Consider the following 57,671-nt stretch of genomic DNA (forward strand, 5'->3'; position numbering starts at 1 on the left):
CCGAAGGGAATCCAGACGGACTTTTGGGCTTAGCAAAAGAAAGTAACCCGGCCGCGGCAGCGGACGGAAGCTCTGCTCTTGCTTATGGCTTCCTGAGAATTAAGATCGGACCAAACGCTTAAAGCTTCCGCCAGTGAAGCGGCGGGTTACTTTCTTTTGTCATAAGCAACAAAAGCAAAGCAACCAAATAAGTTTCTTATTTTGAATCACAGGCCCGCACAAGCGATGCCGACGCAGGGCTCTACATACGGGACATCCCTGTCCCGACGAAAAACGGCGCGGATCCTTGCGCACCGCCCTCCGGGTCTTCTATGGCCTTCGCTAGTGCGAGGCGACGCACAGCCACGGCAGAAGCAAAATCGTTACGGCAACGGCAGTTTTGACAGCGCCGTGCCGTTGTCATTGCTGCGATGAGCTCGCGCGGGCGCCGCGCTTGCACGAATCGAGCCAGAAACCCGGGTATTTCTGGCACGTTTGATGCCGGGAATATTTTCACCCGCGGCTAACGGCGCTGGGAGCAGCGTCCGATCGGACGCGTCTCGCGTCCGCCCGCAATGCGGGAACGATTCACGAGGACGACGACATGAAACGCATCGCTGCGTTTGCGATGGTCGCGTTGCTTCCGCTTGTTTCAGCGCAGGCCGAACACCGCGAGTTCCGCGCAGTCCTGGAAGGCAGCCAGGAAGTTCCGCTGGTCTCCACCGGCGCCAGCGGCGGGTTCCGCGCCCGCATCGGCGACGGCGGCGCGATCCACTACCAGCTTTCGTATTCCGGTCTGGAAGGCGACGTCACCCAAGCGCATATCCACGTGGGCCAGCGCAGTGTCAACGGCGGCATCGCCGTGTGGCTGTGCTCGAACCTGGCCAGCCCGCCGACGCCTGCGGGCGTGCAACCGTGTCCGCCGCCGCCGGCGACCATCCAGGGCGTGATCATGGCCGCCGACGTGGTCGGCCCGAGCGGCCAAGGCATCGCCGCCGGCGAGTTCGAGGAATTGCTGCGCGCGCTGCGCGGCGGCAACGCCTATGCGAACGTGCACACCAGCAAATTCCCGGGCGGCGAGGTGCGCAGCCAACTGGGTCATCGCCACAACGGCCACGACGATTGAGCGAGAGGTTCCAGCCTGGGCGCTTGCGCTGAGCTTCTCGGGCCAACCAGGAACGTTTAGCGGTTAGCAACTCCGTGCGGCACGTGCCCCGCGGCGACGTGGTCGCGCGCCGACAGGATGTTGTGCTCGGAGTCGTCGAAGAAGATGTCGGCGCCGAAGGCTTCCAGGAAGGGCCCCTTGGGGCGGCCGCCGAGGAACAGCGCCTCGTCGAGACGGATGCCCCACTCGCGCAGGGTACGGATCACCCGTTCGTGCGCTGGCACCGAGCGCGCGGTGACCAGGGCGGTGCGGATCGGTGCGTCCTGGCCGACCGGGAAGGCCTTCTGCAAGCGATGCAGGGCGTCGAGGAAGCCGCGGAACGGGCCGCCGGAGAGCGGTTCGCCGGCGTGGCTGCGCTCGTGCTCGGCGAACGCGGCCAGGCCGCCCTCGCGCGAGACGCGCTCGCCCTCGTCGTCGAAGATCACCGCGTCGCCGTCGAAGGCGATACGCAACTGGTCCGGGCGCAGATGCGGCGCCAGCCGCGACGGCGGAATCGCCGGCAACAAAGTCGCCGCGGCGACACCGGCAGCGAGCGCGGCGCTGACGTCTTCGGCATTGGCCGAGAGGAACAGGTCGGCGCCGAACGGTCGGATGTAGGGAAACGGCGGCGCGCCGTTGCTGAACGCCGCACGCTTGATCGACAGGCCGTGATGGGCGATCGAATTGAAGATGCGCAGGCCGCTGTCGGCGGAGTTGCGCGAGATCAGGATGACCTCGACCCGCGGCGCCTCCGGCGGCGCGCCTTGGTTGAGCGCCAGCAATTTGCGCACCAGCGGGAAGGCGACGCCGGGACGCAGAAAATCGTCCTCGTGCTCGCGCTGGAAGTCGGCGTAGGCGTCGATGCCCTCACGCTCGAACAGCGTATGGCTCTCTTCCATGTCGAACAGGGTGCGCGAGGAAATCGCGACGATCAACGGGTCGGCATCACGGTCAGGCATGCCGTCATTGTGCCCTGTCGCGCGCCACGCAGATAGGACGGACTGCCCCATGTCGGGCCCCGCCGGTCGGCGTGGCGGTAACCGTGCGCGCTGTTGCTTACCACTGCGTATGGCTAAGCCCGCTTCGATGCCGTTTGAAGTTTGCTTCACAGGCGCTCGCGAGACTGGCCCTCCTTCACACGCAGTCCTCGCCATGAACCTCCGATTCCCGCATTTGCGCCGGTTGGCCCTGGGCCTGCTGCTGGCGTGCTCCGGCACCGGCATCGCCCAGGCCGCCGACAAGGTCCTGATCGTGGTCAGCAGCGAAGGCCGCGACCAGGGCAAGACCCGGCCCGGCTATGAGATGGACGAGTTCGCCCAGGCTTATCTGATCTTCCGCGACAACGGCCTGGCGGTGGACGTCGCCAGCCCGCGCGGCGGCGCCGCCGAGGCCGACAAGTACGACCCGAAGCTCGCCTTCAATGCGCGCCTGCTCGAAGAAGGCCACGGCCTGAACCAGTTGAACACGACCCTGGTCACCGCGACGCTGCGCGCCGGGGACTACGCCGCGGTCTACGTGGTCGGCGGCAAGGGCGCGATGTTCGATCTGCCGGACGACCCGGCACTGAAGAAACTGCTCGCCGAAGTGTACGAGCGCGGCGGCGTGGTCGCCGCGGTCTGCCACGGCCCGGCCGCCTTGGTCGACGTGCGTCTCGACGACGGCTCCTATCTGGTCTCCGGCCGCGCCTTGACCGGTTTCAGCAACGAGGAAGAAGCGATCTTCGGCAAGCGCTGGGTCAGGCAGTTCCGCTTCCAGCTCGAAGACGCCCTGCGCGAACGCGGCGCACGCTGGCAGGAAGCGCCCTTGATGATGCCGGGGCTGGCCGTCGACGGCCGCTTGATCACCGGCCAGAACCCCTACTCCACCCCGGCCGTCGCCGAAGCCATCGTCGCCGCGCTCGGGCGCACGCCGGTCGCGCGCACGCCCTGGCGCGACGAACGCAGCCTGGCCCTGGTCGAGCGTTTGCTCGCCGGCGAGCGCGAGGCCGCGCACAAAGCGCTCGCCGACGAGCCGGACGCCTACCACGTGCAGTTGATCGGGTTGATCGGTTATTACCAGTTGCAGGCGCATCCCGAGCCGGCCCGCACCCGCGCCGCCCTGGCGATCATGCAACTGGCCGCGCCGTACATGCCCGAACCGCAATTGCGCCTGGGTATCGCCGAAGCGCATTGGCGGCTCGGCGACGAGACCCTGGCACGGGCGATGATCGGCGAGGTGCTGGTCAGTCACCCGGACATGGCCGATGCTAAGCGCCTTCTCGAACGGATCGACGGCTGAGCGCTGATGCACGACCGCTTGCGCATCCTCGTGATCGAAGACCACCTGGCCCTGCGCACGGCCATGGCGGCGATGTTCGAATCGCACGGCCATGCCGTCGATTTCGCCGCCGACGGCCGCACCGGCCTGCAGTTGGCCCTGAGCGATCCGCCCGATGTGCTGGTGCTCGACCTCACCCTGCCCGGCCTCGACGGCTTGCGCGTGTGCGCGGAACTGCGCGCACGCTCCGACCGTCACATCCCCATTCTGATGCTGACCGCACGCGACGGCCTCGACGACAAATTGCGCGGTTTCGAGGCCGGCGCCGACGACTATCTGGTGAAACCCTTCGCCGGCGAAGAATTGCTCGCGCGCTGCCTGGCCCTGTCGCGCCGGCATCGCGCGGGCGAGCCGCACGGCCTGCGCATCGGCAGCTTGAGCATCGACCGCCGCAGCGGCGAAGTGCGCCGCCAAGGCCGCCTGCTGGAATTGCAACACACGCCCTTGCGGATCCTGACCATCCTCGCCGAGGCCTGGCCGCGCACCCTGACCCGCAGCGAGCTGATCCAGCGCCTGTGGGGCGACGTGCCGCCGCAATCGGATCCGCTGCGTTCGCACCTGTATCTGTTGCGGCAGGCGCTGGACAAGCCGTTCGCACAGCCGATGCTGCGCACCGTGCACGGCGTCGGCTTCAAGCTCGAAAGCGACGAGGACGCGACGCCGTGAGCGGCCCGGCGAAAGCACCGAAGCGGCGCCTGCGCAATCGCCTGATGCTCGCCTTCGCCGGCTTCGCCCTGTCGGTTGCGGCCTTGTTCGGGCTGTATGCGGTGGCCTTCATGTACGCGACCGAAGACGCCTTCTTCGAGTCGATGCTCGAACAGGAAGCCGCGGCGCAGTTGCGCCGGCACGCGCTCGACGGCGCTTGGGCCGAGCCGCAACAAGCCTTCATGCGCGTCTACCCGGACACGCAACATTTCCCCGCCGATCTGCTCGCCGCGCGCGAGTCCGAGCCCTGGCGTTCGGAATTCGCCGGCCGCGACGGCCGCCATTACCACGTCAAGGCGCTGCAGCCGCCGGCGCCGGCGCAAGGCGCCTGGCTGGTCGCCGAGGTCAGCCGGCAACTGGTGGTGCGGCCGATGCGCGACCGCATCCTGCAATGGCTGGGCTGGTCGGCCTTGGCCGTGGTCGGCCTGGCCTTGGCGCTCGGCGCCTGGCTGGCGCGGCGCAGCACCGCGCCGCTGTCGCGCCTGGCCGCACTGGTCGACAGCATGGCGCCGAACCGCTGGCCGCAACGCATCGCCGCGGGTTTTCCCGACGACGAGGTCGGCGTGCTCGCACGCGGCCTGGATGCGATGACCGAACGCACCCAGGCCTTCATCGACCGCGAGCAGGCCTTCACCCGCGATGCCAGCCACGAACTGCGCACGCCGCTGGCGGTGATCCGCAGCACCGGCGAACGCCTGCTGGCCGAGCCTGCCCTGTCCGCGGCCGGCCGCGAGCATCTGCTGCACCTGCGCCAATCGGCTTGGCAACTCGAACAGACGGTAACGACGCTGCTGACCCTGGCGCGCGAGGCGCCCGTGGTGTTGCCCGATGCGCCGATCGCGCTGTTGCCGGTGCTGGAACAGGTGGTGATCGAACAAGCGGTCTGGCTCGACGGCAAGCCGGTCGAGGTCGAGGTCGACGTGCCCGGCGAGACGCGCATCGATCTGCCGCAGCCGGTGCTGCATATCCTGTTGTCGAATCTGATCGGCAATGCCTTCGCCCACACCGAATCCGGCACGGTTGACATCCGCATCGCCGGCGGGCGCCTGCGCGTCGCCAACCGCGGCCATCCGATCCCGGCCGAGCTGCGCGAACGCCTGCACGAGCCCTTCCGCAAACGCGAAGGCAGCGCCGGCCTCGGCCTCGGCCTGGCGATCGTGCAGCGCCTGTGCGAACGCTACCGGGTCGACCTGCGCCTCGACGAGGAGGCCGGGGCGATGGTGGTGAGCCTCGCCGTGGCGGGCGCTGCGGGTTCGCCCCAGGGCGCGCCGGGGACGGCGGAAAGCTCAGCCGTGCGCTCGGACTAGCCGCGCGACAGCGGCGCCGGCCGGCCGATTCCTGCGGTTTAGGGCCGGAATCGCCGCAGGCCTCGTTGCCGACCGCGGCGACAAGGTATCGTTCCGCACCGCCTCATCGTCCGGACGCCCGACATGTCCCCAACCGAAGTCCCTGCCCGCACCGCCACGCTCATGAACGGCGCCGCCGCGTCCCAGCTCGGCCATGCCTTGAAGTCGCGCCAGTTGGTGATGATGGGGCTGGGCAGCGCGATCGGCGCCGGCCTGTTCCTCGGTTCGGGGGTCGGCATCCGCAGCGCCGGGCCGGCGGTGCTGTTGTCGTATCTGATCGCCGGCGCGTTGGTCATCATCGTGATGCGCGCGCTCGGCGAAATGGCCGCGGCGCGGCCGACCAGCGGCGCGTTCTCGGTGTATGCCGCCGACGCGATGGGGCCGACCGCCGGCGCCACCCTCGGCTGGTTGTGGTGGGCGCAGTTGGTGATCGTGATCGCGGCCGAATCGGTCGGCGCCGCCGGCCTGCTCGCCACGGTCTGGCCGCAATTGCCGGTGGCCTTGATGTCGCTGGTGTTCATGTCGGTGTTCACCGGCGTCAACCTGCTCGGCGTGCGCAACTTCGGCGAATTCGAGTTCTGGTTCGCGATCCTCAAGGTCGCCGCGATCCTCGCCTTCATCGCCATCGGGGTGCTGCTGGTCTGCGGCCTGTTGCCCAACGTGCCCTCGCCGGGGCTGTCGAACTTCTTCGACCACGGCGGCTTCGCACCGAAGGGTTGGGCCGGCGTCGGCGCGGCCTTGCTGGTGGTGGTATTCGCCTTCGGCGGCACCGAGATCGTCGCGGTCGCCGCGGCCGAAACCCAGGACCCTGAGCGCAGCATCACCCACGCCATCCGCACCGTGGCCTGGCGCATCCTGGTGTTCTACATCGGCTCGCTCGCGGTGATCATCGCGGTGGTGCCGTGGACCAGCGAGTCGTTGAATTCGCCGTTCGCCGCGGTGCTGGAAGTCGCGCGCATCCCCGGCGCGGCGACCGCGATCACCCTGGTCGCGGTGGTCGCCCTGCTGTCGGCGCTCAACGCCAATCTCTACGGCGCCTCGCGCATGATCTATTCGCTGGCCGAACGCGGCGAAGCGCCGCGCGCGCTCGCCCACCTGAGCCGCAGCCGCGTGCCGACCGTGGCCGTGCTGGCGAGCGTGGCCTTCGGCTTCGTCGCCACCGCACTGGAGCTGCTGTATCCCGACAAGGTGCTGCCGGCGCTGTTGAACGTGGTCGGCTCGACCTGTTTGCTGGTGTGGGCGCTGTCGCTGGTCTCGCAGCTGATCCTGCGCCGCCGCGCCGACCGCGCCGGCACCGTGCTGCCGTTCAAGATGTGGGCCTTCCCCTACGTGACCTGGGCCGGCCTGGCGATCCTCGGCCTGGTGTTCGTGTTGGCGCTGTCGATCGAAGGCCCGCGTCTGCAGTTGCTGTCGACGATCGCCCTGACCTTGCTCATCGCCGCGGCCAGCGAAGTCGCACGCCGGATGCGCAGCAAAACCTCTAGTGACAATTGACATTAATTACATTATTTAAATAACTGATATTTAAAGTTATTTATCTATAACTTAAAGCGGTTTCGAGCAGGGTCGACGATCGCTCGCCTGCTGGAGCAGCGCAACAGGAAGGAGCGCCGCAAACGATGAGCGCAGGCGAACACGGCATCGATCTGGTCGGCGCCTTGCTGTGGCGCCAGGGCCGCGTGCTGTTGGGCCTGCGCGCCACGCACAAGCGGCCGGCACCGAATTGCTGGGACATGCTCGGCGGCCACGTCGAGGCCGGCGAGACGCCCGAACAAGCCCTGTGGCGGGAGCTGCAGGAAGAAGCCGGCATCGGCCCGCCCGTGCTCGCTAGGCCCGTGCTCGCTACGCCCGACCAGCACGCCGCGGCGGCGGCCAGCGTAGTCGCCGAATTCGCCTGCGACGGCCTGGTACTGCGCATCTACCGCGTCGAGGACTGGGACGGCGAACCCGAGGCGCGAGGCGACGAGCATCAAGGCCTGCAGTGGTTCGAAGCGGCGCAAGCGGCGGCCCTGCCCGAGCTGGCCGATCCGCGCCTGCGCGAAGTTCTGCTGCGGCTGGGCTGAGCCCGCTCAGCCGCTGGTGAACTGCTCGATCAGCATGCGCTCTTCGAGGTTGTGTTCGGGATCGAACAGCAAAGTGACGGTGCGGTCGCGCGACTCGCGGATCATCACTTCGACCACGTCGCGCACCTCATGCGAATCGGCGGTGGCGCTGACCGGACGCTTGTAGGGGTCGAGTACGCGGAAGCGGATCTCGGTGTCGGCCTTGAGCAAGGCGCCGCGCCAGCGCCGCGGCCGGAACGCCGCGATCGGGGTCAGCGCGATCACCGCCGACCCCAGGGGCAGGATCGGGCCGTGGGCGGAGAAGTTATAGGCCGTGCTGCCGGCCGCGGTCGCGACCAGCACGCCGTCGCAGATCAGCTCGTCGAGCCGGGTCTGGCCGTTGAGGTCGATGCGGATGTGCGCGGCCTGGCGGGTCTGGCGCAGCAACGACACCTCGTTATAGGCCAGCGAACCGAAGGTCGCGCCGGACTCGGTCTGGGCGACCATTTCCAGCGGACGCAGCACCGCCGGCTCGGCCGCCTCCAGGCGTGCGAACAGGTCCTCGCCGTTGTGCTGGTTCATCAGGAAACCGACGGTGCCGAGCTTCATCCCGTACACCGGTTTACCGAGGCCGCCGTGGCGATGCAGGGTCTGCAGCATGAAGCCGTCGCCGCCGAGCGCGACCAGGACATCGGCCGCATCCGGCTCGTGCTGGCCATGGCGTGCGACGAGATCGGCGAGCGCCCGCTGGGCCTCGTCGGTGTGACTGGCGAGGAAGGCGATGCGTTGCGTCGCGGTCATCGGCGGCTCCGGAAGGATGCCGTCAGCATAACCCGGAGGGCGTTGCGGATTCTGCACGCCGGTCGCGACGGTCGGCCAAGGAGCCGCTTCGAGGGTAGGAGCGGCGCGAGCCGCTACATCGCAGTGACGTGGCAAGACGCAAGAACGCGGTCGCGGCTCGCGCCGCTCCTACTCCAAAGCGGAGCGCTGCGGCGATATGACAGAGCGCACAAAAAAGCCCCTCTCCCGGGCGGGAGAGGGGCTTAGTGCCAATCGTCATCGGCGCTTAGGTCAACGCTCGATCAACCGCGCGCGGCCAACTGCGACAAACGCTGCACCGCGACCGACGCGGTCGGATAGTCCAGCGACTTCTGCGCGGCCAGCTCGTTGAGCATGGCCAGGGTGAAACGCAGCGAGACGTCGTCGCGGCCGAGCCAATGGGCGATCTTGGCATCGGCGTTGGCGCCCGGCATCGACAGCACCTGGCCGACCAGGATGCGTTGCTGCGCGCCCAGTTCTTCGCGCAGCACGCCGCGTGCGACCGCGTGCCAGCGGCCGTCGACGGTCAAGGCGTCGATCTGTTCCTGCAACCACGGCAGGCGCAGCGCTTCGCCGAGGCGGAAGTGGACCTTGGCCACCTCGACCGGCTTGAGCTTGCGCTCGCGCGCCAGTTCGATGATGTCGCAGCTCGGTTCCAGGTACGGCAGCGCCGCCAGTTGGGCGGCCAGCGCTTCCGGCACGCCCTTGGCCTTCCAGTCGGCGAACGCGGCATCGTGCGCCGGACGCTGGCCGTCGCCGAGGATGCCGTGGCCGGCGCGGATGTTCTTGAAGCCGTCGTGGTAACGCTCGACCGCGGTGGTGATGTCGGGGATCGTACCCGGACGCGACAGCAGCCAACGGGTGAACGAACGCTGCAGGTTCCAGATCACCTGCAAGGCGTCGATCTGGGTCGACTCGGCGACCTTGCCGTCGAGCGCGTCGATCTGCGCCCACAAATCGCGCGCGTCGAGGGTCTCGCGGGTGATGGTGAAGGCCTTGGCGACCTCGCCCGGGGTGCGGCCGCTGTCTTCCTGCATGCGCAGCAGGAAGGTCGCGCCCATCCGGTTGATGGTCGAGTTGGTCACCGCGGTGGCGATGATCTCGCGCTTCAGGCGGTGGTTCTCCATCGCCTTGGCGTACTTGGTCTGCAGCGGCTGCGGGAAGTAACGCACCAGTTCCTTCGACAGGTACGGGTCTTCCGGCACGTCCGAGTCGAGCATCTGCTGGAACGCGACCAGCTTGGAGTACGACAGCAGCACCGACAGTTCCGGACGGGTCAGGCCCTGGCCGCGCGCCTTGCGCTCGGAGATCTCGGCGTCCGACGGCAGGAACTCGATCTGGCGATCGAGCAGGCCCTGCGCTTCGAGGGTGCGGATGAAGTGCTGCTTGGAGCCCAGGCGGGTCTGGCTCATCCGCTCCATCAGGCTGATCGCCTGGTTCTGGCGGTAGTTGTCGTTGAGCACCAACTCGGCGACCTCGTCGGTCATCGAGGCGAGCAGCTTGTTGCGGTCCGGCAGGGTCAGCTTCTTCGCCTGCACCTGGCCGTTGAGCAGGATCTTGATGTTGACCTCGTGGTCCGAGGTGTCCACGCCGGCCGAATTGTCGATGAAGTCGGTGTTGAGCAGCACGCCATGCTGAGCCGCTTCGATACGGCCGAGCTGGGTCAGGCCGAGGTTGCCGCCCTCGCCCACCACCTTGCAGCGCAGGTCGCGGCCGTCGACGCGCAGACCGTTGTTGGCGCGGTCGCCGACGTCGCTGTTGGTCTCGCCGCTGAACTTGACGTAGGTGCCGATGCCGCCGTTCCACAGCAGATCGACGGGCGACTTCAGGATCGCGCTCATCAGCTCGACCGGGCTCATCGCGGCGATGCCGGCGTCGATGCCGAGCGCGGTCTTGATCTCAGGCGACAGCGGGATCGACTTGGCCGAACGCGGGTACACGCCGCCGCCCTTGCCGATCAGCTTCTTGTCGTAGTCGTCCCAGCTCGAGCGCGGCAGCTTGAACATGCGCTCGCGTTCCTTGAACGTCTTCGCCGCGTCCGGGTTCGGGTCGAGGAAGATGTGGCGGTGGTCGAACGCGGCGATCAGGCGGATGTGCTCGGACAGCAGCATGCCGTTGCCGAACACGTCGCCGGACATGTCGCCGATGCCGACCGCGGTGAAATCCTGGGTCTGGCTGTCGCGGCCCATCGCCCGGAAGTGGCGCTTGACCGACTCCCACGCGCCCTTGGCGGTGATGCCCATGCCCTTGTGGTCGTAACCGACCGAACCGCCCGAGGCGAAGGCGTCGTCGAGCCAGAATTTGTGCTCGGCGGCGATGCCGTTGGCGATGTCGGAGAAGGTCGCGGTGCCCTTGTCGGCGGCGACCACCAGATACGGATCGTCCTGATCGTGACGCACCACGTCGCGCGGCGCGACGATCTTGCCGTCGACGATGTTGTCGGTGATGTCGAGCAGGCCGTTGATGAACATCTTGTAGCAGGCGATGCCTTCGGCGAGCACGGCGTCGCGGTCGCCGCCGGCCGGCGGACGCTTGGCGAAGAAGCCGCCCTTCGAACCGACCGGCACGATCACGGTGTTCTTGACCATCTGCGCCTTGACCAGGCCCAGCACTTCGGTGCGGAAGTCTTCGCGACGATCCGACCAGCGCAGGCCGCCGCGGGCGACCGGGCCGAAACGCAGATGCACGCCTTCCACGCGCGGGCCGTAGACGAAGATTTCGCGGTACGGGCGCGGCTTGGGCAGGTCCGGCACCTGCGCCGAATCGAACTTGTAGCTGACGTAGCCGCGATCGGCGCCGTCGGCGGCGCGCTGGTAGTAGCTGGTGCGCAGGGTCGCGTTGATCACGCCGATGAAGCTGCGCAGGATGCGGTCTTCGTCGAGGCTGGAAACGCGGTCGAGCAGCGCCTTGATCGCATCGACCGTGGCCTTGGCCTGCTCGTCGCGCTTGCCGTTGCGCGCGTCGATGACCGGCTTGACCGCGGCCATGACCGCGGCGTCGCCGCCCGACAGGGCCTGCAACTGCTGGACCAGCAGGTCCTGGCCGGCCTTGATCTCGGCCTTGCTCTCCTTGCCGGTGCAGGGATCGAAGCGGGCCTCGAACAATTCCACCAGCAGGCGCGCGAGCAGCGGATAACGCGAGAAGGTTTCCTCGACGTAGCTCTGCGAGAACGGCACGCCGACCTGCAGCAGGTACTTGCAGTAGGCGCGCAGCATCGCGACCTGGCGCCAGGACAGGTTGGCGGTGAGGATCAGGCGGTTGAAGCCGTCGTTCTCGGCGTTGCCGCGCCAGATCTGCGCGAACGCGTCCTCGAAGTTCTCGTCGAGGCTGTCGATGTCGATATCGTTGTTGGCGGTCTCGACCTCGAAGTCCTGGATGTAGACCGGCTGCTCGTCGACGCGCAGGCGGTAGGGGTGCTCGGAGATCACCCGCAGGCCCATGTTCTCCATCATCGGCAGCGCGTCCGACAGTGGAATGTCGTCGAGCTGGCGGTAGAACTTGAAGCGCAGGCCGCCCTCGCCCTGGCGGGTGCGGCACAGGCTCAGGCGCAGATCGTCCGGACCGGTCAGCGCGGCCAGGTGGGCGATGTCCTGCGCGGCGACGCCGGCCGAGACTTCTTCGATATAGCCCGCCGGCAAGGCGCGGCCGTAGCGGTTGGCCAGGGCCAGGCCCTGCTGCTCGCCGTGGCGCTGAACCAGCGCGTCGCGCAGTTCGTCCTGGCGGTTACGCACGATCTCGGTCAGTTCGGCCTCAATCGCGATGTGGTCGATCTGGATCGCTTCGCCCGACTTCGGCCGCACGATCACGTGCATCTGCGCCAGCGGCGATTCGCCGATGTGCACGGTGGTGTCGATGTATTCGCCGTGCAGGCGGCGCTTGAGCATCGCCTCCACGCGCAGGCGCACGTCGGTGTTGAAGCGGTCGCGCGGGATGTAGACCAGGCCCGAGAAGAAGCGGCCGTAGCGGTCGCGGCGCAGGAACATCTTGCTGCGCACGCGCTCCTGCAGGCCGAGGATGCCCGAGGTGGTCTTGAACAGTTCCTCTTCGCTCGACTGGAACAGCTCGTCGCGCGGCAGGGTTTCCAGGACGTGGCGCAGGGCCTTGCCGCTGTGGCTGTCCGGGGCCAGGCCCGACTGCTCCATCACATAGGCATGGCGCTGACGCACCAGCGGAATGTCCCACGGGCGGCGGTTGTAGGCGCTGGAGGTATACAGGCCGAGGAAGCGCTTCTCGGCGACCGGACGGCCCTGGGCGTCGAAGCTCAGCACGCCGATGTAGTCCATGTAGCCCGGACGATGCACGGTCGAGCGCGCATTGGTCTTGGTCAGGATCAGCGCATCGACCGAACCCGACTGCGGGATGTAGTGCGCGGCCAGCGAGGTCAGCGGACGCGGCTTGCCGGCGTCCTTGCCGCGCAGCAGGCCCAGGCCGCTGCCCTTGATGGCGCTGAGCACGTCCTGGCCGTCGTGCTTGATCACCTCGTACTCGCGGTAACCGAGGAAGGTGAAGTGATTCTCGGCGGCCCAGTGCAGGAAGGCCTGCGCCTCGCGCTTGCCGTCTTCGTTGACCGGCATGCGCTCGCCGATCATGCCGTCGGCGACCTCGTTCATCTTGTCGCGCATCTGCGACCAGTCGCGGACGATCGCGCGCACGTCGGCGAGCACGGTTTCCAGCGCCTTCTTGACCGCGGCCATCGACTCATTGGTCAGGCGGTCGATTTCCAGGTGCATCAACGACTCGGGCACGCCCTGCCCGACCGAGACCAGCTTGCCGGCCTTGTCGCGCAGGAAGGTCACCACCGGATGGCCGAGCACGTGCACGCCGATGCCCTGGTCGGCCAGCGCCATGGTCACCGAATCGACCAGGAACGGCATGTCGTCGTTGGCGATCTGCAGCACGGTGTGCGCCGATTCCCAGCCGTGCGTCTTCAGGGTCGGGTTGAACAGGCGCACCAGCGCCGAACCCGGCTTGCGGTCGCGCGCGTAGTCGAGGAAGTCGGTCGCCAGCGCGGCCCAGCCGTCGGCCTGGTGCTGCGGCAGCTCGTCCAGGCTCATGCGCTTGTAGAACGCCTTGGCGAACGCCTCGGCCTCCGCGTGGCGCGCCTTCGGCAGGCGCTTGCGCATCGCGGCGACGATCGGCTCCAGCGAGACGCTGGCGCTCTGCGCCTCGACCTGCGCAACGCTCTTGGCGGCGGGCTTGGCGGCGACCGACTTGGCCGTGGCGCTCTTCGCGGCAGCGGGCTTGGTCGAAGCAGGCTTGCTTGCGGCAGGCTTCGCGGCGACGGTCTTGGCGGCGGGCTTGCCCGCTTTCTTGGCCGAGGCTGGTTTGGCGGGATCCTGCTTGGACGCGGCTTTGGGTTTGTTGCTCATGGGAACTCTGAGGTCCGGATGGTATGAGGCCCACGCTTTCGCGCGGGCCAAGAGAAAGGTTAGTGCTTGCGGTTGGAGGCTTGCAGGGCGGCAATGGACGCGGCGCCGTAATCGAGCGACGCGCCCACGCGGCCGCGCGCCATCGGGCGCGGACCGGGTACGGCGGCATCGTTCGAAGCGCGCGAGCCCATGCCGCCGTCCTCAGGACAGGCGGTGGGCCGTGACGAGCCGAAACGTTTCATCGTCTGTCGCTTCAGCGCAGACCGGTTTCGTTGCGGGCGATGACCAGGCGCTGGATCTCGCTGGTGCCTTCGTAGATCTCGGTGATCTTGGCGTCGCGGAAATAACGCTCCAACGGCATTTCCTTGGAATAGCCCATGCCGCCGTGGATCTGCACGGCCTGGTGGGCGATCCACATCGCCGCTTCCGATGCGGTGAGCTTGGCGATGGCGGCCTCGTTGCTGAAACGGCCGCCGTGCTTGTCGGTCTCGGCCTTTTTCCAGGCCGCGCGCAAGGTCAGCAGCAGGGCCGCGTCGAGCTTGCACTTCATGTCGGCGATCTTGGCCTGGGTCATCTGGAAGGCGCCGATCGGCTGACCGAAGGCCTTGCGCTCGCGCACGTAGGTCAGGGTGGCCTCGTAGGCGGCGCGGGCGATGCCGATGGCCTGGCTGGCGATGCCGATGCGGCCGGCGTCGAGCACGCCCATGGCGATCTTGAAACCGTGGCCTTCTTCGCCGAGCACGTCGTCCGGCGCGGCGACGTAGTCCTCGAACTCGATCTCGCAGGTGGCCGAGGCGCGGATGCCGAGCTTGGGCTCGGTCTTGCCGCGGTGGAAGCCCGGCTTGGAGGTGTCGATCATGAACGCGGTGATGCCGCGCGCGCCCTTGTCCGGGTCGGTCATCGCGAACAGCACGATGTACTTGGCGACCGGGCCGGAGGTGATCCAGCTCTTCTTGCCGTTGATGACGAAGCTGCCGTCGGCCTGCTTGACCGCCTTGCAGCGCATCGCTGTGGCGTCCGAGCCCGACTGCGGCTCGGTCAGGGCGAAGGCGCCGATCTCGCGGCCCTCGGCGATCGCGCGCACGTACAGCTGCTTCTGCGCCTCGGTGCCGAACTTGAGAATGCCGTTGCAGAACAGCGAATTGTTGACCGACACGATGGTCGAATGGGCGGCGTCGCCGGCGGCGATCTCGACCATGGCCAGCACGTAGGAGATCGGGTCCATGCCCGCGCCGCCGTACTCGGCCGGCACTTCGATGCCCATCAGGCCGTTCTCGCCGAGGGTGCGGATGTTCTCGAGCGGGAACTCGCCGGTCTGGTCGTGGTGCTCGGCGCTGGGAGCAATCTTTTCCTGGGCGATACGACGCGCCACGTCCTGGATCATCAACTGCTCTTCGGTAAAGCCAAAATCCACGTCGGCACCTCTGCTGGTTTGAGCACTGCGGCCGGGGCGCGCGGCAGCCCGTAGGCGGCGCCGTCGTCGATCCCCGACCGGCGCGATGGTTCTGCGTCCTGGTCCGCGGCCCTGTCGATGGCCGCGAATGCGAATTGTAGCCGCGCGCGCCGAATAACCCCACCCATGCGCCTGCCCCGCCCATGCGCCTGTGTTTGCGCCGCGAGGCGTCTGCGCGGTCACGGCCGGGCCGGCCCCGACTTGACCTGCAAGCCCTCCGGGAACACACTTATCTCTATATCGCGATACGTTGATGGAACACGGGAATCGAGAATGGAGAATGGAGAATCGTCCTAAGTGACTGTCCCATTGCCCACCTTTGGTTCCCCATTCCCGATTCCCTATTCCCAAGGTTGCCCTATGGATCTCGAAGGCTGGTCGTCCCGCTTGAAGGTGTTCGCCGACGCCACCCGCGTGCGTCTGCTCGCTCTGCTCGAAGGCGAGGAGCTGACCGTGGCCGAGCTGTCGGCGATCACCCGCCTGGCCCAACCGCGCGTATCGACGCATTTGTCCAAGCTCAAGGAAGCCGGGCTGGTGCGCGACCGCCGCGCCGGCGTGTCGGCTTATTACCGTTTCGACGACGGTGCGCTCGACCAGGCCCAGCGCGCGCTGTGGCAGACCCTCAGCACCGGCAGCGACGACCCCTTGCTGCGCCAGGACGCCGAGCGCGTGGCCGCGGTGCTCGCGATGCGCGCCTCCGACCAGAACTGGGCCGACTCGGTCGCCGGCGACATGGAACGCCACTACTCGCCGGGCCGCACCTGGGAAGCCCTGGCGCGCTCGGCCCTGCCCCTGCTGCAACCCGGCGACGTGCTCGACATCGCCTCCGGCGACGGCGTGCTGGCCGAACTGCTGGCGCCGCACTCCAACCGCTACGTCTGCCTCGACGCCAGCACCAAGGTCGTCGCCGCCGCCTCCGAACGGCTGCGCAAGCTGCGTAACGTCGAGGTGCGCGAAGGCGACATGCACGCGCTGCCGTTCGAGGCCGACAGCTTCGACCTGGTGGTGCTGATGCACGCGCTGACCTATGCCGAACACCCGGCCCAGGCCGTGGCCGAAGCCGCGCGCGTGCTGCGCCCCGGCGGCCGCCTGCTGCTGACCAGCCTGGCCAGCCACGAACACCGCGGCGCGGTCGAAGCCTTCGGCCACGTCAACCTGGGTTTCGCCGAGAAGGACCTGCAGAAGTTCGCCGCCAAGGCCGGCTTCGACATCGTCAGCTGCGAAACCGTGACCCGCGAACGGCGCCCGCCGCATTTCGAAGTCATCGCCCTGATGGCGCGTAAACCCGCTGCCGAGCCGGCCCGCAAGCCGGCGAAGAAGTAACGAGGCCCTGCCGATGGAAACCCTGCCCTGGCTCAACCCCGAACGTGCGCGCACGCTGCTGCGCGGCCTGGACGAACGCATCCTGATCATGGACGGCGCGATGGGCACGATGATCCAGCAGCACGAGTTGCAGGAAGCCGACTATCGCGGCGAGCGCTTCGCCGAAGGCTACGACCGGCTGTACGCGGGCGGCCACGACGGCGAGACCGAACACGTCCACGGCGAGGGCTGCGGCTGCTCGCGCGACCAGCGCGGCAACAACGACCTGCTGACCCTGACCCGGCCCGACATCATCGGCGGCATCCACGCCGAATACCTCGCCGCCGGCGCCGACCTGATCGAGACCAACACCTTCAACTCGACCACGATCTCGCTGGCCGACTACGGCCTGGAGCACCTGGCGCGCGAGCTCAACGAGGAAGGCGCGCGCCTGGCCCGCCAGGCCTGCGACGAGGCCGAAGCGCGCGACCCTTCCAAGCCGCGCTACGTCATCGGCGTGCTCGGCCCGACCAGCCGTACCGCCTCGCTGAGCCCGGACGTGAACCAGCCCGGCTACCGCGCCATCACCTTCGACGAGTTGCGCATCGCCTACCGCGAAGCCACCGACGGCCTGATCGACGGCGGCGCCGACGTGATCATGGTCGAGACCATCTTCGACACGCTCAACGCCAAGGCCGCATTGTTCGCGGTCGAGGAAGCCTTCGACGCGCGCGGCGCGCGCCTGCCGATCATGATCTCCGGCACCATCACCGACGCCTCCGGCCGCACCCTCTCGGGCCAGACCGCCGAGGCCTTCTGGTACTCGGTGCGCCACGTCCAGCCGACCGCGATCGGGCTGAACTGCGCGCTCGGCGCCAAGGACCTGCGCGTGCACATCGACGTGCTGGCGCAGATCGCCGACTCCCACGTCAGCACCCACCCGAACGCCGGCCTGCCGAATGCCTTCGGCGGTTACGACGAAACCCCCGAGGACATGGCCGCGGTGCTCGGCGAGTTCGCCCGCGCCGGCCTGCTCAACCTGGTCGGCGGCTGCTGCGGCACGACCCCGGCGCACATCGCCGCGATCGCCGCGGTGGTCGAAGGCGTCGAGCCGCGCCGCCCGCTGCAGTTGGAAAACGCGGCTTGAAGCGAGAAGTGAGTGCATAGAAGTGAGGAGTGAGTAAAGCCACCCCACTCGTTCCTCGTTGCTCACTCCTTACTCGTTCCTAGTTCCTCACTCCTCTCACCAGCCCCCTTCCCAGGCACCAGCCACCGTATGACTGCCGCCCTCCCCCGCCAGACCCGCCTCAGCGGCCTCGAACCGCTGCAGATCACGCCCGAAAGCAATTTCGTCAACGTCGGCGAACGCACCAACGTCACCGGCAGCGCGCAGTTCCGCAAGCTGATCACCGAAGCCCGCTACGACGAGGCCGTGGTGGTCGCGCGCCATCAGGTCGAGAACGGCGCGCAGGTGCTCGACGTCAACATGGACGAAGGCTTGCTCGATTCCGAGCAGGCCATGGTCACCTACCTCAACCTGATCGCGGCCGAGCCGGACATCGCCCGCATCCCGGTGATGGTCGACAGCTCCAAGTGGACGGTCATCGAGGCCGGGCTGAAATGCCTGCAGGGCAAGGGCATCGTCAACTCCATTTCGATGAAGGAAGGCGAAGCCGAATTCCTGCGCCAAGCCCGCCTGGTCCGCCGCTACGGCGCCGCGGTGGTGGTGATGGCCTTCGACGAGGTCGGCCAGGCCGACACCATCGATCGCAAGGTCGAGATCTGCTCGCGCGCCTACAAGCTGCTGACCGAGCGCATCGGCTTCCCGCCCGAGGACATCATCTTCGACCCGAACGTGTTCGCGGTCGCGACCGGCATCGAGGAACACAACAACTACGCCGTCGATTTCATCGAGGCCACGCGCGAGCTCAAGCGCCGTTTCCCCTATAGCCACATCTCCGGCGGCGTCTCCAACGTCTCGTTCTCGTTCCGCGGCAACGAGGCGGTGCGCCAGGCCATCCACACCGTGTTCCTGTACCACGCCATCAAGGCCGGCATGGACATGGGCATCGTCAATGCCGGCGGCCTGCCGCTCTACGACGACCTCGACAACGAGTTGCGCGAAGCGGTCGAGGACGTGGTGCTGAACCGTCGCGACGACAGCACCGAACGCCTGCTGACCCTGGCCGAGCGCTACAAGGGCAAGAAAGGCGAGAAGAAGGTCGAGGACCTGGCCTGGCGCGACAAGCCGGTGCGCGACCGCCTCAGCCACTCGCTGGTGCACGGCATCGACCAGTGGATCGAAGAGGACGCCGAAGCCGCGCGCGCCGAGTCCACGCGTCCGCTCGACGTGATCGAAGGCCCGCTGATGGCCGGCATGAACGTGGTCGGCGACCTGTTCGGCGCCGGCAAGATGTTCCTGCCGCAAGTGGTGAAGTCGGCACGGGTAATGAAGAAGGCCGTGGCCTATCTGCTGCCCTACATCGAAGCCGAGAAGTTGCGCACCGGCGACGCCGGCAAATCCAACGGCAAGATCGTCATGGCCACGGTCAAGGGCGACGTCCACGACATCGGCAAGAACATCGTCGGCGTGGTCCTGGCCTGCAACAACTTCGACGTGGTCGACCTCGGCGTGATGGTGCCGGCGCAGACCATCCTCGATCGCGCCAAGGCCGAGAACGCCGACCTGATCGGCCTGTCCGGCCTGATCACGCCCTCGCTCGAGGAAATGAGCCACGTCGCCCGCGAAATGCAGCGCCAGGGCTTCACCATGCCGCTGTTGATCGGCGGCGCGACCACCTCGCGCGCGCACACCGCGCTCAAGATCGACCCGCATTACAAGTCGCCGACGATCTGGGTCAAGGACGCCTCGCGCGCGGTCGGCGTGGCGCAGTCGTTGATCTCGATCGAACTGCGCGGGCCCTTCGTCGCCGCCAACGCCTCCGACTACGCCGAGATCCGCGAGCGCCACCGCAACCGCGGCGACGGCAAGCGCCTGGTCTCGCTTGAGAAGGCCCGCGGCCAGCGCTTCAACGGCAACTGGAGCGAGTACGAACCGCCGGCGCCGCTGCAACCGGGCCTGCACGTGTTCGACGACTACCCGCTCGACGAGCTGATCGAGTACATCGACTGGACCCCGTTCTTCAACACCTGGGAACTGGCCGGGCGCTATCCGGCGATCCTGACCGACGAAATCGTCGGTACCCAGGCCAGCGAGCTCTACCGCGACGCGCGCGCCATGCTCAAGCAGATGGTCGCCGAGAAGTGGGTGCAGGCCAAAGCGGTGTTCGGCCTGTGGCCGGCGAACTCGGTCGGCGACGACGTCGAGGTGCAGGTTCCCGGCGAAGGCAAGAGCGAGACCGTGCGCCTGCACTTCCTGCGCCAGCAGGTCGACAAGCCGGTCGACCGGCCCGACCTGTGCCTGGCCGATTTCGTCGCGCCGAAGGACTCCGGCCGGCAGGACTGGATCGGCGGCTTCGCGGTGACTTCGGGCATCGGCATCGAGCCGCACGTCGCCCGCTTCGAGGCCGATCACGACGACTACAACGCGATCATGCTCAAGGCCCTCGCCGACCGCTTCGCCGAGGCCTTGGCCGAGCGTATGCACCAGCGCGTACGCAAGGAGTTCTGGGGTTACGCCGCCGACGAGACGCTCGACAACGAGGCCCTGATCGACGAAGGCTACCGCGGCATCCGCCCAGCCCCCGGCTATCCGGCCTGCCCAGAGCACAGCGAGAAGGGCACCCTGTTCCGCATGCTCGACGCGACCCGCCACACCACCCTGGAGCTGACCGAGAGCTTCGCCATGTATCCGACCGCGGCGGTCTCGGGCCTGTACTTCAGCCACCCCGACAGCCAGTACTTCGTGGTCGGCCGGGTCTCCAAGGAACAGGTCGAGGACTACGCCCGCCGCAAGGGCGCGACCCTGGCGCAGGCCGAACGCTGGTTGGCCTCGAATCTGGATTACGATCCCGAGTAACACGGACGGGCGGCGCACAGCCGCCCCCTCCAGGGACTGGTCAACACGAGCGTGCACGGATGAGCGAAATCCTGATACCCGGCGGTTACGGCATCGACGCGGCGGCCGACCGCGGCGGCGATGCGCTCGGCAACGCCGCCTTCATCGAGAAACATGCGGCTCCGGGCCGCATCGGCCTGTGCGGCGGGCGCGACTGGATCAACAAACTGATCCGCAAGGCGCAATCGCCCTTGACCGAAGACGGTCATCGCAGCCTGTGGTCGCACGCCTTCGTCTTCAGCGAACGCCGCATCGACGGGCAATGGTGGGTGATCGAGTCCGACCTCGACCTGCGCTACAAGCAGATCCGCCTGGGCGTGCAGGAGAACCGCGTCGACCGTTACTACGACGCCGACGCGTTTCCGAACATCGCCATCCTCGATTTCGACTTGAGCCCGGAACAGGTGCACAAGATCCAGGTCGCCGGCCTCGACCTGCTGTCGGGCCTGTCGAGCTATTCGATCAGCGAACTGGTCGGCACCCTGATGGCGATGCACAGCCGTCGCCTGCGCCGGCGCAGCAATCTGCTGGCCAAGGAAGGCGCGCTGTACTGCTCGGCGCTGGTCCAACATTGCTACCACGCCGCCGGCATCGAATTCCTGCCCGGCGTGCCCGGCAAGAACATCGCCCCGCACGATATCGACGAATCGCCGCTGCCGCACCGCACCCATCGGATCATCCGCGACCTGGGCGTATCGACGATCCGCGAGCTGGGCCACAAGTCGAAACACTGGCTGAGCAGCGCACTCGATTCGGACTGAGGCGTCCGCGAGCAGGCGTGCCGCATGGCAACGCCGGTACCCATCGCGCACGCGCTTCGCCGAACATAGCGGAATGCGGTCGTGCCGCCGGATTTCTTTGGCTGGGCGGCCGATCCGATACGGGGTCGCAAACGCGAACGGCGCCGCTATCGCACCTCAATACGCAATGGTATGGTGACGCCATCCTGGCCCGGCCGCGCCGTCTCGGCGCGACCGGCGCACCGACCCGCCCACGGATCGCCATGCACGACCTGCTGCTGTTCTCCCACGCCAACGGATTCCCGGCCCCGGTCTACCGGGTGATGCTCACTGCCCTGGCCGAGCGTTTCCACGTGGTCCGGCCCGAGCGCATCGGCCACGACCCGCGTTATCCGGTGACCCCCGACTGGCCGCATCTGGTCGATGAACTCGTCGCGCGCGCAGAGACCGCGGCCGGCAATGCGCGCCGGATCTGGCTGGTCGGGCACTCGCTCGGCGGCTATCTGAGCCTGCTCGCGGCGCATCGGCTGGCCGACTCGGCGTTGGCCGGGCGCGTCGCCGGCGTGGTCATGCTGGATTCGCCCTTGATCGCCGGCTGGCGCGCGCGCCTGGTCTCGATCGGCCGCCGCACCGGCCTGGACAATCTGCTGATGCCGATGCGCGCCACCTTGCAGCGCCGCCGGCTCTGGCCCGACCGCACCGCGGTACGCGAGCACTTCCTGGCCAAGCCCGCGTTCGCCTGCTGGGACGAGCGCGTGCTCGACGATTACGTCGAACACGGCACCCGCGCGGCTGCCGACGGCAGCCGCGAACTCGCGTTCGAGCGCGAGATCGAGTACCGGATCTATCACACCCTGCCGACCACCGCGCTGAGCGGCCTGGCGCCGTCGGTGCGCGTGCCGGTCGGCTTTCTTGCCGGCACGCGTTCGCGCGAATTGCGCAACGCCGGTTCCGCACCGACCCAGCGGCTGGTCGGCGAACGCTGGCGCTGGATCGAGGGCGGCCACCTGTTCCCGATGGAACGGCCGCTGGACACCGCGCAGGCGATCGCGGCGATGATCGAGGGGATGAAGCCAACCGTTGCCGACGAGGAGCCGGCGACTTGGGCTGCTGCCGTCAACGGCTGAGTTTGCGCTGCGGCCTGCTGTCGCCTTCCGGGCAATAGCGGCGCGGCCGCGACCGCTGGACGCGCAGAGGCAACAACGCCGATGCGCTCTATCGAAACCGCCCCCCTGTCGCGAGGGTAGGAGCGGCGCGAGCCGCGACCGCGCTGCAGCGATCTCGCGACGCTTCTTCAAGCAAGATCAAACGATAAGAGCTTCCGCCACTAAAGCGGCGGGTCACTTTCTTTTGCCAAGCCCAAAAGTCCGTCTGGATTCCCTTCGGTCAAAGGTAACCAAAGAAAAGGGCTCTCCTTGCAAAGGCAGTTACTTTCTTTTGTCATAAGCAACAAAAGAAAGGTAACCAAAGAAAAATGCTTTCTCTTTGGATCACAAGCCCGCACGTTCGTTGCATACGCAGGCATGCAACACACGGGACATCCCTGTCCCGGTGTTGCACGGCGCGCGTCCCTGCGCGCCGCCCTCCGGGTGTCCTTCGGTCTCGCGAGGCATAGGCCGCGCACAGCAACGGCAGCAGCAAGGGCAATAGCGACAGCAACAAATGCCCGCGAACCAAAGGGTAGGAGCGGCGCAAGCCGCGACAGCCAAAATGGAGCAACTACGTCGCCGCACGAAAGCCCGGCCGCGGCTCGCGCCGCTCCTACCCCGAGATGCAAGGGTTGCAGCTAGTGGATGGTCATTAATCCCCAGCCCCGTTCAGCGTCCCGCTCGATCCGTTTCTCCGAATCGACAGGCATGCCTGCGAGCTGCGTCGCCGTTTCTCGCTGAAGCGTTAAGCCGATGCATGGAATCCCCATGACGTTGATGAATGCATCGAAAATAAATCGTTGCGACCGTAACGTCGCCTTCGCGGTCCGTGGTGGCACTGTGGGGCCTGGAATCGATTCGTCGAACAGCGAGCGTGTCGCGGCGTCATCGCGGCACCGGGTGATCCTCACCCCGTTCGGTCCTGCCCGCGCATCAGATCGCTCGCCATGTGCCGGGGTTCTTGTTCTAGGAGTCGACCATGACCGTCTATACGAACCCTTTTCACGAGACGGATATTTCGACGATCGACTCGTCGACCACCGATGCCGCGGATTCGGCGCTGTCGCTGGCCGTGCTGGACCTCGATTCGGAACTGGCCTATTGGCGCAGCCACTATCGCGGTCTGATCGATCGGCCGGGCTTGCGCTACAGCGATTACGAGCCGGCGGTGAAACTGGGCCTCGACGCTTACATGCGCAGTCGAGGCCGGACCCTGGAGGAGATGCAGGACGGCATCGGCGTGTGCTATCGCCGTACCCGCGGCGCCTCGCGCCTGGATTGGGACGAAGCCCGCACGGTGGTGGAGGCGGCCTGGGGCCGGCTCGAACAGCGGAGTTCGCCCCCATGACGCTGCGCCACGCTTTCGAACGCGCGGCGAAAGCGGCTTCCCGCTTCACCGGGCATCCGCTGTGTTTCGGTCTCGCGCTCGGCGTGGTGCTGGTTTGGGTGGTCAGCGGCCCCTTGTTCGGTTTCAGCGACACCTGGCAGTTGGTCATCAATACCGGGACGACCATCATCACCTTCCTGATGGTGTTCCTGATCCAGAACTCGCAGAACCGCGACTCGGCCGCGGTGCAGATCAAACTCGATGAGTTGATTCGTGCCACCGAGGCCGCCGAGAACGCCTTGCTCGATCTGGAGGAGCTCGACGAAGACACCTTGGAGAAGTTCCGCGAGCGCTACGAACGGCTCGCCCGCGGCGCTCGCAAGCGCCACCCCATCGGCGCCGATGGACAAACCCTTTCGCCCCATCAGGAGAACCAGGATGAAGAAGACCCAGCCGCACGCCCCGCAGGTTCGTGAGCTGCTGCTGCAAGCGCTCGAAACCGAACAGGGCGGTATCAAGATTTACGAGGCGGCGGTCGAATGCGCCGTCAACGAAGACCTGCATAAAGAGTGGCAAGGTTATCTCGCCGAAACCCGCAATCACGAGAAAGTATTGCTCAACGTGTTCAAGGAACTGGGCCTGGACCCGAAACAACGCAGCCCCGGACGCGAGGTCGTCGGCCACATCGGCCAAGCGCTGGAGCAAGCCATCCGGATGGCGCAGAAAGCCGGCGACCCCGATGCCGCACAACGGGTCGCCGCCGAATGCGTGGTGCTGGCCGAGACTAAGGACCACATGAATTGGGAGCTGATCGGGCACTTGGTCGAGCATGCGAAAGGCGATGGGCTCGAGGTGCTCAAGCAAGCTCATGAAGCCGTCGAGTCCGACGAAGACCATCACCTCTATCACACGACCGGCTGGACCCGCGAGCTGTGGATCGAGTCGCTCGGGTTGCCGGCGGTTCTGCCGCCGCCCGAGGAAATCAAGCAGGTCGAGACCGCGATCGGCGCGGCTCGGGCCGAAAAAGCCCGCAGCCAGATGTTGTGATTGCAGGGGAGCGCGGCCCTGGGTTGTCGCGGCCGGCCACGGTTCGCTCACGCGGATGCAGCCGGTCGCGGCAACTCAGGAACGTCGCGACCCGTAGCGGCGCCTCCGCGGCGCGACGCTCGCCGACCTGCGGGCGCGAAATCGGGAGATACGGCCTTCGCAAGGTGTCGTCGTTCACTCCGGTTCAACGCCCGCGGCGGCACAGTCGAGACCCGATGTTCTCGCCGGCGATTCAGGCCGGCCTTGCGAGGTAGCCATGGCGCGCCCGATCTGGACCGGAACCCTGTCGTTCGGATTGCTCAACATCCCGGTCAAACTGATGACCGGCGAGCGCCGCGTCGACCTGCATTTCCGCATGCTGGACAGCCGCAACAAGGCGCCGATCCGTTACGAGCGGGTCAACGAGGAGACCGGCGAAGAAGTGCCGTGGAAGGAAATCGTCAAGGCCTTCGAGTACGACAAGGGCAGCTATGTGGTGATCGAGGAGGCCGACATCGCCGCGGCCGCGCCGGATCACAAGGAAACCGTCGATATCGACACCTTCGTCGACGCCGCCTCGATCGGCGCCGAGTTCTACGAAAAGCCCTATGTGCTCGAGCCCGGCAAGAAAGCCGAGAAAGGCTATGTCCTGTTGCGCGAGGTGCTCAAGCGCACCGGCATGGTCGGCGTCGGCCGGGTGGTGATCCGCACCCGCGAATACCTGGCAGCGGTAGTGCCGCAGGGCGACGCCCTGATGCTGATGATCCTGCGCTACGCCCAGGAACTGGTCGATCCCAGCGATTACAAACTGCCCGAGGGCAGCATGGCGAAGTGGAAGATATCGCCGCGCGAGGTCGAGATGGCCGAGCAGTTGATCAAGTCGATGAGCGGCGAATGGAAGCCGGATAGCTACAAGGACGATTTCCGCCAACGCCTGCACAAGGTCATCGAGCAGCGGGTCAAGTCGAAGAAGGTCGTGCGCGGCAAGCCCACAGACGAAACCAAGCTGCCGGAAAACGCCGCGACCAACGTCATCGACTTCGCCGAACTGCTCAAGCGCAGCCTGGAGAAAAAGGGCGGGCAGGGTGCGGCTAAGCGCGCGGCCAAGAAAGCCCCGGCCAAGAAGACCGCAAAGGCGGCCAAGAAGCGCACGCGCAAGTCGGCGTGACGGCGCGGCTGTGAGGACTGCGCCGTGACGCTGCGCGACTACGTCCGCAAACGTCGCTTCGACGCCACGCCGGAGCCGGACGCCGACCGTGGCCGCGCGCGTCGCGGGCGGCGCAAGGCGCCGATCTTCGTCGTCCAGTTGCATCATGCGCGGGCCCGCCACTACGACTTTCGCCTGGAAGCCGACGGCGTGCTGAAGAGCTGGGCGGTGCCGAAGGGGCCGTCGTTGCGTGCCGGCGAGCGCCGTCTCGCGGTCGAGGTCGAAGACCACCCGCTGTCCTATGCCGATTTCGAGGGAGACATTCCCGAAGGCCAGTACGGCGCCGGCCATGTCGACATTTTCGACCACGGCACTTGGCGCACCGACGACGACGCCCTCGACCAGATCGTCGCCGGCAAGCTCGACTTCGAACTCGACGGCGAGCGCCTGCACGGCCGTTTCACCCTGGTGCGGACCCGCCCCGTCGGTAAACAGCAGCAGTGGTTGCTGATCAAGCGCAGCGACGAGCATGCGCGCGACAGCGATGCCGATCGCATGCTCGACGAGCCCGCCGCGGCCGCCAAGCCTGCGCCGCCGCCAGCGAAACAGGTCGCCAGGAAATCCCGAGCGACCACCGCCAACGCACGAGGGGCCGGGGCAGGCGGTTCCGGGGCCTGGCGCAGCGCCGCCGCGAAGATCGCCGGCGCCGTCGCGGCGCCGATGCCGAAAGACGTCGAATTGCAGTTGGCGACGTTGCGCGAGCACCCGCCGAACGGCGGCGACTGGCAGTTCGAGGTCAAGTGGGACGGCTATCGCATGCTCGCCTATGTCCATCGTGGCGTGCGCCTGCAATCGCGCAACAAGGTCGATTGGAGCGAGCGCTTCGCGCACCTGGCCGAGGCCATCGCCGGCCTGCCGCTGCGCAGCGCGGTGCTCGACGGCGAGTTGATCGCCTCCGATCGCAGCGGCCGCAGCGATTTCGGCGAATTGCAGCGCTTGCTCGAATCCGGGCAACTGGATTCGCTGCGCTATGTGATCTTCGACCTGCTGTATCTGGACGGCATCGACCTGCGCGGGGCGGCGCAGGCGCAACGCCGAGGCTTGTTGCGTGAGGTGTTGGCGGCTTCGACCTCGGACGCGCTGGCCTTCAGCGAACATGTCGAAGGCGACGCCGGGCAGGTGCTGGCGGCGAGCGTCAGGGCCGGCCTGGAAGGCATCGTTTGCAAGCGCGCCGATGCGCCTTACCACGGCGGCCGCAGCCAGGCCTGGATCAAGCTCAAGCACGTCGCAGACGAGGAATTCATCGTCGTCGGGCATACGCCGCCGAAGCACGGCCGCCAGGGTTTCGGCTCCCTGCTGTTGGCTCGGCCCGGCGCCGACGGCCTGGTATATGTCGGTCGCGTCGGCAGCGGTTTCAGCGATGCGGCCTTGCGCAGCCTGAGCAAGCGCCTGCAGGCGCTGCACAGCGAACAGGCGGCGGTGGAACTGCCCGGGCACGTGCCGTTTCCGCGAGGTTCGGTGCGCTGGGTCGCGCCGGAACTCGTCGTCGACGTGCATTCGCGCGGACGCGGCAAGGAAGGCCTGATCCGCCAGGCCAGCTTCGTGCGGCTGCGCGAGGACAAACGGGCCGCCGACCTGAGCGCCGCCGTCGCAGCCGCGCAGGCCGAGCCTGCGCCGCGACGCGCCAGGGCGGGGCGCGTCCGGCCCATCCGCGCCCGATCCATCGAGGAAACCGCGATGAGCGACACCCGGCTCAGCCATCCCGAACGCATCGTCTATCCCGCCGCGAAGATCAGCAAAGGCGAGGTCGCCGATTATTACCGCGCGGTCGAGGCCTGGCTGCTGCCGGAACTGATCGAACGTCCGCTGTCCTTGCTGCGTTGCCCGGATGGCATCGCATCGGCGTGTTTCTTCCAGAAACACCACGCCGACAGCCTGGGCGAGGGCGTGCATCCGGTCCGCCTGCGCGAGTCCGCCGGCCAGGCCGACTACGTCTACGTGCGCGACATCGAAGGCGTGTTGGCGCTGGTGCAGATGAACACCCTGGAATTCCATCCCTGGGGCGCGAAACGGCAGGCGCCGGACCGGCCGGACCGGTTGGTGTTCGACCTGGACCCGGCAGAGGACATCGCCTGGAGCGAGCTCAAGCGGGCCGGGCGCGATGTGCGCGACCGGCTCGCCGAAATCGGGCTCGACAGTTGGCCGCGCCTGTCCGGCGGCAAGGGCATGCACGTGGTGGTGCCGATCCGGCCCGGCCCGGACTGGGCCGAGGTCAAAGCCTTCAGCGAGGCCTTCGCCGACGCCATGGTCGCGCAGGCGCCGCTGCGCTATGTCGCGACGGCATCCAAGGTCGCCCGCAAGGGGCGCATCTTCATCGACTGGCTGCGCAATGCGCGCGGCGCCACCAGCGTGGCGAGTTGGTCGCTGCGCGCGCGCGAAGGCGCGCCGGTGGCGATGCCGCTGAGCTGGGACGAATTCTCGCGAGCGCGTTCCTCGACTGACTTCGATCTGGCCAAGGCACTACGTCGCGCTGCGCGCCTGCGCAGCGATCCCTGGGAGGGTTTCGCCGAGAGCCGACAACGCTTGCCGACGATATGAAACCTCAGGTCGATTGGTCCGGTGGTTTCGTGCCGGCCTTGCGCTCGGCGAAGTTGAGCAGGAACAGGACCAGCAAGGTCAGCACGGTCGCTGCGAAGGCGAGCAGGTGATAACGCAGGCCGGTGCTGGCGCCGATCACTGCGACCATCAACAGTGAGGCCGCGGTGGTGACGCCGGACACCGCCTGGCCGCCGCGCTGGGCGAATATCGTGCCGGCGCCGATGAACGACACGCCGGCGACGACCGCCTCGACCAGGCGCAAGGGATCGATGTTGACCAGGAAGGGAATGCGGAAACGCGGGTCCATGATCGCCAATTGGCCCACGCCCACCAGCAGCGAAGAGGCGCCCGCGACCAGCATGTGGGTGCGGAATCCCGCCGGTCGATTCTTCAGTTCGCGCTCCAGGCCGATGGTGCCGCCGAGCACCATTGCGTAGGCGGTGCCGCCGACGACCCACAGCTGACTCAACAGCTCCATGAATGCGCTCCGGCTGGGTAAGCGCTCTTGATAACCCGGGTCATGTGAGGCGTCGGTGACCGGCTGCCGTCGCGACGGCGCGCAGATGAACCGCACACCCCGCGCTAACGACGCGCTGTCCCGGCCTTAACTCTCCGGCGGTTAGCGTCGGCATCGTGATTCCAACGATTCCGATCAGGAGACCGGTCATGTCTCGTGGAGATAAGTCGTCCTATACCGACAAGCAGAAACGCCAGGCCGAGCATATCGAGCAGCAATACAGGAAAGACGGCGTATCGCAGAAGGAAGCCGAAGAGCGCGCCTGGGCCACCGTCAACAAGCAGGACGGCGGCGGCAAGAAATCCGGCTCGGGCCGCAAAGACCATCACTGAGCTCCATCGCAGTTCCATCACCCGAAGGCATCGAACTGGCCCGTGCCGTACGCAGCAAGCGTTCCGACCATGGCCGCGGCTTCATGGCCTGGCGCAGGGCGCGGTCCCATGCCCGATCTCGTATGTCTCGATCCCGTGTCTCGATCCCGAATGTCTCGCTCCCATATATGAGGGCTCCATCATGAAATCCATGCGTCTCGCGATTCTCGCCCTGACCCTGGCCGTCTCCGGCACCGCCCTGGCGGCGCCGCAATCCAACGGCAGCCCCGCCGGCAACGATCCGGCCACGGGCACCGGCAACGAGTCGGCGCAGCCGGTCAGCGATACCTGGATCACCACCAAGGTCAAGGCCGAGTTGTTGGCCACCAAGGGCGTGACCGGCACCGATATCAATGTCGAGACCGTCAACGGCGTAGTCAGACTGTCCGGTCACGTAGACGGCAAGACCGAGGCCGACAAGGCCGTCGAGATCGCGCGCAAGATCGACGGCGTCAAGAAGGTCGACAGCACCGGGCTGGTCTCGGCCAGGAGCGCCCACAACAAGTAAGCGACGGCCGGCATTCCCCGGCCTGCCGACTCTCATAAGGACAGTTCCTCATAGGACAGTCCACATACGGACAGTCCATAGGACGGAGCGATGACCCAGCTAGCCGACCGTGTTCACACCGATCCCGCCGAGATCCGCCGATTGAGCCTTTTGATCGAGCGACTTCCCGACGAAGGCTTGGTCGATATCGTTCTGGTCGATGGCAGTCGGCAGGTCGGGGTCGTCGCGACCCGGCCGAGTCTGCAGACCTTTCTCGACGCCCACGGCAACGAAGGCAGCAATGCGGTGCTGCGACTGGAAGACATCCGCGGCGGCGACCGCGTCGCCTATCTTTGGCTCGACGAGATCCTGAAAGTTTGCCCGTTGCAATCCGACGAACGCGAATTCGTTCGTCCATCGGCCCGCGGGAAACCGACGGGCAGCTAGCCGGCGCCGGTGGGCGAGGCCGATCTCGCCGGACGCCGCGCCGCCACACCACAGGAGCCCGTCATGGCCGTTTGCGAGGTTTGCGGAAACCAGTACGACAAGACCTTCACCGTTTCGATGGGGACGCGCAGCGGCACCTTCGATTCCTTCGAGTGCGCGATCCACGCCATGGCGCCGCGCTGCGCGCACTGCGACTGCCGCATCGTCGGGCACGGCATCGAGGACGACGGCACCTTCTACTGCTGCGTGCATTGCGCCCGCAGCGCCGGCGTCAGCGGGGTGGCGGACCGCGCATGAGCCTGGGGCGTCGGCAACCGGGGCCGATCCGCAAATCCTCGAACTTGCGCACAGTTTTCAGAGCCGTTGCGGAACGTCCTATGAGCATGCTTTCGGCTTCACCGGCGATCGGCGATGCTAGCGGCATGCGCGCCATCCGCTCGTCCGACCCCACGGTCATCCACAGTGCCAGCGAAGGCGTCTGCTATCTGTACGTGCTGCCTTGCGCTTACGAGGACCTGCTCAAGCTGGGCTTCTCGCGCGGGCCGCTAGGGCGCATCCAAGCGCTGCAAGCGCGGTTTTTCGAGTTCTTCGATCTCGACCTGGCCTTCCTGGTCGAAACCGAGACCGTCGGCGATGCGCGCAAGCTGGAACTGGACCTGCGCCGTCGCCTGAGCGACTACAACGCACCGGCGCCGTTGACCGTGAACGCGCAGGCCGGCGGCCACAGCGAGTGGTATCGCGGCGCCTATCGGGCGCTGGCCGAGGAGGCGGTGCGCCTGCAAGCCGTCGGCCATACCGTGCATCGCCCGCTGCGCGAATGGCTGGGGCGGCAACTCGCCGCGCAGGGCGATGACTTGTACGACCGCAGCGCCGCCCTGATGACGCAACTGCAAGGCGATGTCTCGTTGCTCGACCAACCCGGGTTGCGGACCTTGCGGCGCAAGTTGCTGGACTCACTCGATGCGCATGCGGCCTTGGGCGTCGAGCTGGAACCGCGCCTGCCCGAGGCCTTGCTGGCGTGGTATCGAGCGAGCGGTTCGAGAGACTGAGAGTTCGGATCGCGCCAGCGTTCGAACGGCGCAGATCGGCAAGCAGATCGGCAAGCAAGGCTTCGGCATCCGACCGCACACAGGAGCGATACGACCATGACCCGACTCGACAAGCCGATGCGACGCGAAGTGGAGATCGACGGCAAGCTGTACACGCTGACGGTCGATCCCGATGGCCTCAAACTGTCCGAGAAAGGCCGGCGCAAGGGCATCGCGCTGAGCTGGAACGATCTGGTATCCGGCGACGCGGCGCTGGCGGCGGCCCTGCAGGCTTCGACCGGGCACGCCTCGACCATGGGCTGATCCGCCGGGCGGACGCACTCAATCGGTACGCACCCGGAACGCCAGGCTGATGCGTGGGTCGACCACGCCGGGCGCCTTGGGGATGCCATGGTCGTAATGCTGCTGCGAGGCATGGCTCATGACCACCAGGCTGCCGGATTCGAGCTGCAGCTGCCAGGTTGCGTGCGGCGGGCGCTTGGCCCGCACGGTCATGCGCCGTGTTGCGCCGAGCGATAACACTGCGATCGGCCGGCCCTGTGCGAGGTTGTGCAGCTTGTCGTTGTGCAGGGCGACGCTGTCGCGGCCGTCGCGATACAGGTTCAGGCCGACGCTGTTGAACGGGGTCGTCAACAATTCGCCGATGCGTTCGGCGGTGTCGGCGAGCATCGGCGGCAGTGCGTCGCGATCGAGGCGATACATCGCCATGCGCCGCGGCACGTCGATCAGCCGCTCGTACATCATGCGTTGTTGCGAGGTCCACGCGGCCTGTTCGAGCAGGGCCGAGAACAAGCGCATCGACCACTCGCCATCGAATATGCCCGGCAGATAACGCACGCCGCCTTCGGCGTCGCGGATCGGTTGCTGCGGGTCGGCCTCGAACAACGAATGCTGGTGCATAGCGCATGATGCGACGAAACATTCTCAAGCTGCGAGACGGGCGCCGCAGCGTCGCAGCTCGCGGTCGTCAGGCAGCGGCGGCCGGCTTCTCCAGTTTCGGCAGGAACCAGGCCAGCAGGCCGATCGCCGGCAGGTAGGCGCACAGGGCGTACACCGCTTCGATGCCGATGCGGTCGGCGAGCTGGCCCAGGGCCGCGGCGCCGAGGCCGCCCATGCCGAAGGCGAAGCCGAAGAACAGGCCGGCGATGACGCCGGTGCGGCCCGGCACCAGCTCCTGCGCATAGACCAGGATCGCCGAGAACGCCGAGGCCAGGACCAGGCCGATCACCACGGTTAGTGCAGTGGTCCAGAACAGGTTGGCGTGCGGGAGCAGCAGGGTGAAGGGCAACACGCCGAGGATCGAAAACCAGATCACGTAGCGGCGGCCGATGCGGTCGCCGATCGGCCCGCCGAGCAAGGTGCCGGCGGCGACTGCGCCGAGGAAGACAAACAAGTGCACCTGCGCGTCCTGCGCCTTGAGCTGGAATTTTTCCATCAGGTAGAAGGTGTAGTAGCTCGACAGGCTCGCCATGTAGAAATACTTGGAGAAGATCAGCACCGCGAGCACCGCCATGCTGCGGGCGATGGTCTTGCGCGGCAGCGACGCGCGCGCAGCGCTAGCCTGTTTCTTGCGTTGCGCCGGGATCTGTTCGCGGTACCACACGCCGATGCGGCTCAGGATCACGATTGCGGTCAGCGCGGCGAAAGCGAACCAGCCGACGCTGCCCTGGCCGCGCGGCATCACCACGAAGGCGGCGAGCAGGGGACCCAGTGCGGAGCCGACGTTGCCGCCGACCTGGAACAGCGACTGAGCCAGGCCGTGGCGGCCGCCCGAGGCCATGCGCGCCACCCGCGAGGACTCCGGATGGAACACCGACGAGCCCGAACCCACCAGGGCCGCGGCGAGCAACAGCATCGGGAAGCTCGACGCGCGCGACAACAGCAACAGGCCGGTCAGGGTGAAGCCCATGCCGATGGCGAGCGAGTAGGGCATCGGCCGTTTGTCGGTGTAGATGCCGACCAAGGGCTGTAACAGCGAAGCGGTGACCTGGAAGGTCAGGGTGATCAGGCCGATCTGGCCGAAATCGAGCTTGAACGCGTCCTTGAGCAGCGGATAGATCGCCGGCAGCAAGGACTGGATCATGTCGTTGAGCAGATGGCAGACGCTGAGCATCGCCAGGATCGGCAAAGCGATGCGGCCGGCCGCTTCGGCGGGTTTGTGATCCGCTTCGAAAGCGGGCAGGGCGGCGGTCGCGAGCGTATCGATCGATGCGTCGTTCGACGCGTTCGGGGTATCGAGGGTGGTCATGGCGACCAGTAGACGCCGCCGTGCGCATGCCCGCATTATTGTTCAGGTCAACAATCTTCGAGATCGGGCCAATGCGCAATGTCCTTGCGACCCAGGTCGACGCCTTGCCGGGCCGTATCGTCGCGACCTCGAACGACCACCCGAGCCACCATCGCATCGCCCGGCACCGCCATCGCCGCTCGCAGCTGCTGTACGCCGCATACGGGATCATGGTGGTCGGCACCGAGACCGGGCGCTGGATCGTGCCGCCGGAACGCGCGGCCTGGATTCCGGCCGGCATGGCCCACGACGTGCATGTGCTGGTCGCGATCAGCACGCGCAGCGTCTATATCGAGCCCGAGCTCAGCGCGGCCTTGCCGCGGGACTGTCGGGTGGTCGGGGTGTCGCCGCTGATGCGGGAGCTGTTGTTGGAAACCCTAGACCTGCCGTTGCAGGCCGAGAGCGGGTCGCGGCCGGACCTGATCTATTCGCTGATCGTGCAGGAAATCGAACGCGCGCCGGTGTTGCCGCTGGACATTCCTTTTCCGGCCGATCCGCGCCTGGCCAAGCGTTGCCGCACCTACCTCGCGCATCCCTCGCCGCACGACACCATCGACGACTGGTGCCGCGACCTGGCGATGAGCCGGCGCACCTTCACCCGCCGTTTCCGCGGCGAAACCGGCACCAGTTTCGCCCAATGGTGCCGACAGGCGGCGATCTTCGCCGCCTTGCCGCGGCTGGCCGCGGGCGAGCCGATCACGACCCTGGCGCTGGACTTGGGTTACGAAAGCGCCTCGGCGTTCACGACCATGTTCAAGCGCCTGATCGGCATGCCGCCGAGCCGGTATCTGGCGATGTCGCATGGGCCTGCGCGCGAGGGCGCTTGAGTCGCCAAGGGTAGGCGCGGCGCAAGCCGCGACCATGATCCGCAAATACCCCCGTCATTCGATGTCCTGCTTTGTTGAGATGGCCGGCGTGCGAACAGACGGTTCAGTCGGCTCTCGTTGTCCGAGCTGTGTCCGATGCCGGCGTCGATTCCGGGTTTTCGCGGTCGCGGCTTGCGCCGCTCCTACCCCCTGAGCTGCGTGCTTCTGAGTAGGAGCGGCGCGAGCCGCGACCACGCCCTTGCAGCCACGACGAAGCTCCAGCGTAGCGGGACGCCAGCATCCCGCTCGCCGAAACCGCTGTCAGCGAGAACCCAGCGCCGCGGCCGCTTCCTCGATCAGCGCCGCCACCTCGGCCGGGCGCGAAGCCAGCGAGGCATGGCTGGCATCGAGCTCGATCACCTTGCGCGCGTTCAGACGCGCCGACATGCGCCGCTGGTTTTCCGGTGCGATCATCCGGTCCTGGCTGGAGATCTGGTACCAGCTCGGCTTGCTCTTCCAAGCCGGGGTAGCGACGGTGTCGCCGAAGGTGCTGGCCAACGGCGCCTTCTGGGTCACGCCCATGACCAGGCCTTCGTCGGCGCTGAGGTCCTGGCAGAAGTCCTGGTGGAACTTGTCGGCGCTCAGCCACAGATAGCCGTCGCTGTCCGGGGCGAGGTCGGGTGCCGCCTGCGGCACTGCCTGTTGGGTGATGCCGCCGGGGCTTTCGCCGGCGTCCGGCGCGAACGCAGCGATATAGACCAGCCCGGCCACGTTCGGATGATTGCCGGCCTCGGTGATGACCGCGCCGCCATAGGAATGGCCGACCAGCAGCACCGGCCCGTCGACCTGGGCGACCATCTTGCGGGTGCGCTCGACGTCGTCGGCGAGCGAGGTCAGCGGCAGCTCGACTGCGCGCAGGGCGTGGCCCTTGCGGGCAAGCTCGACGATGACGCGGCTCCAGTGGGCCGCACCGCCCCAGAAGCCGTGGACGAGGACGATGGTCGGTTGACTGCTCATGTTGGTGTTCCCGAATGGTGGTGCCAACGCACTGGATGCCTGAATCGCCCGTTGGCGTGGCGACCCGACGGGGCCGGCGGCCCAAGCTCGCGATCAGCGAGCGCTTCATACCTCGCGAGCGGCGAGCGTTTCATGCCCGCGTGTATGCCCGCCGTGAAGCCGTTGCCCACGGTTGCAGGTTCGCAACGTCGCCGCGGCGGGGCTTGTGGCGGTGCCGGCCCGAGCGCTTAACTTAGAGCCCAGCCGCGGCCGCGGCGTGACCGAAACGCCGCACTCCGATGCCGAAACGCCAGAGCGTCCGCGCCGCCCGAAACGTCGATCCTGTCGTCGCGCCGCCGCCCGCGCAGGCGCGCAAGGCCCGCAAACCCCCCGCACGAACCGACCCGCCCGCAGACCCGCTTCAGACCGATCCGATCCAAACCGATGTGTTCTTCGAGGCCTTTCGCCTGGCGCGACTCCATGGCGAACTGCTCGGCGAGACTCGACTGCGCCTCGGCCAGGCACTGCGCCATCCGCGCGGCCGGGCGATGTTCCATTTCGTCGCCGACGCGCCTTGCCTGTTCGTGATCGAAGCTGCGCAGGGCGGCCGTCAGCGGATCGTCGCGCAGCCGGGCGATTTGCTGATCCTGCCGCAAGGGCACGCGCATCGGATCCTGGCAGACGCGGTCGAGACGGGGGCACAGCGCGGTGCGTGCGCGCAGCTGACCAGCGGCGTATTCGAGTTCGAGGCGCTCAGCGGCGCCTCGCTGGTGCGGGCCTTGCCCGAATGGCTGCACGTCCGCACCGGCGGCGCCGACGGCCCCAGCGAGGACTCGCCCGAGCAATGGCTGGCGCTGAGCTTCGCGGCGATGCGCAAGGAGGCGCGGCAGCCGAACATCGGCAGCCGGATCATGATCGCGCGCTTGATCGACATCGTTTTCATCTGGGCGGTGCGGCATTGGTTGGCGCAGGCGCCAACGCAGCAACGCGGCTGGATCGCCGCCTTGCGCGATCCGCTGGTCGCCCGCGCCCTGGCCTTGCTGCACGCGCAACCGGCGTTCGACTGGACCGTCGAGGCGTTGGCCGCACGGCTGCATCAGTCGCGTTCCGCGCTCGGCCAGCGCTTCGCCGAACGCGTCGGCGAACCGCCGATGCGCTATCTGGCCGGATGGCGGATGCAGCTCGCCGCAGACCTGCTGCTGCGCACCGACCTGCGCATTTCGCAGATCGCCGCGCAGGTCGGTTATGGCTCCGAGCCGGCCTTCAGCCGCGGCTTCCGGCGTGTGTTCGGCAGCGCGCCGAGCGATTACCGCAAGCGGCTGCGCGAACCGCCGCTGCGCTGAGTGCGCCGGCGGCGCTCAAGCGCCGGACACGAGCAAGGTGATGACCCAGACGTCGACGCCGTTGTTCTGGGTCTGTTCGACCGACTGCACCAGGAACGAGGTCCCCGGGGCGAAGGTGTATTCGATCTTGTCCGGGTCGTCCGACAGCGGCGTGATGTAGCTGGCGGCATCCCAGACCCAGGCGCCGTCGGGCGGGTTGGCGACCAGGACGATGCCGTTCTGGTACTGCATCGCCTCGCTCATGCTGCTGCCGAAACTCCAGACCATCTTGGTGGTGATGGTGTCGCCGGGCCGGATGTAATCGGCGATGGCCTGGTTGAAGTCGATCTGCAGCGGCACCGTGTCGGGGCCGGCATTGAGCGGGCACTGCAGGAACTCGATGCCGAAGTGCTCCATGCCGAGTTGGTAGATGTCCATCTGCCCGCTGAAGAGCTGCGGCTGGTCGACGATGCTGGTGCGCGGCATAGCCTGATAGGCAGCGGCGAGCAAACGGTTCTCGACGTCGCTGAACTGCTGCAACCGGGTCGCCACCGCGGCCAGTTGCGACTGCACGTCGGCCAGGGACGAGGCCGGCGTCATCATGAAGGAGTTCATGTAGTCGGCGTTGCTCGGGTTGTAGGTGTTCCAGTTCGATTCCCAGATCGCCGTGGCGATGCTGTCCTGGTCCAGCGGCAACGGCGACTGGCTCATGCCGGTGTATTCGAAGATCTTCATGAACACCAGGCGAGTGAACGAGGCCGTGGTCCAGTCGTAGATCGACATCGCCAGTTGGAAGCTGTACGGCGAGAACGGAAACAACTGCGCGCCGAGCGCGGCGATCTGGGCGAAGCTCTTGCCCGGCGCATCGGGGATGTCCTGATAGGGCACGTACTTGTCGGCGATCATCTGGTCCAGGTAGGCCGCATCGGCGGCCGCGACCACCGGCAAGGGCTTGAGCTGTCCGGATCGGGTAACCCCGGTTGCCGCCGCGGTCACCGTGAAGCTGCCGTCGCCGGGCAGGTACAGGTCGAAGCTCGCGCTCGGGTTCGGGGTGTAGTCGAAATCGGCGCCGTTGAAGTCGATGAAATCCATCACCGGACCGAACGGAAAGCCGTTCTGGAAATCGGTGACGTCGAGAAAGCCCTCGCCGTCGACGATCAAGCGGCTCGATACGCCCTTGCCGCCGCGCCAGCTATCGATCGGCAGGCCGTCGCTGAACCACAGCGAGGCCTCGCTTGGATTGCGGATGGTCTGGAACTGCCACATGCGGGCCTCCCGGCGTATCGGAACCGACGCGGCCGCGATGCGGAGCGTGACGGGCGACACGCGTCGCCCGACGTTTTCCCGTCGCGGATCAGCCCATACAACGCGACGGCATGGCGATCACGGCCACCTCGCAGGTGCGGCGCTCGCGATCACTTCGCGATCAACAGCAGCAGCGAACGCGCCTGCAATCCATAGGTCGCGTTCTCGCCGCCGATCAGGGTTTCCGAGCCCGGCACCGCGACTGCGTTCGGGCCTTCGTTCCAGGTGGCGGTGTCGGTGACGCGGTACCACTGCTTGCCGTTGCCGGGCCAGGGCAGGACGAAGTTCACCGGCCCCGACCAGCCGTTGTAGGCGACGTAGATCGCGCTGGCCGGGTCGGCGAACTCGCTGCCGTCGATGCGCCAGGCGAGGGCGTGGTTGCCGCTGCCGTTGAAATACGCCGCATCGGCCTGGGCGCCGTCGGGCTTGAACCAGCGCAACTGCTCCATGACGTTGCCGTTACCGTCCGTGCCGCTGTAGAAATTGGCCGGACGCAGCGCCGGATGCGCCTTGCGGAAGGCGATCAGGCGCTTGCTGTAGGTCTCGTGGTCGGCCTCGATGCTGTCGCGGGTCCAGTACAGCCAGTTCGCCGCCGAGTCCAGGTTATAGGTGTTGTTGTTGCCGAATTGGGTGCGCAGCACTTCGTCGCCGCCGGTGATCATCGGCACGCCGGCGCTCAGCATCATGAAAGCCAATCCCGTGCGAGCCGCCTTGCGTTGTTCCAGCACCACACCGGCCTGGTCCCAGCTCAGGTTGTGGTCTTCGCCGCCGTCGGAAGGCCCGTATGGCCAGGGCTGGTTGTTCTGCTTGTCGTTGTAGGCGTAAAGGTCGTTGAGGGTGAAGCCGTCGTGGGCGACCATGAAATTGATCGAGTGCCAGGGCTTGCGGCCGTCGTCGCCGTAGAGGTCGCTGGACCCGGCGAAGCGCGAGGCCAGGGTGCCCGGCGTGACCACCTCGACGCCGAGCTTGTTCTGCTTCTTGCGCAGGGCATCGCGGTACAGGCCGTTCCATTCCGCCCAGCCGGCGGGGAAGTTGCCGACCTGATAGGAATTGCCGCCGATCGCCCAGGGTTCGGCGATAAGGTCGAGACCGGCGCCGCCCGCTGCGGCGCGCGGCGGCAGTTCGGCGACGATGCGGTTGAGCGCGTTGCCGGCGTCGCTCTTGTCGAAGTTGAAGCAGCCGTGCTGGCAGCTGTTGCCGAGCACCGAGGCCAGGTCGAAGCGGAAGCCGTCGACGCCGAGCGCGTCGCGCCAATACGCCAGGGAATCGACGATCAGGTTCTGTGCGACCGCGTTGCGGGTGTTGTAGTTGCCGCCGACGCCGGTGTTGTCCCAGGGGTATTTCAGGTCGGCGGTCAGCGAGTAATAGGTGGGGTTGTCGAGGCCGCGCCAGGACAGCAGGTTGTACACGGTCAGGCCGTCGCTGCCGCCCCAGGGGCCACCTTCGCCGGTGTGGTTGTAGACCACGTCGATGTAGACCTTAATGCCGGCGTCGTGGAAGGCCTTGACCATGGCTTTCCATTCGCGGGTCGGCCCGCCGGCGCTCTTGTCGGCGGCGTAGCGGCGGTCCGGGGCGAAATAGTTCAGGGTCATGTAACCCCAGTAGTTATCGTTCGTCGTCGAGGTGGGGTCGACGTCGTTCTGGTCGTTTTGCGCCTCCTGCACCGGCAGGAATTCGACTGCGGTGACGCCGAGGCCGGCCAGATAAGCGGCCTTGCGCGCTGCGCCGGCATAGGTGCCGCGTTCGGCGACAGGCACGCTGGCGTCGTTACGGGTCAGGCCGCGCACGTGCACTTCGTAGATCACTTCGTCCTTGAGCGCGCGGGTCGGCTTGCTGCCGATCGACGAGGCATCGGCGGGCAGGGCCACACTCTTGCCGGCGCAGGCGCCGCTGTCCTTGTTGCGATGGCTGGCGCCGCTCGCGTAGAGGGTGCCGTCGGCGCAGGCGGCGGTGTTCGGGTCCTGGCTGAGTTCGCGCGCGTAGGGGTCGATCAGCAGCTTGTTCGGATTGAAGCGGTTGCCGGCGTTGTCGACGTCGCTGAGGAAACCGGTGCCGCTGCCCTTGCTCCAGGCGGCGTCGTAGGGCCAGTTGGGGCCCCAGGCGCGGTACCCGTAGTAGACCGTGCCGGTGATGCCGTAGCTGGTCTTGATGGTGCTGGTCGCGACCGACTTCGACCACACCTGGGTTGCCGCGTCCTTGGTCATGCTCAGGCGAGCGACTTCCTGCGCGCCGGAGGCGGTCTTGTACAACCACACCTCGATGCGGGTGGCGCGCGAGGAATAAACGCGAAAGTTGAGATTGCTCTGGCTGGCGTCGTAGCGGGCGCCCAGCTGCTGGGCATCGATGGCGGCGCGTGCCTGGCCGTTGCCCAGCAGGCCCAACATCGTTGCCAGCACCACACTCGCCACGCCGTTCCACCACCGCGTCTGATCGCGCATCGCCACGCACTCCTGTCGAGTCGGAAGGCGCGCGGACTACGCGCGCCGAGCCACTCTAAGGCCGTTGCTGCGCTGCTCCGGAACGGCTGCAATCGTATTCAATGCCGCGTTCCGTGATCGCGGACGCGGCTCCCCCGGAACGGCTGCAATCGTATTCAATGCCGCGTTCCGTGATCGCGGACGCGGCTCGCGGGCGTCGCCGCGTCGGTCGGATGCTCAGGACGGCGCGGCGAGCACCTGGATCGCCGCGGAGAACTTCGGCCCGCGCGCCAACAGCCGCAACCGGTGCGGACGGCGTTGCAGCCATTCGCGCAGCGCCCGCCATTCGCCCTCGCGCCAGGCCGGGTACACGCCGGATTCGTTCCAGTCGCACAACTCGTCGAACACCAGCACCGTGCCGGGCACGATGCGTTCGTCCATCAGGGTCAACACGGTGACGGTGGACTCGTACAGATCGCAGTCGATGTGCAGCAGCGCCGCAGGGCCGGGATGCGCGGCCAGCCAGGCGGGCAGGCTGGCGCCGAATTCGCCGCGCCACAACCGCGCATTCGCCGGCACCTCGGGCAGGCTACCGGTATCGAAATGGCCGGCCGGATAGACACTGTCGGCGCTGCGTTGCCAGGGGATCGGCAAACCGCTGAAGGTGTCGAAGCCGTGCACGCTGCGTTCGGGCAGGGCGTTGGCGAGGGCGCTGAGCGAACGCCCCCGGAACACGCCGAACTCCATCACATGACCGCTCGGGCAGTGCGCCCGGGTCACAGCGAGCAGATTGTCAAGGTCGCTTTTATGCGGCACCGGCAAGGCGCGAAACGCGGCGATGTCGAGCGCGGCGCCGGCATCGATCACCGGGGCCGCCGCCAGCATCGCCGGAGCGGCCTTCGCCGCCGCATGCGCGCCGCGATCGATGCTCGCGATGGCGGCGCCACGCGGCCGCTCCCAGTTGATCTCTTCGATGCGGCCGTCGAAACCCTGTTGCACCGGCATCGGGAAGAACGGTGCGAGGCGTTCGATGTCGCCGATATCGTGGCGCAGCGCGGGCAACTCGGCCTTGCGCACCCGCACGATCAACGAGATGTTGTAGCCGTAGACCTTGAGCCGGGCCTCGCGGCAATCGATGCCGGCGACGATCAGGTTGTACAGCAGCAGCCCGGCGTTCCACACCGTCAGGTGGCCGCCGACGATGTAGGGCCGTGCCGGCGGTACGGTAATGGCGAGCAAGCCACCTGGCGCGACGAAACTCACCAGGCGTTGCAGGAACAGGCCGACGTTAGCCTGGTGTTCGAGCGCATGCGAGCACCAGACCAGGTCGTAGCGCTCGTCGCTGGCGAAGTCCTCGAAGTCGCCGACGAAGTCCGGGCGATGGGCGCCGTAGGACTCGAACGAGATCGTGGTGACGCGCTTGCCGTGCTTGGCGAGGTGACGCGCCTGCAGGCCGTCGCCACAGCCGACATCCAGCACGCTGTCGAATTCGTACTGCGCCAGCAGCAGATTCAAAGCCTGGTCGGCCAGCCATGGCGGCGGCGGGCCTTTCTTCTTGCCGGCCTTGCGGGGCTTGGCGCGCGCAAGCGGGCTCGGTGCCGGGTTCGGTGCCGATTTCGGCTTCGGTTTAGGCGGCGCGACGACGGTGCGGAGCGGATGGGTCTTCATGCCACGGCTCGCTCGCCGCCGGTCGCGAGCGCGACCGCCAGCCGTAGATTGGCTTCCACCCAGGCGGCCATGCCGAACTCGGGGCATTGCGGCGGCAAGGCCAGGCGTCGCTCTCGCCAATGACTGCGTTGTCCGAGCATCGCATCGATCGCCGCGGCCATCGTATCGATGTCGTCGACGAGATGGCCGCAACGGCCGTCGCCGAGCAACTGCTCGGCCCAGCCGACCCGGGTGGCGACCACCGGCACGCCAGCGCGCACCGCATCGAACAAGGGCCAGGGGCCGCAGTCGCTGGCGCTGGTTACGACCACGCCGTCGAAGCGCCCGATCCATTCGCCGCAGCGCGACAGCGGGCATTGCGAGAGACCCATGACCGCGCAATCGATGCCGGCGCGGCGCAGGCTCGCGGCGGCGGCATCGAGACGTTCGCCGACCAGGGCGATGCGCATCGGCGACTTGGCCCGTTGTACGGCGGCGATGAAGTCGGCAAGGCCGCTGGCGTCGCAGCCTTGCTGGTTCGCCGGCCGGCCGACCCAGGCCAGTACCGGCACCGCGTCCTCGTTAGGCGGCGCCGGCGCGGCCTCGCTCCAGCCGACTGGCCGCACGATCCACTGTCGCTTCGACAGGTCGATGCCGCTCGCGGCCAGGATCGCTTGCTGATCGGGATGGGCGAGGACGAGACCGCTGCAGCGGGCGACGTCGGCACGCGCGCCGCCGCGCCGGTACGCCTCGGCACCGCTCATGTCGTGCAACTGCACCACGCTGCGCATCGGATCGGGGCTGCGTGCGGCTTCGCGGGCGCGCAGGAAGATCCAGGCCTCGGCCTGGGGCAGCGGTTTCTGGGTGGCGGCGACGCGGTAACCGGGCGGCGCGGCCGCGGCGAGCGCCTGCTTCCAGTGCTCGAACAGCCAGCCCTTGTTCTCGGCGACCACGTTGAGGGTCGGCAACGACGGCGCCGGCATCGGCGCGGCTTTGCGCACGGCGGTACGCGGCAGGACGCGCGGAATCACCGTGCCGGTCGGCGCCAGCGGCCGTTCGCGCAGGGCGAGTTCGAGCAGACCGGCGACGCGCTGCGGGTCGGCGGCCTCGCCCAGGCTGCATTGGTGGGCGATCAGATGCTGCGCATAGGCGCGGCGGCAGGTGATGCCTTCGGCGCTGGCCGCGCTTTCGGCGAGCAGCGCCCAATCGCGCGGCGCCTCGGTCAGGAACGGCTTCACCGCGCCGCTGCGCGGCCAGACGTTGCGGCCCAGCACGATCGCCGGCACGTCCCAGAGCAGGCCGTCGTGGGCGACGTTGCTGTTGAGAGTGAGGATGCCGCGGCAAGCGCCGCTGCGCAGCATCTCGTGGATATTGCCGCGGGTCTGCGGCCACAGCAGGTCCTGTTTGCGGCGCAGTTGCAGGCGCAGATGGCGGTTGCGGGTGCGTGCGTCGGCCGGGTGCTGCTTGAAAATCACCGGCCACGGCGGGTCGAGGCGGCTAACGTGATCGATCAGGGCCTGCATGGTCCGCAGCGACGAGGGCGCGTGGCGGATGATGTTGGTGTCCGACTCGATCTGCAGCGGCACCAGCAGGAACTGCGCCGGCAGCTCGATGCGGTGTTCGCGATTGGCCTGCATGTACTGGTAGTAGCCGCTGAAACCGGTCGACTTGATCGCGGCCAGGCGCAGGTCGAGGGCGGCGTCCTGCTCGGCGCTCAGGCGCTGGCCGTCCCAGACGAAGGGCGCGGCATGCGAATCGGCGTTGATGCCGCGCGGGCTGATCTGGTAGTCGGCGCGCGGCAGCCAACCGTGTTCGCAGTACAGCGTCGGGCCCAGCAGGCTATGGCCGCGGCCGTTCCAGACGATCGACAGCACGCGCGGATTGCGCGCGGTCGCACGCGGGTCGCGACTGACCGTATGACCAAGCGCGGCGACCGAGACGGCAAGGGTCTCGAACAGATCGCCGACCAGGCCGGGGGTACGTTTTTCGATCGCGACTTTCATGGCGGAGCTCCTTGCGGGCGCGCGGGGTCTTGCGGTTGTCGGCGTAGATGCCCGCACCGAGGCCGGTGTGGGCACCGGCGTGGGCAGGCGGTGCAGGGTGACGGGGTCGCGCAGCCATTCGCCGGAAGCGTCGATCCGCGCTCGCGGCAGCGAATTCAGGCGGCTGATCGCGCTGAGGTTGAGCAACTCGACGCCGCGTCGGCCGAGTGCGGCTGCCAACTTGCCGTACTGGCCGTCGATTTCCTTGAGCCGGGCGGCGAGGGCATGGCGGCCGGTGGAGGCGAAGAAGTGATCGTCGGTGAAGTCGACCCCGATCAGGCCGATCCGCCGTGCGCCCATGTAGGCGGCCAGGCAGACCGCGACATAAGGCGAGTTCTGGGTGTAGTGCAGCGCGTCGTCGGCGCCCGCTTCGGTGCCGGCGTACTGGCCGAGTTTGAAGCGCACCACCGGCGGCCGCACCCGCCCGAGCTCGATCTGGGTGAACAGCGCCTGCGCATTGGATTGCTCGACGTAGCGGAAGCGGTCGAGCTTGAACTGCTGGCGCGGGTTCAGCACGACCAGATAGGTCGGGTCGAACAAGCGGCCTACGTCGTTGACGCCGATGGTGACCGAACGCTGCGGCTCGGGCAGTTGCAGCAGGGAAGGGCCACAGCCGCAAACAACGATATCCGCGCTGGAATGACGCATGTGGAAATCGCGTAACACCGGACTCATGTCGCTCAGCCCAGGGCCTGCGCGGCGATCGCGATGTAAGCGCGGATCTCGGTCTTGATCGCCTGCTCGGGCGACGAATCGCCGCCTAGCGCCGGCAGCGGGGCGAACCCATAGCATTCCTTCGTATCGAGATCGCCGAGGCGTTTGCGCAGCTTGGCGAACAAGGGTTCCATCAGCACTTCCTTGCGGAAGTCGCGATTGCACAGGCCGGCGTCGAACAGGATCTGGGCGACATCGCTCAGTTGGGCGATCTTGCCGGTGTGCACATTGAGCCACACGAACCGCCCCCCTTGCCACAGGCAAAGGTTCGCGAACGCGGTGCGCAGCACTTCGACCGCGTCCTCCTCGATGCCCGGCCACTCTTCGGGATCGAGCAGCGGCTGGTCGGGGGGCGTGGTCCAGATCAGGCCATTGCCATAGGCGCCGAAACCGAAATTGCGCCATTCGTCGGCGACTTCGCTGGGCACCTTGGCCAGGTAGTCGCCGTGACGGGATTCATCGAAAGCGACTCGCTCTCCGCTGGGCGGGAAGGTGGCATGGAACTTGGGGAAGTCGGTCTTGGACATGAGAGTCACCCGTCGATTACGGTCAGTTCGACCTTGGCTAGTTTGGAATCGTCCGCGGCGTTGGCATCGACACCGGCGTCCTTACAGACCTTGATGGCTTCGGCGTCGATCTGGCTCTTGAGTGTCTCCGCGCGCTTGCCGCGGTCCCACTGTGCGCCGATCGATGAGTTTTCGCGCAGGCCGCCGAGTCCCGCGGTGGTTCCGTCGCCGCCCGCGCCCTGGTCTAGCGCGTGCAGGATCGCCTTGCCGTAGGCGCCGTTGATGTAGGTCACGCCATTGAAAGGCAAGGATTTGTGTATGAACGGATATGACTTGTCGCCTGGCCGGGGCTTGAACAGCTTGGTCGCGAAGGTATCGGCATCTGCGAGCGGTTTGCCCGGGTTGTTGCTCATCCACAGCTTGATCACGGCTTGGCGCTCGCCTTCGATCGCGGCCCGGCGATCGGAGCTTGCCTGCGCGGTTTCGGCGCGTCCGCCGGCGCCCTTGCCTCCGGCACCGCCATGGAACCTGAGGTAGTTGCCGCGATAGTCCTTCAACGCGAGGTTGCGGATCGCGGCTTGCTGGATGCCGACCTGGCGACGGAATTCGACCCGGGTGAACGCCAGCTTCTTACCGCTGGCGGCCTTTTCCCTCGCGACGAAAGCATCCCGTAGCTTGACTTCGCCGAGTTCGACGGCAACCACGACCTTCTGCGGCTTGCCGATCTCCTCTGCGCTGGCGGAGGCGGTGAAGTGCAAAGTCTCGGTCTTGGCGTCCTTGGAGTCTACGATCATGTTCAAGGTCAGCAGCTTGTAGCGCTTCTTGATCGAGCCGAGCTTGGACGCGATCTTCTTCTCGCTGAAGCCCTTGGCCTGCACCAGCTTTTCGGCGTCGGCGATGGCTGCCTTTTTGTCTCGGGTCTTCTCCTGTTCGGTGCGCTTGTCCTCCTTGTTCTTCCCGGTCAACTTCCCGAACAGCTTCTTGATGTAGGCGACCGCCTTCTTGATGGCCTTGTCGATGGCTTGGTCGACCTTGGTCTGGACCTTGGTGATGAAGCCCTTGATCTTGGCGCTGATGCCGCCCAGGCCGATTAGCGCGGCGAGGAAGCCGATCAGGATCGGCACAGCGTTGCCCAGGGCCTGTTCGACCTTGCTGATCGCGCCGCCGATCGAGCCGGTGGCGATGGCGTGGATCGAGTTGATCACCGACTCGACGAACTCCATGATCTGCGCGGCGCGCTCGACCACGAACATCACCACGTTGACGATCATCATGATCGCCTGGATGATCGCGCCGGCCGGGTTGAACATCGACACGACCTTGGCCACCGCCTTCTTGACGATGGTGGTGACGATCCAGTCCTGGATCGCGCCGATCACCATGTCCTTGAGGTTGGACAGGTCGCCCTTGATCTGCTCCCACAGCGCGGCCGGGCCGCCGCCGATCAGGGTCTGCAGATAGCTCACCAGCTTCTCGATCACCGCCACCGCGGTTGGGCCGAGCAGCTTGACCGCCTTGGCGCGCATGCGCTCGTAGGTGATGCCCAACACGCCGAGCACCATCTTCAGGATCGACACCACCGTCAGGTCGCTCGGTATCTCGATGCCGGTACCGGCCAGTGCACCGAACAGCCACTTGATGAAGCCGCGCTTGAGGTGGCCGAGGATGTTGCCGGCGAAGGCCGAGAAGCCGCCCTTGACCGCGGCGATCAGGTTGGACAGGAAGCCGCCGGGGTTGTCGAGGATCAGGTCGATGGTGTCCGCGCCCTTGCGCAGGATGGCCATGAGCTTGTCCTTGAACTCCATCAGCGCCTTGGCGACTTCGGCGATCTTCTCCTTGGCCTGGGTGACCAGGCCCTTGTTGGAATCCTGGATCGCCTTGAGCGCTTCGTCGGCCTTGTCGAAGGCTTCCTTGTACTTCTGCGCCAGGCCTTCGGCGAGCGCCTGCTTCTTGTCCTCGATGCCGGACTTGAGTTCGTTGAATTTTTCGGCGTATTCGGCGGTGAGCTGGGCGCCGCGGGCGCGCACGCCGGGCGACAGCGCCGCTTGCGCGGTGGCGATCTTGGCCTGGGCCTGGGCGACGTCGTTCTTGGCCGCGGCCAATTCGCGTTCGACCAGGTTGGCGACCTTGACCGCCAGCGCGTCCATCGCCGCGGTGAACAGATTGCGCCCGGCCTCGTAGAAGCGGTTGACCTCCGGCGGCAGGTCGAGGATCTGGTCCTTGATCCACAGCAGCGAGCCGCCCGGCATCAACAGATAGCGTTTGAGTTTGTAGTCGAACAGCGCGTCTTCGACATAACTCTTCATGCGCGCCAGGGCGGCATCGGTGCCCTGGTCGAAGATCGTGTTGACCGAGGTCTCCAGGTTCTCCAGGCGCTTGTCGACCGCGGCCTTGGCGGTGTTGAAGGTGGCGACGACGAAGTTGCTGAACTTGCTCAGTTCCAGCTCTTCGCGCGCCTTCTGCTGTTCCTGCTTCGACAGCACCTTGGTCTTGCTGCCGCCCTTGACCGAGAGCAGGCTGCTGACGCCCTTGCCGGCGACCGCCTTGGCTTGGCCGGCGGCCTTGGCCAGGGTCGCGCCTTCCTTGCCGCGGTACTTGCCGGGGCCGGCATCGGAATCCTTCTGCACCGCTTTCTCGGCGGTCATCACCGCCGAGAAGCGCGGGTCGCTGGCGTTCTTCAGGCGGGTGTCGGTCTGCTTGGTCGCCTTTTTGGCATCGGCGACTTCGGTCTTGCTTTCTTCCAGCGAAATCTCGGCGGCGGGTTTTGGCGCCGGCATCGCCGCGGCGGCGTCGATCTGCGGCGGCGGCACGCCAGGTTCGGGCGGAATCGGCGTGACCGGCTTGGCCGGGACGCCGGCTTCCGACGGCGGCGCGTTCGAGGTCTGCTGCAGGTCGCCGGTGGCGGCTTGTTTCTGGTTGCCGACTTCGCCCTTGAGCGAGCCCTTGATCTCGTTGCCCGAGCCGCCCTTCATGAACTTCTCGGTGTCGCCGAGCGTCTTGGGCATGACCTTGGCGATTTCGGCGCGCAGGATCGACAGGAAACTGGCGGTCTCCGGTTTCGGCGTCTCGGCCTCTTCGAGTTGGTCGACCTGCTTGGCGCGCGCGCCGGCGGCTTTCTCGTTCGCCGGGCCCTTGGCGGCCTTGCCGGATTCGTCGGACTTGCGCGACGGCGGCGGATGTTGCTTGAGCTTGCGGCTGTCGGCGTTGAGTTTGTCGACCACGCGCTTGTAGCGCGGGTCGTTGCGCGGGTTGGCCCGTTTGGCGACGCGCGCGACGGCCATCGTCAGTGTCCGGGGCCGCCGCGTGGCGGATCGAGCGAACGCATCGGGCAGTTCGCACCGATCTTGCGGTATTCGCGGGTCAGCGCCGCTTGCAGATGCACCGCGGCGATGGCGTTGCCGCTCTGCAGAGCGAGCAGGCGCGCGTGCATGACTACGTTGCGCCATTGGCCGCCGCTGAGGGCGCAGCGGCTGGCGGCGTCCTGCAGCCAGCCTTCGTCGCAGCCGTCGCCGGCCAGGTGCAGGCGCAGGATCTCGTAGCGTCGCCAGGCATCGGGGGCGCGGAAGTTCACCACCACGTCCATGCGCCGGGCGAAGGCGCGGTCGATGCGGTCGGCGGCGTTGCTGGTGACCACCAGGATGCCTTCGAAGGACTCGATGCGTTGCAGCAGGAAATTGGTTTCGAGGTTGGCGTAGCGGTCGTGCGAGGAGCCGACCTCGGTGCGGTTGGCCATCAGCGCATCGCCTTCGTCGAGCAGCAGCACCACGTCGAGTTCTTCGGCTGCGCTCAAGGCATGGTCGAGGTTCTTCTCGGTTTCGCCGAGGTATTTGTTGACCGTCGCCGACAGGTCGATGCGATAGACGTCCTTGCCGAGCTCGGCCGCCAGCAGGCGCGCGGCCAGGGTCTTGCCGGTGCCGCTGGAGCCGGCGAACAGGGCCCGCACGCCGACCCCGTGCATCGCGACCTCGGCCGAACCGCTCGCCAGCGGTTCGCGCCAGCGGCAGCGCGTCGCCAGCGCGTCGATCTCTTCGCGGGTGGCGTCGTCGACGATCAGGTCGTCGAGCGAGCCGGCTGCCTGCAGGCGCGTGGCCAGGGTTTCCAGGCGTGCGGTCTGCAGGCTGCGGCAGGCGCGGCGCAGGTCGTCGTGTTGCGGGCGCTCGCGTTGGGCGAGGCGTGCGAACGCGTTTGCCGCCGCCGCGACCTGGCGCACGTGGCCGCTGGACAAACGCATGCGCCCGGACAGGTCGGCCAGGGTCTCGGCCGATTGCTCGGGCAGGCACGCCGACCAATGGCGTTGCCGTTGCGCGGGGCCGGGCAGCGGCAGTTCGATGTCGAGCATCGGCCGGCGGTCTTCGCAGGCCCAGGCGCCGTGACGGCCGGTAACCACGAACAAGGGCGTGTCGACCAGCGGCAGCGGCGCCAGGCGCCGGGTCTCGCCGGGCGAGGAATCGGCTTCGACCACGGGCAGCGCGTCGAGCATCGCCGCCAGGGTGCCGAACAGACGCCAGCGCGTTTCGTCTTCGAACACCGCCTCGCTGGCGATCAGCAGGTCCTTGCCGAGGGTGTGGGCGAGTGCGCCGGCGAGGGTCTTGCGGCCGTTGTGGATCGGGCCGCGGATCAACAGCGCCGGTGCGCTCGCGCCGGTGCGCAGGGCGTCGAGGATGGCCTGGCCATCGAGTCCGGCGAGAGGGAAGACGTAATCGCTCAGCTGCGGCAGTTGCGCGTGGGCGATATGGCGCAGCCAGCGGGTCGAACTCAATTCGCCGCGCAGGCCGTCCCACACCGCCAGGGTCACGCTCGGGGTCCAGTCCGGGCGCGGCGCTTCCGGATTGGACAACTGCACCAGGCCGTGTTCGATCAGGCTTTGCAGCGACTTGCGTACCTGGTCGATGCGGTCGTCGCCGTCGCCGCGATCGCGCCACCAGGCCATCAACAGGCCGAAGCTCGGCCGGTTGTCGCGCCGCTGTGCCTGCTCGAACACCAAGCCGAAACGCGGGTCCTCTTCGATCAGGCCGATTGCCAGCAGCAGCTCGACGTCGAGCGGGTTCAAGCCGGCGCGGCGCAGGGCCGACAAGGGCAAGCGCTGCGCTTGCGCTTCGGCGCGGCCTTCCCATTCGGCCAATGCGGCTCGCCAGCGTGCCGACAAGGATGCGCCGGCGGCGACTTCGCGCTCGATCTCTTCGAGGTAGTCGGCAAGGAAGGGATAGGCCTGCACGGCGTCGTCGATGTCGCCGTCGGTGCAGGCCTCGGCGATGCTCGCGATCACTCCGTACAGCGCCAGCTTGAGGTGTGCGGGCGCGGTGAACGGCGTTTCGGCGAAGGCGATGGCGCTCGGAGCGAGGAAGGCGTTCATGCGCGGCCCTCAGACGAAGCGGAAACGGACGCTGCGGCCCGCGGCCGGAATCCAGCCGGGGTCGCGGTCGAGCCCGGCCAGGCGCAGACACAGGGGCAGCGCGTCCAAAGACAGACGCACCTCGACGTCGACCAGATTGCAATGCAGTTGCGCTCGGTGGCGACAGACCAGAGTGGGAATATCGCCGTCGTCGACGGCGAGGGCGCGCGCCAGGCGCGCTTCCAGGTAGGTGAGCAGGTAATGCAGCCAGCGGCGGTTGCGTTGGCGCGGCGAGGGCGCCGGCGCCTGCGGCATGCGAACGAGCCTGGTCTCGCGCAAGGCAGTGCGTTGCGTGCACCAGTCGGCGGCCTGCACGGCCGGAGTCGATGCGGCCCGCGGCAGATCGGCGAGCACGAAGCCCTGTGGATGCCACAGCCGCAAGCGTCGCGTACCGGCGTGGTAGGCGACCGTTTCGGCCGCATCCCAGGGCTGCAGCCAAGCCTCGTCGATGGCCCAGGCGAGCGGTGCGACAAAGTCGTATGCGGGCGCTTGCTGCGGTTTGCGGCCGGCCAGATCGGCCAACAGCCGCCACAGTGGGTCGCGGCGAAATTCCGCGCCGAACCAGGCTTCGCCGATCAGCGCCAGCCAGTTCCATGGCGACAGGGCCAGGCCGCGCGCACGCGGCATGCTGAAATCGCCGTACAACTCCAGCGCCAAGGCCGCGTTGAGCAGGTACAGCAGGCCGCCGTAGTCGCTGTCGATCTGCACGCCGCCGGCGTTGAAGGCGGTCTGCGGCGTGGTCTCGGGTGGCGCCGGTTCGACATCGGTGGCGGCCTCGACTCGAACAGGCTCCGTGGCGGTCGCAGGTTCGAGCGCAGCACTCGCCGCCGACTTACTGGCCATCACGCAGGCCGGTCGGTCGGTACCGGCCCCGGATTGCGCTGCAATCGGCGCTGGCGACGGCTTGCGTTTGCCGCGCTTGGCTGCCGGTTCACTGTTCGGTTGTGCCGATGAATCGAACATAGGCGGTGTCGGTGCTTCCGATACGATGCGCGCGGCGTCCGCGGCCGCGGATTGGATGGCGTGCACGGGCGATGCGATCGTTTCGCCCGTAGCCGTCGGCGCGACGAGCGGGGTCGTGTTGCCGGGTTGCCAATTCGACGCGGGTGCTGAGGCCGGCGGCGGCAACAACGACTTTGTCGGCGCTACCGCTGTGCACGATTGCGTCCACCTCGTTACCGCATCGGCGAAGGACGCGCTGCGCAGCCAGCCCGGTTCGCGCACTACCGCCAGGGCGAATGCGAGCAGGCGCAGCGTCGTCGGCCGCAATGCTTCGTTGCGCAGTTCGGGTAGTGCCGCGAGCAGGCGGGTGTCGTCGCGACGCGATGGCGACGTGCGTCTGCTTGCGTCTGGCTCGGAACGAACGCCGGAACCGGCTCCATGCGGACGATGCGGCGCCTCGTACGAACCCGAAGCGACGCTCGTTTGGATTGTTGCCGTCTTCGCCGTCTCGGGCGCGGCAGCGAAGGCCAGGGCGAGCGGCGCGTCGTAATCCCGTGCCAGCGCCGTCAATGCGCGCCTCGCATCGCCGTCGTGCAAGCGCGACAGCCAGGCCGCGGCGTCGCCGTTCGGCGCCAGCAGATTCAGCGTGGCCGCCACGTGTTGGCCGCGGCCGAGCACCTGCTCGCGCAGCCACTCGTCGACCGCGGCCCGGCCCAGCACGGTGCGCCACCACCAACGCTGCGAGACGTGACCGCGCAGCCAATCGCGTATCAGGCAGGCGGCCAGTTCGCCTTCGTCGAACCAGACCGCGTCGGCGCTCGCTGCGCCGTCGTCGCGCCAGGGGCGTTTCGCGTAGCGTTGCTGCTCGCGCAGGGCTTGCGCCACGCGCGGGCCGAAGGCCGCCATGGAGTGAGACATGGTCTGCAGCTTGCGTACCAGCAACAGTGCGTTCGGCGGCAGTTCGCTCAGGCTCCAGTCGACCGCAGCCAAGGCCCGCTCCAGGCCCTGCCGGGCCCGCAGCGTGTCGCGCTCCGCGCTGCGCAGCCTGACGCTGCGCAGTTGGTTCGGATCGCATCGCGAGTCCAGTCGGAGCATGCGGGCCTCGGCGGAGGGCGGCGTTTACTTGCGCCGCAACAGCAGCCACAACACCAGCAGCAAGAGCAGGATCAGCCACCACCAGCGCTTCCACCACGGCTCGTGCGAAGGCGGTTCGGTGCCGGTACCCAAGCTCGACAGCGGACCGTCGCGCAGCACCTGGTCGGCGAACACGATGCTGACCTTGGGGTCGTCGCCCGGGGCGAGCCCGCCCACCTTGATCGTGTACTCGCCGGTGAGGCCGTTGTCGGTCGGCGCGCCGGCGATCGTGCCGGCGTCGATCTTGACGTTGAAGCCGCCTTCATGGCCGGGGCCGACGTAGTTGCCGAACTTGTCGCGCGGCGTGATCACGATCACCGCATCGGCGCTGCGCGGCTCGCGCTGCACCCGCACCGCCGAGTCCTTCGCGGTCGGGATCACCGGCACCTGGCGTTCGGCGAGGTCGCGGCGGCGGATCGTGCCGGTGCGCGGGTCGTTCCAGTCGTACTCGATGCGGATGCGGTAGCGGCCGCCGACGTTGGTGGCGTCGAACTTGCCTTCGTAGCGGCCGTTGCCGACATGCTTGAGTTCGATCGCTTCGCCGACCGGCTTGGGTTCGATCTTGTCCAGCAGGCCGGCGGTACGGATCAGCTGGTCGAGTTTCATCGACAGCGGCGAGGTGTCGTTGCGGATCTCGCCGTCGATCGGCTGGGCGCCGGCGTCGTGCAACAAGGTGCCGAGGTTGGCGCCGGGGCGTTCGATGATGGCGCGGATCGCGCCGGCCGGCAGGTCGGCGAGCGGGCCGTGCTCCCAGCCGACTTCGGCGACGACGCCGATCGGGCTGGCGGTGCCGAGGCGCGGGGTTTCGGTGACGCGCGCGCCCAGGCGGCTTTCCACGCCGTAGGCCGACAACTGGTACTTCAGGCCGGCGGTGCCGAATTGCCGCACTGTCACCTTCCAGTCGCCGGCCGGGCCGGCCTGGGGAATGTTGACGGTGGCGACGCGGAAGTTCGGCCCGGCGGCATTCTGGATGGCGGTGGTCATGGTGCCGTCGGGGCGGCGGATCTCCAGCCCCGCTTCACGGGCGCTGCCCTCCCAGCTCAGCACGAAGGTGACGCGGGTCAGCGAGGGGTCGACGATGAAGTTGAACGGCGTCGACGCCGGCGTGCCGGCGGCCAGATCGCCGAGCGTGCGATCCAACAGCGACACCGTGCCGCCCTTGAGGTGAGTCACCAGGTTGTCGACGAAGCTGTTGTCCATCGCCACGCCGTTGTTCGGGAACGCCGAACGGCCGGCGGTTTCGCCGGAGATTTCGTCGAGCAGTTCGGCGCTCGCGGCCATGCCGCCTTCGCCGAGGCCGATAGTGAAGATCGGGCCGCGCGGCAGCACGTCGCGAGCCAGGATGCCGCCGTTCAAGGTCAGCAGCGCGCTGCTCGGCATCGCCGCGGCGACCGCGCATTTGTCCAGATAGGTCGTGCCCGGCGGCTTGCCGGGATAGGGCTTCTCGACCGGCGCCAACACCTCGCCCTGGCGCGAGATGCACGGCGGGTTGTTCTGCTCGCCGTCGGTGAACAGCACGACCGCGGTATCGCCGACCAGTTGTTCGACCGGAACCAGACGGGCGCGCCCCATCGTGGTGCCGGCACCGATCGAGGTGCCGCCGATGTAGGTGTCGTCGGCCAGGCCGGCCGCGACGGGCACGGCCCACGGCGCGGCGATCGCGCCGCGCTGCTTGAAGAAATTGAGGCCGTCGAGCGGCGATTCGACCGCGGTGCCGCCGAACAAGACCATGCCGAGCCTGTCGTCGGGGTGACCCTCGGAGGAAATCGTCGCCGGCGGCGGCGGCGCGCCGACCGCATCCCAGACCGACGCGAACAATTGCACCGAGGACTTCATTCGATCCCAACGTTTGTCCGGCGAACCGGGAATCACCCAGTCCATGCTCGGCGACTTGTCGATCACCAGCACGATATTGAGTGGCAGGCGTCCCAGGTAATCGGCACCGGCGCCGGAGATCGAAGGCCGGCTGGTCGGTACGCGCACATAGGCGATGTCGCAGGACGCATCCGAAGGCGCCATGAAGCTGGTGATGCGATAGCCCCTGCCGGCGCCGAAGGTGAAACCTGTCAGTTCCAAGGTGATCGACAAGCCAGCCGGGGTGATGGTCGGCGCGCAGAAATTACCCGGGAACACGCTCTTGTAGCTGATGTCGAGACGGGCGCGCTGAGTGCCGCTGATGCGGGTCACCGTGGCGATGTCGCCGGTCGGGCTGACCCCGACCGCCTTGCAGGCCACGCCGGCGCAACCGGCATCGGCGACCGCGATGCTGGTGCCGTCGACGGAGATCGTCGATCCGCCGCCGATCGAAGCGGCATCGAACTCGATCGCCGACATGGCGGTCTGCATGGTCGGCGGGCTGGGCCCGCGCGAAGGCACCTGCAAGGTCAGGGTCTGGGCCCACGCGGCGGACGAGCCTATCGCCAACAGTCCGCCGAGCAACCAAGACCCGGCGCGGGGAAAACGCATATGACGTGTCATGCGTGTCATGGAACTCTCCTGGTTCAGGCGCCCACTACGTTGAAGGTGCCGGTGTATGCGATGTCGCTGAAGCCGGGGACCGAGACGATCACGGTCGCCGCAACCACGGGGCCTTGCGGGATGTCGGGGAAGTTGGGCACGGTGGCGACGATGGTGGTGGCGTTGGCGCTGACGATCGCCGCGGTGGTGCCGCGTATGCGCACCTGCGCCGCCGCGGTGAAATTGGTGCCGGTGATGGTGATGTTGTTGCCTTCGAGCTGCGCCGCCGGGGCGACGTTGCTGATCGTCGGCTGCGCCGGCACCGGTGCGGTGACGGTGATCTGAGTCGTCGCCGGCGTGCCGTTCGGCGTGACGATGCGGATGGTGACGCCGGGCAGGGGCGGTGCGCCGCCGGTTGCGGGCGCGCCGGGAATGCCGGCCGGCACCACCAAGAGCAGGCGTCGGGTCGGGTCGACCGGGTCGGGGTTGACCGAGGCCGCCGGCACGTTGTTGAAGGTCACCGTGTTCTGCGCCGCGGTGGCGCTGAAGTTGGTGCCGACGATGGCCAGCGGCGTGTTCACCGCGAAGCTGGTCGAGGCCACGCCGCTGACGGTTTCGGTGCGCGAGATGGTCGGCGGCTGATTGCCCGGGTTCGGTGCGCTGCCGGCGGCGCGCGACACCACCAGGTTGATCGGCGTCCCGGGCGCGACGCGCATCTGCGCCGGCGGGCTCTGGTTGAGCACCACCAGGTTGGCGTTGGCCGCGGCGAGCGGATCGACCGCCGCGCCGGCGACATCGAGGGTGAAGCCGAGGGTGAGCTGGCGCCCGGGTTGCAGCAGGATCGCGCGGGCCTCGCTGAGCAGCGAGCCGAACAGGTTCGGCACCGTCTGCGTGCCGCCGCCGGGGCCGCCCTGCAATTGGGCGAGCGCATCCAGGATCGCGTTGATCAGGTCCGATGACATCACATCGCCGGGCTGTACCTGTGAGGGAAGTGCCATGGAAGTTCTCCTGAGTGCTGGCTATGGGGCGCCGCAGCAACCGGCCAGGTTGCTGTAGTCCAGGCGCGCCATGTCGAACCGCGCGACCGCGATGTCGGGGAGTTGTCCGCTTGCGAAGACCAGCATCGGTTGCACCGGCTCGCCTTCGCGCGAGGCTTTGACGTTCTGCCAGGGGCGATACACCCAGACGAATTCCTTCTGGTTCACGTCGGTCGGCGTGGAGGCCAGCGCTTGCGCCTGCAGGGCGCCGAGCTGGCGCGCGTCGATGAAGGGCGTGCTCTGCCCGGAACCCGGCGCGGGCCGGCGCACGATGCCGGTGAAGAAAGTGGTGTCGGAAAAACCGCGCAGCGACAGACTGTGCAGCGGCACGATCCCGAACGGCGGCAGGTAGCGGAAATACTGGGTCGCGATCAAGGCCGAGGGCGCCGCCGATGCGGCGAGCAGATCGGCCAGGTGCTGCTGGAACTGCGCGCACATCGCATGGGTTTCGACCAGGCGGCGGACGCGCGCCTGGAACGCGAACGAGGACAGTTCGGCCGGGTCGAGCGGGTTGCGCTGGAAGGCATAGCCCGACAAGGCATCGGGTTCGAGCAGGCGCCGCCGCACCGCCCAGGTGTCGACGAAGTTCAAGCCGGCGCTGGTCCAGTAGACCAGGGCGATCGGCACGTCGCAGTCGCTGAGCGCGCTGTCGCGCAGTTCGTCGACCAGACCGTAGTTCGGCGGGTCGCTCTGCCAAGGATCGAGCGCGTTGGCGTCGCGTGCCTCGATGCCGAAGCAGCGATACGCCAGGCGATTGCGGAACTGCGACGAGGACGGGTCGAGGTCGGCGAAGCGCAATGGATTCAGCGCAAGCAACCGAAACTGCACGCCGTCGACGGTGGTGTCGGTGTTGCAGCGCACGTTGCTCGGGTCCAAACCGTTAGTGGGGGCGCGACCTTCGCTGGTCTGCGCCGGCGCGATGGTCAGCACGTAGACGCCGGCGCCGGCGACGTAGACACCGTCGGCGAGCGGATTGCAGTTGGCGAACACGCAGTCGCAGGCCGCGGCCTCGCCGGCATCGAAACGCCGGGTCAGGGCGACGCTGGTGTCGGCGGTCAGGCACAGAGTCTGGCCGGCGCGATTGACCGCCAGCCCGGCGCGCACCCGCAACACCGGTGCGCTGGGCTGGTCGAGGTCGGCATCGCGTGCGGCTTCCAGGCCGAAGGCGACGCCGTCGCCGAGCGCCAGCCCGAGCCGGGCGTCGGCCTCGCGACGTGCGACTTGCTCGCGGGTCAGGTCCTTGCTGGTGAGCAGGCGCCCGTTGAAGAAGTTGACGGTGCGGATGCCGCCTTCTTTGACGGGTTGTTGCAGCTGCAG

The 57,671-nt window shown here is 67.4% G+C and carries 43 protein-coding genes and 1 pseudogene (1 of these 44 running past the window's edge); 24 read left to right on the forward strand and 20 right to left on the reverse strand.

Translation table 11 applies throughout. The features are described 5' to 3' along the window. The first annotated feature begins 583 nt into the window (after positions 1-583). Positions 584-1,105, forward strand: coding sequence for a CHRD domain-containing protein (locus tag EX88_RS0112590; protein WP_031372347.1), 522 nt, complete (start codon positions 584-586; stop codon positions 1,103-1,105). Positions 1,106-1,161: 56 nt separating this feature from the next. On the opposite strand, the gene EX88_RS0112595 is transcribed toward EX88_RS0112590, so the two are convergent. Further along, the gene (locus tag EX88_RS0112595; protein ID WP_031372348.1) at positions 1,162-2,082 is read right to left on the reverse strand and encodes a 5'-nucleotidase; all 921 of its coding nucleotides are present in this window, start codon (positions 2,080-2,082) and stop codon (positions 1,162-1,164) included. Between the two features lie 193 nt (positions 2,083-2,275). Between EX88_RS0112595 and EX88_RS0112600 the strand changes: the two genes are divergently transcribed. The 5 genes from EX88_RS0112600 (at position 2,276) to EX88_RS23760 (ending at position 7,553) form a co-directional block, all read left to right on the forward strand. Then, on the forward strand, positions 2,276-3,400 hold the full coding sequence (locus tag EX88_RS0112600) for a type 1 glutamine amidotransferase domain-containing protein (protein WP_031372349.1): 1,125 nt from the start codon (positions 2,276-2,278) through the stop codon (positions 3,398-3,400). Between the two features lie 18 nt (positions 3,401-3,418). After that, positions 3,419-4,105, forward strand: a complete 687-nt coding sequence (locus EX88_RS0112605; RefSeq protein ID WP_200875840.1) for a response regulator transcription factor — start codon at positions 3,419-3,421, stop codon at positions 4,103-4,105. Continuing rightward, entirely contained in the window at positions 4,102-5,451 is a 1,350-nt protein-coding gene (locus EX88_RS0112610; RefSeq protein ID WP_051885059.1) for a sensor histidine kinase, read from the forward strand. The genes EX88_RS0112605 and EX88_RS0112610 overlap by 4 nt, the downstream gene beginning before the upstream one ends. A gap of 123 nt (positions 5,452-5,574) precedes the next feature. Beyond that, entirely contained in the window at positions 5,575-6,984 is a 1,410-nt protein-coding gene (locus EX88_RS0112615) for an amino acid permease (RefSeq protein ID WP_430536909.1), read from the forward strand. Positions 6,985-7,109: 125 nt separating this feature from the next. Then, positions 7,110-7,553 (forward strand): NUDIX domain-containing protein, encoded by a 444-nt coding sequence (locus tag EX88_RS23760; RefSeq protein ID WP_036148783.1) that lies wholly within the window; start codon positions 7,110-7,112, stop codon positions 7,551-7,553. Between the two features lie 6 nt (positions 7,554-7,559). Here the strand turns inward: EX88_RS23760 and EX88_RS0112625 are convergent, their stop codons facing one another. From EX88_RS0112625 to EX88_RS0112640, 4 genes are all read right to left on the reverse strand, one after another. After that, positions 7,560-8,333, reverse strand: a complete 774-nt coding sequence (locus EX88_RS0112625) for an NAD kinase (protein WP_031372354.1) — start codon at positions 8,331-8,333, stop codon at positions 7,560-7,562. A gap of 281 nt (positions 8,334-8,614) precedes the next feature. Further along, positions 8,615-13,720, reverse strand: a complete 5,106-nt coding sequence (locus EX88_RS0112630) for an NAD-glutamate dehydrogenase domain-containing protein (protein ID WP_081930932.1) — start codon at positions 13,718-13,720, stop codon at positions 8,615-8,617. A gap of 59 nt (positions 13,721-13,779) precedes the next feature. Continuing rightward, complete coding sequence (locus tag EX88_RS26015) at positions 13,780-13,962, reverse strand: hypothetical protein (protein ID WP_152566253.1); 183 nt, start codon at positions 13,960-13,962, stop codon at positions 13,780-13,782. An 11-nt stretch (positions 13,963-13,973) separates the two neighbouring features. After that, the gene (locus EX88_RS0112640) at positions 13,974-15,134 is read right to left on the reverse strand and encodes an acyl-CoA dehydrogenase family protein (RefSeq protein ID WP_031372356.1); all 1,161 of its coding nucleotides are present in this window, start codon (positions 15,132-15,134) and stop codon (positions 13,974-13,976) included. Between the two features lie 399 nt (positions 15,135-15,533). On the opposite strand from EX88_RS0112640, the pseudogene EX88_RS0112645 reads away from it, so the two are divergent. From EX88_RS0112645 to ligD, 10 genes and pseudogenes are all read left to right on the forward strand, one after another. After that, positions 15,534-16,460 (forward strand): annotated as a pseudogene (locus tag EX88_RS0112645) (ArsR/SmtB family transcription factor); the annotation flags it as partial. Between the two features lie 49 nt (positions 16,461-16,509). Then, positions 16,510-17,622, forward strand: coding sequence for a homocysteine S-methyltransferase family protein (locus EX88_RS0112650; RefSeq protein ID WP_031372358.1), 1,113 nt, complete (start codon positions 16,510-16,512; stop codon positions 17,620-17,622). A gap of 129 nt (positions 17,623-17,751) precedes the next feature. Further along, entirely contained in the window at positions 17,752-20,454 is a 2,703-nt protein-coding gene (gene metH / locus EX88_RS0112655) for a methionine synthase (protein WP_031372359.1), read from the forward strand. A 59-nt stretch (positions 20,455-20,513) separates the two neighbouring features. Next, complete coding sequence (locus tag EX88_RS0112660; protein WP_031372360.1) at positions 20,514-21,254, forward strand: hypothetical protein; 741 nt, start codon at positions 20,514-20,516, stop codon at positions 21,252-21,254. Positions 21,255-21,496: 242 nt separating this feature from the next. Then, complete coding sequence (locus EX88_RS0112665) at positions 21,497-22,360, forward strand: alpha/beta fold hydrolase (RefSeq protein ID WP_051885061.1); 864 nt, start codon at positions 21,497-21,499, stop codon at positions 22,358-22,360. Positions 22,361-23,360: 1,000 nt separating this feature from the next. Further along, entirely contained in the window at positions 23,361-23,729 is a 369-nt protein-coding gene (locus EX88_RS0112670) for a hypothetical protein (protein WP_031372362.1), read from the forward strand. After that, positions 23,726-24,184 (forward strand): low affinity iron permease family protein, encoded by a 459-nt coding sequence (locus EX88_RS0112675; RefSeq protein ID WP_051885062.1) that lies wholly within the window; start codon positions 23,726-23,728, stop codon positions 24,182-24,184. Before EX88_RS0112670 ends, EX88_RS0112675 begins: the two co-directional genes overlap by 4 nt. Then, complete coding sequence (locus EX88_RS0112680; RefSeq protein ID WP_200875838.1) at positions 24,111-24,755, forward strand: hypothetical protein; 645 nt, start codon at positions 24,111-24,113, stop codon at positions 24,753-24,755. The genes EX88_RS0112675 and EX88_RS0112680 overlap by 74 nt, the downstream gene beginning before the upstream one ends. 256 nt (positions 24,756-25,011) lie before the next feature. After that, positions 25,012-25,902, forward strand: coding sequence for a Ku protein (locus tag EX88_RS0112685; RefSeq protein WP_031372365.1), 891 nt, complete (start codon positions 25,012-25,014; stop codon positions 25,900-25,902). A gap of 24 nt (positions 25,903-25,926) precedes the next feature. After that, entirely contained in the window at positions 25,927-28,479 is a 2,553-nt protein-coding gene (gene ligD, locus EX88_RS0112690) for a DNA ligase D (protein WP_031372366.1), read from the forward strand. 4 nt (positions 28,480-28,483) lie between these two features. On the opposite strand, the gene EX88_RS0112695 is transcribed toward ligD, so the two are convergent. Then, positions 28,484-28,957 (reverse strand): MgtC/SapB family protein, encoded by a 474-nt coding sequence (locus EX88_RS0112695; protein WP_031372367.1) that lies wholly within the window; start codon positions 28,955-28,957, stop codon positions 28,484-28,486. A 188-nt stretch (positions 28,958-29,145) separates the two neighbouring features. Here EX88_RS0112695 and EX88_RS0112700 point away from each other — a divergent pair, with 188 nt between their 5' ends. The 6 genes from EX88_RS0112700 to EX88_RS0112725 all read left to right on the forward strand — a co-directional run bounded on the left by EX88_RS0112700 (position 29,146) and on the right by EX88_RS0112725 (position 31,653). After that, positions 29,146-29,328, forward strand: a complete 183-nt coding sequence (locus tag EX88_RS0112700; RefSeq protein ID WP_031372368.1) for a hypothetical protein — start codon at positions 29,146-29,148, stop codon at positions 29,326-29,328. Positions 29,329-29,509: 181 nt separating this feature from the next. Continuing rightward, positions 29,510-29,875 carry a BON domain-containing protein gene (locus EX88_RS0112705; protein WP_031372369.1) on the forward strand — a complete coding sequence of 122 codons (366 nt, stop codon included), beginning with the start codon at positions 29,510-29,512 and terminating at the stop codon, positions 29,873-29,875. A 90-nt stretch (positions 29,876-29,965) separates the two neighbouring features. Continuing rightward, the gene (locus EX88_RS0112710) at positions 29,966-30,301 is read left to right on the forward strand and encodes a DUF3247 family protein (protein WP_081930933.1); all 336 of its coding nucleotides are present in this window, start codon (positions 29,966-29,968) and stop codon (positions 30,299-30,301) included. A 63-nt stretch (positions 30,302-30,364) separates the two neighbouring features. Continuing rightward, positions 30,365-30,598 carry a hypothetical protein gene (locus EX88_RS0112715; RefSeq protein ID WP_031372371.1) on the forward strand — a complete coding sequence of 78 codons (234 nt, stop codon included), beginning with the start codon at positions 30,365-30,367 and terminating at the stop codon, positions 30,596-30,598. Between the two features lie 80 nt (positions 30,599-30,678). Continuing rightward, entirely contained in the window at positions 30,679-31,350 is a 672-nt protein-coding gene (locus EX88_RS0112720) for a GIY-YIG nuclease family protein (RefSeq protein ID WP_235186266.1), read from the forward strand. A 96-nt stretch (positions 31,351-31,446) separates the two neighbouring features. Next, complete coding sequence (locus EX88_RS0112725) at positions 31,447-31,653, forward strand: hypothetical protein (protein WP_031372373.1); 207 nt, start codon at positions 31,447-31,449, stop codon at positions 31,651-31,653. Positions 31,654-31,671: 18 nt separating this feature from the next. Here the strand turns inward: EX88_RS0112725 and EX88_RS0112730 are convergent, their stop codons facing one another. Next, entirely contained in the window at positions 31,672-32,250 is a 579-nt protein-coding gene (locus tag EX88_RS0112730) for an alpha-ketoglutarate-dependent dioxygenase AlkB family protein (RefSeq protein ID WP_036148788.1), read from the reverse strand. A 67-nt stretch (positions 32,251-32,317) separates the two neighbouring features. Beyond that, positions 32,318-33,598 (reverse strand): MFS transporter, encoded by a 1,281-nt coding sequence (locus tag EX88_RS0112735; protein ID WP_152566254.1) that lies wholly within the window; start codon positions 33,596-33,598, stop codon positions 32,318-32,320. A gap of 71 nt (positions 33,599-33,669) precedes the next feature. Here EX88_RS0112735 and EX88_RS0112740 point away from each other — a divergent pair, with 71 nt between their 5' ends. After that, positions 33,670-34,464: an AraC family transcriptional regulator gene (locus tag EX88_RS0112740; protein WP_031372376.1), complete on the forward strand. Its 795-nt coding sequence runs from the start codon at positions 33,670-33,672 to the stop codon at positions 34,462-34,464. 300 nt (positions 34,465-34,764) lie between these two features. Here EX88_RS0112740 and EX88_RS0112745 read toward each other — a convergent pair whose 3' ends face one another. Beyond that, complete coding sequence (locus EX88_RS0112745; protein WP_031372377.1) at positions 34,765-35,460, reverse strand: alpha/beta hydrolase; 696 nt, start codon at positions 35,458-35,460, stop codon at positions 34,765-34,767. 278 nt (positions 35,461-35,738) lie between these two features. Here EX88_RS0112745 and EX88_RS0112750 point away from each other — a divergent pair, with 278 nt between their 5' ends. Then, positions 35,739-36,782, forward strand: a complete 1,044-nt coding sequence (locus tag EX88_RS0112750; RefSeq protein ID WP_051885064.1) for a helix-turn-helix transcriptional regulator — start codon at positions 35,739-35,741, stop codon at positions 36,780-36,782. 15 nt (positions 36,783-36,797) lie between these two features. Here the strand turns inward: EX88_RS0112750 and EX88_RS0112755 are convergent, their stop codons facing one another. The 11 genes from EX88_RS0112755 to EX88_RS0112835 form a co-directional block, all read right to left on the reverse strand. After that, positions 36,798-38,027, reverse strand: coding sequence for a hypothetical protein (locus EX88_RS0112755; RefSeq protein WP_031372379.1), 1,230 nt, complete (start codon positions 38,025-38,027; stop codon positions 36,798-36,800). A gap of 149 nt (positions 38,028-38,176) precedes the next feature. Then, entirely contained in the window at positions 38,177-40,504 is a 2,328-nt protein-coding gene (locus EX88_RS0112760; protein ID WP_036148790.1) for a glycogen debranching protein, read from the reverse strand. A gap of 216 nt (positions 40,505-40,720) precedes the next feature. Continuing rightward, a complete protein-coding gene (locus EX88_RS24565; protein WP_051885065.1) occupies positions 40,721-42,151 on the reverse strand; it encodes a methyltransferase domain-containing protein in 1,431 nt (476 codons plus the stop codon). Beyond that, positions 42,148-44,820, reverse strand: a complete 2,673-nt coding sequence (locus EX88_RS0112770) for a glycosyltransferase (protein WP_161786120.1) — start codon at positions 44,818-44,820, stop codon at positions 42,148-42,150. Before EX88_RS0112770 ends, EX88_RS24565 begins: the two co-directional genes overlap by 4 nt. A 32-nt stretch (positions 44,821-44,852) precedes the next feature. Continuing rightward, the gene (locus EX88_RS0112775; RefSeq protein WP_031372383.1) at positions 44,853-45,413 is read right to left on the reverse strand and encodes a T6SS immunity protein Tdi1 domain-containing protein; all 561 of its coding nucleotides are present in this window, start codon (positions 45,411-45,413) and stop codon (positions 44,853-44,855) included. A gap of 5 nt (positions 45,414-45,418) precedes the next feature. After that, positions 45,419-48,673 (reverse strand): phage tail protein, encoded by a 3,255-nt coding sequence (locus tag EX88_RS26020; RefSeq protein WP_051885066.1) that lies wholly within the window; start codon positions 48,671-48,673, stop codon positions 45,419-45,421. 2 nt (positions 48,674-48,675) lie between these two features. After that, a complete protein-coding gene (locus EX88_RS24575; protein ID WP_051885067.1) occupies positions 48,676-50,745 on the reverse strand; it encodes an ATP-binding protein in 2,070 nt (689 codons plus the stop codon). Positions 50,746-50,754: 9 nt separating this feature from the next. After that, positions 50,755-52,821 carry a hypothetical protein gene (locus tag EX88_RS0112820; RefSeq protein WP_031372389.1) on the reverse strand — a complete coding sequence of 689 codons (2,067 nt, stop codon included), beginning with the start codon at positions 52,819-52,821 and terminating at the stop codon, positions 50,755-50,757. 24 nt (positions 52,822-52,845) lie between these two features. Next, positions 52,846-55,326, reverse strand: a complete 2,481-nt coding sequence (locus EX88_RS26025; protein ID WP_152566256.1) for a vWA domain-containing protein — start codon at positions 55,324-55,326, stop codon at positions 52,846-52,848. A 35-nt stretch (positions 55,327-55,361) separates the two neighbouring features. Beyond that, positions 55,362-56,315, reverse strand: a complete 954-nt coding sequence (locus EX88_RS26030) for an IPT/TIG domain-containing protein (protein ID WP_152566257.1) — start codon at positions 56,313-56,315, stop codon at positions 55,362-55,364. 21 nt (positions 56,316-56,336) lie between these two features. After that, a protein-coding gene (locus EX88_RS0112835; protein ID WP_031372392.1) for a hypothetical protein crosses the window boundary here: on the reverse strand, positions 56,337-57,671 show its 3' portion. It continues 21 nt past the right edge of the window; 1,335 of the gene's 1,356 nt are visible here — the last part of the coding sequence; the start codon falls outside the window, past its right edge; the stop codon is at positions 56,337-56,339.

Origin of the sequence: Lysobacter antibioticus, assembly GCF_000731095.1 — a bacterium.
Taxonomy (GTDB): domain Bacteria; phylum Pseudomonadota; class Gammaproteobacteria; order Xanthomonadales; family Xanthomonadaceae; genus Lysobacter; species Lysobacter antibioticus_B.

What these genes read in the sequence shown, in the direction of transcription:
- EX88_RS0112735 (WP_152566254.1), bottom strand. Translation starts at nt 33,598, where the DNA reads ATGACCACCCTCGATACCCCGAACGCGTCGAACGACGCATCGATCGAT.
- EX88_RS0112725 (WP_031372373.1), top strand. Translation starts at nt 31,447, where the DNA reads ATGACCCGACTCGACAAGCCGATGCGACGCGAAGTGGAGATCGACGGC.
- EX88_RS0112675 (WP_051885062.1), top strand. Translation starts at nt 23,726, where the DNA reads ATGACGCTGCGCCACGCTTTCGAACGCGCGGCGAAAGCGGCTTCCCGC.
- EX88_RS0112730 (WP_036148788.1), bottom strand. Translation starts at nt 32,250, where the DNA reads ATGCACCAGCATTCGTTGTTCGAGGCCGACCCGCAGCAACCGATCCGC.
- EX88_RS0112590 (WP_031372347.1), top strand. Translation starts at nt 584, where the DNA reads ATGAAACGCATCGCTGCGTTTGCGATGGTCGCGTTGCTTCCGCTTGTT.
- EX88_RS0112755 (WP_031372379.1), bottom strand. Translation starts at nt 38,027, where the DNA reads ATGTGGCAGTTCCAGACCATCCGCAATCCAAGCGAGGCCTCGCTGTGG.
- EX88_RS26030 (WP_152566257.1), bottom strand. Translation starts at nt 56,315, where the DNA reads ATGGCACTTCCCTCACAGGTACAGCCCGGCGATGTGATGTCATCGGAC.
- EX88_RS0112770 (WP_161786120.1), bottom strand. Translation starts at nt 44,820, where the DNA reads ATGCGTCATTCCAGCGCGGATATCGTTGTTTGCGGCTGTGGCCCTTCC.
- EX88_RS0112660 (WP_031372360.1), top strand. Translation starts at nt 20,514, where the DNA reads ATGAGCGAAATCCTGATACCCGGCGGTTACGGCATCGACGCGGCGGCC.
- EX88_RS0112715 (WP_031372371.1), top strand. Translation starts at nt 30,365, where the DNA reads ATGGCCGTTTGCGAGGTTTGCGGAAACCAGTACGACAAGACCTTCACC.
- EX88_RS24575 (WP_051885067.1), bottom strand. Translation starts at nt 50,745, where the DNA reads ATGAACGCCTTCCTCGCTCCGAGCGCCATCGCCTTCGCCGAAACGCCG.
- EX88_RS24565 (WP_051885065.1), bottom strand. Translation starts at nt 42,151, where the DNA reads ATGAAGACCCATCCGCTCCGCACCGTCGTCGCGCCGCCTAAACCGAAG.
- EX88_RS0112630 (WP_081930932.1), bottom strand. Translation starts at nt 13,720, where the DNA reads ATGAGCAACAAACCCAAAGCCGCGTCCAAGCAGGATCCCGCCAAACCA.
- EX88_RS0112775 (WP_031372383.1), bottom strand. Translation starts at nt 45,413, where the DNA reads ATGTCCAAGACCGACTTCCCCAAGTTCCATGCCACCTTCCCGCCCAGC.
- EX88_RS0112625 (WP_031372354.1), bottom strand. Translation starts at nt 8,333, where the DNA reads ATGACCGCGACGCAACGCATCGCCTTCCTCGCCAGTCACACCGACGAG.
- EX88_RS0112740 (WP_031372376.1), top strand. Translation starts at nt 33,670, where the DNA reads ATGCGCAATGTCCTTGCGACCCAGGTCGACGCCTTGCCGGGCCGTATC.
- EX88_RS0112670 (WP_031372362.1), top strand. Translation starts at nt 23,361, where the DNA reads ATGACCGTCTATACGAACCCTTTTCACGAGACGGATATTTCGACGATC.
- EX88_RS0112650 (WP_031372358.1), top strand. Translation starts at nt 16,510, where the DNA reads ATGGAAACCCTGCCCTGGCTCAACCCCGAACGTGCGCGCACGCTGCTG.
- EX88_RS0112710 (WP_081930933.1), top strand. Translation starts at nt 29,966, where the DNA reads ATGACCCAGCTAGCCGACCGTGTTCACACCGATCCCGCCGAGATCCGC.
- EX88_RS0112680 (WP_200875838.1), top strand. Translation starts at nt 24,111, where the DNA reads ATGGACAAACCCTTTCGCCCCATCAGGAGAACCAGGATGAAGAAGACC.
- EX88_RS0112705 (WP_031372369.1), top strand. Translation starts at nt 29,510, where the DNA reads ATGAAATCCATGCGTCTCGCGATTCTCGCCCTGACCCTGGCCGTCTCC.
- metH (WP_031372359.1), top strand. Translation starts at nt 17,752, where the DNA reads ATGACTGCCGCCCTCCCCCGCCAGACCCGCCTCAGCGGCCTCGAACCG.
- EX88_RS0112695 (WP_031372367.1), bottom strand. Translation starts at nt 28,957, where the DNA reads ATGGAGCTGTTGAGTCAGCTGTGGGTCGTCGGCGGCACCGCCTACGCA.
- EX88_RS0112685 (WP_031372365.1), top strand. Translation starts at nt 25,012, where the DNA reads ATGGCGCGCCCGATCTGGACCGGAACCCTGTCGTTCGGATTGCTCAAC.
- EX88_RS0112665 (WP_051885061.1), top strand. Translation starts at nt 21,497, where the DNA reads ATGCACGACCTGCTGCTGTTCTCCCACGCCAACGGATTCCCGGCCCCG.
- EX88_RS0112615 (WP_430536909.1), top strand. Translation starts at nt 5,575, where the DNA reads ATGTCCCCAACCGAAGTCCCTGCCCGCACCGCCACGCTCATGAACGGC.
- EX88_RS0112600 (WP_031372349.1), top strand. Translation starts at nt 2,276, where the DNA reads ATGAACCTCCGATTCCCGCATTTGCGCCGGTTGGCCCTGGGCCTGCTG.
- EX88_RS26015 (WP_152566253.1), bottom strand. Translation starts at nt 13,962, where the DNA reads ATGAAACGTTTCGGCTCGTCACGGCCCACCGCCTGTCCTGAGGACGGC.
- EX88_RS0112700 (WP_031372368.1), top strand. Translation starts at nt 29,146, where the DNA reads ATGTCTCGTGGAGATAAGTCGTCCTATACCGACAAGCAGAAACGCCAG.
- EX88_RS0112820 (WP_031372389.1), bottom strand. Translation starts at nt 52,821, where the DNA reads ATGCTCCGACTGGACTCGCGATGCGATCCGAACCAACTGCGCAGCGTC.
- EX88_RS26020 (WP_051885066.1), bottom strand. Translation starts at nt 48,673, where the DNA reads ATGGCCGTCGCGCGCGTCGCCAAACGGGCCAACCCGCGCAACGACCCG.
- EX88_RS23760 (WP_036148783.1), top strand. Translation starts at nt 7,110, where the DNA reads ATGAGCGCAGGCGAACACGGCATCGATCTGGTCGGCGCCTTGCTGTGG.
- EX88_RS0112720 (WP_235186266.1), top strand. Translation starts at nt 30,679, where the DNA reads ATGAGCATGCTTTCGGCTTCACCGGCGATCGGCGATGCTAGCGGCATG.
- EX88_RS0112760 (WP_036148790.1), bottom strand. Translation starts at nt 40,504, where the DNA reads ATGCGCGATCAGACGCGGTGGTGGAACGGCGTGGCGAGTGTGGTGCTG.
- EX88_RS0112750 (WP_051885064.1), top strand. Translation starts at nt 35,739, where the DNA reads ATGCCGAAACGCCAGAGCGTCCGCGCCGCCCGAAACGTCGATCCTGTC.
- EX88_RS26025 (WP_152566256.1), bottom strand. Translation starts at nt 55,326, where the DNA reads ATGCGTTTTCCCCGCGCCGGGTCTTGGTTGCTCGGCGGACTGTTGGCG.
- EX88_RS0112595 (WP_031372348.1), bottom strand. Translation starts at nt 2,082, where the DNA reads ATGCCTGACCGTGATGCCGACCCGTTGATCGTCGCGATTTCCTCGCGC.
- EX88_RS0112745 (WP_031372377.1), bottom strand. Translation starts at nt 35,460, where the DNA reads ATGAGCAGTCAACCGACCATCGTCCTCGTCCACGGCTTCTGGGGCGGT.